The organism is Spirosoma profusum, assembly GCF_014699005.1.
GTDB lineage: Bacteria > Bacteroidota > Bacteroidia > Cytophagales > Spirosomataceae > Spirosoma > Spirosoma profusum.
Genome location: NZ_JACWZY010000046.1, coordinates 1 through 44296, shown reverse-complemented (window position 1 = coordinate 44296; position 44296 = coordinate 1). Strand labels below are relative to the sequence as shown.

The following is a 44296-nucleotide window of genomic DNA, read 5'->3' as shown; positions in this document are numbered from 1 at the left end:
AAGCAGGTACTCGATATATTCCTGTTTTGCAATCATAGAGCTAAACTCTCAAATTTGGCCCTTAAGCGAAAGTCCTATGAGTAGTTAAAACTACAGAAGCCAACCCCAACAATTTAGTCCGTCAGCAGGCCATACGTCTGGCTTTACTTATTCATCTAAAAGGGCAGCCGACAGTACATGAACTGTTTCCCAGGAGAACGGGAGCCATATTCCGCTACTGTCGTCGAGCACTTCAGTTGCCGCTTCGCAGGGGAATAGTTTGTAATCGAATTTAGGGTATTTATTAGCCAGATAACCCGGATAGTAGTAGATTTTCTTTTGTAGTCGGGCGTAATTAATTTTCATCATCATCAGGAATTTCCCCAGGCTGTATTTTCGATAAGCGGGATCATAAAAATTCATGATGCCTGCAATCGTATTCAAGCCATTATCGAAAATCCCAACCGCTATTAGTTTACCACCATCCCGAACTTCAACCATCTGTGTATCAAACACATTGGTCTTGCTACCGTTTAATAGACAGGAATCCACCGATTCGGGAGCATCGAAGTTGATCGAGCTTCTGTACAGCTCATACAATATATTCAGTTCGTCGGTCAGCGCAAACGGCTTTATCGCAACCGAGAATTTTTCGTTCGTTCGGAGCAATCGGAGTTGTTTGGGGCCGTAGTACACATTGTCAAGCACGAGACGTAGCCAATGCACAGAGCAAACTGTGTTCTCGAAAAGCAAATACTGGCACGTAAAAATGTTTTGCTGCATTCGAAAATACCCCCTGCTTAAACAATAATCTAACTGGCTTCCTTTCATCGTTGGGGGTGGTTTGCTACGGCACTATTTTCTATCTGCAAGATAAAAGCAAAACCTATTTACAGCAACGTATTGCTTACTACTTAATCATTAAATATGCCTATAAGAAACCAATAGATTAATCGTCGTAACTAAAATCAGACTCAAGACCAAACCGTATTTCCTTCAAATTAGCGATACTTTCCTGTAGTTGACTTGTAGCTGTTTCAACACGTTGTGCGTCGGGGTGGGTAGCATCGACCTGTGTTTTCAGGCTATTAACTTTTACCGAAAGATTACTCAGTTGTGCAATCAGTTCAGCCAGCTCCGTTTTCATTTCTGGATTCATAGACGTAGTATATTGATTCTGAAAGCCTTTCGTATTACGTAGCGCGTTACGTTCGTACATATCCGGCTACGAACGTAACGCGCTACGTATGTTTCAATACGTTGTACCTTAAAATTGTTTGATCGAGTAAGCAAATCGGAGGTTATCTTCGCGGTATGCATCTTCGTTCCGAACACCAGGCACTAGTCGATTATTTTGCGGATCGTAATCTTCCCACCGGTCCTCAGCACATCAATGAGTACAGCATTTTTTTTAATCTGCCCGCTGCCGTAAACTCCCGACTTACGCAGCTCCATAGCGACGTAGAAGCTACTCGAAACTCAGCCGCGCTCATGCTCGAAGAAGTAAAGAACTGGCTCACTACAAACGAGCTAACGTAGTGGGAATCATTTACCGCATACTCAATTCACTTGATTATCAATGGTTTTATGAGTTAGATTAGATCATCTTTAACTGATCTACTCTAAACTCATGGCAAAGCTATACTACCTTTTCGTTACGTGTTTAATTACCCAGACCTTGCTGGGGCAGAACAACTACGTTGCCACTTTACCCATATCGGCAACACCGGGTACAAATAACACCATTGTAGGCCCCTCGGCGAGTAATACAACCACAACAGGAAGAAGCAACGTGTTTGTTGGTAACAGAGCAGGCGATGCGAATACAACAGGGGATTATAATACGTTTGTGGGCAGTGAGGCTGGCGCTCAACACACGAATGGAATCAGTAATACATTTATCGGCATGCAGGCAGGTTTTAATACGACTTTCGCCGTTAGCAATGTATTTGTAGGTAGTGGCGCTGGTTTTCGGAATACAACAGGTAATTCTAATACATTTATAGGCAACAGCGCAGGTCTGGAAAATGGTGACGCTAATAATAATGTCTCTATAGGCGCATTTGCCGGCAATCTAAACACCGCCGACAATAATGTCTTTGTGGGCAATAAAGCGGGTTACGATAATTCAACCGGACATTCCAATGCCTTTCTGGGTACTGAAGCCGGCCAGAATAATAGAACGGGCAGCCAGAATCTAATGATGGGTTACCAGGCCGGTAACGCCAATACAACAGGGGCGAATAATAGTTTTCTGGGTTACCAGGCAGGCTATAAGAATGTGTCAGGCTCGCAGAACACGATGGTCGGCGTCAGAGCTGGTGGTAATACGACCGGTGGTGGTAATACATTCGTTGGCTATCAGGCCGGCAACAGCAATACGACAGGCACCAACAATATTATTATCGGCCCTAACTCCGGCAGCACCGTAACAACCGGAAGCGATAACGTATTGATGGGCTACAATACACAGGCTGGCGATGGTCGGGGAAACCATCACGTTATTATCGGTGACGAAGCCGGGGGTGGTCTCTGGGCGGGTACGAGTAATACGTTTATCGGTCATCAGGCTAACGCCGAATCACCAACACTTCACCACGCTACTGCAATTGGCGCCAACGCTCGCGTGGGTATCAGCAATGCAGTAGTACTTGGAAATCAGGCCAATGTTGGCATCGGTACGTCGACCCCAACGGCTCGGCTCGAAGTGGTTAGTGAGACCCAAAACACCAGTGGTATCCGATTAAGCCAGCTCACATGCAGCAGCCCTTCAACAATAAGCACCAACGAATTTTTGACCGTAAACGAAAAAGGCGACGTAGTGAAAGCAACGTATCGACTTCATATTCAGCACGCAAACGAGTGGAGCGACAGCGTACTGACTCCGGCCTATTCGCTACGTCCCTTGTCGTCGGTAGCCACATTTATTAAGCAGCACGGTCATCTACCTGATGTTCCTTCAGCCGAGGACGTAGCGCGTAAAGGAATTGATCTGAACGTATTGAACGCTACGTTCCTGCAAAAAATAGAGGAGTTGACGCTCTACAGCATTCAACTCGAAAAAGCGAATGGACAATTACAGGAAAAAGACAAACAGCAACGGGTTATTAATGATGAATTACGCGCTGAAATAGCAGAATTGAAACAGTTGGTAATGCGTAATCAGAAGAAGTAAAAAACTGATTCAGAGAACAGTCCGCAACCGAATAATCCAGTCTTAACAGAAAGTCATGACATTGACTAACGTAGCACGGCTATATAAAAAGTAAAATATACCGGATACTGGCCTGTCTGGCGGAAACTCCCCTACCCCGTTTTACGTTGTTGTTTAGAATAAGCCCATTACAGCGTGACGACTGAAGAAAAGCCGCAAATCCGTCCAGCCGGACTTACCGATATTGACCTCACAGGTTACGACCAGATTGAAGTACTTGGTGCCCGTGAACACAATCTGAAAAACATTGACGTTACAATTCCCCGCAACAAACTGGTTGTTGTAACCGGTATCAGTGGAAGCGGGAAATCGTCGCTGGCCTTCGATACGATCTATGCTGAAGGCCAACGGCGTTATATGGAAAGTTTCTCGGCTTACGCCCGCTCGTTCATCGGCGACATGGAGCGCCCGGACGTAGACAAAATCAACGGTTTGAGTCCGGTGATTTCCATCGAGCAGAAAACGACCTCAAAAAATCCGCGCTCTACCGTTGGAACTACTACCGAGATTTACGACTTTCTGCGATTGCTCTACGCCCGCGCGGGTGAAGCATTTTCGTACCTGACGGGCCGCAAAATGGAGCGCCAGTCGCAGGATCAGATTATCGATACGATTCTGGAGCAGTACGCCGGACAAAAACTTACGCTGCTGGCTCCTATCGTGAAAAGCCGGAAAGGGCATTACCGCGAACTGTTTGTGCAAATTGCCAAAACGGGCTACACCAAAGTGCGGGTCGATGGGGTTGTGCAGGAAATCGTGCCGAAGATGCAGCTCGACCGCTACAAAATCCACGATGTTGAAATTGTCATTGACCGCCTTGTTCCGAAAACCGAGGACCGCTACCGATTGAGTCAGTCGGTTCAAACGGCGCTACGTCAGGGAAAAGGTGCCATGCAGATGCTCGATGGAAATGGTACGTTAGTCTATTTCTCCCAGAACCTGATGGACCCAGAATCGGGGATTAGCTACGACGAGCCATCGCCCAATACGTTCTCGTTCAATTCGCCGTACGGAGCCTGCCCGGTTTGTAACGGATTGGGAGTGGTTGAAGAGATTACGGAAGAATCTGTGATTCCTGATAAATCATTGAGTATCAGTCGGGGGGCCATTGCGCCCTTGGGCGAATACCGTGAGTTATGGATTTTTAAGGAGATTGAAGTCATCCTGAAAAAATACAAGCTTAACCTGACTTCGCCCGTTACCAAATTTCCAGATGATCTGTTACACGCACTCATGTTCGGTACAGAAGATGAAGCGACTGTGCCGTCGAAAAAGTATCCGGGCGAAGATTATTACAGCTTTAAGTTTGAAGGTATTGTCAATTTTCTAAAGCGTCAGCAGGAAAACAGTACGGAGAAAATTCAGGAATGGCTGAAGGATTTCATGGTGGTGAAAACCTGCCCTGAGTGCGAGGGAGCTCGTTTGAAAAAAGAATCGCTGTATTTCCGCATCGACCACAAAAACATTTCCGAACTGGCTCACATGGACATTTCGGAATTGACGACCTGGTTCGATGGCGTCGAAACACGCCTGACCGACCGTCAGAACGTAATAGCGAAAGAAATTCTGAAAGAAATCCGCAAACGTATCGGTTTCCTCCTCAACATCGGCCTCGAATACCTGACGCTAGACCGACCACTACGTACCTTGTCGGGTGGCGAAGCGCAACGTATCAGGCTTGCTACACAGATTGGCACACAACTCGTTGGCGTTCTGTACATTATGGACGAACCGAGCATCGGCCTGCATCAGCGTGACAACGTAAAACTGATCGATTCTCTGAAAAACCTGCGTGATTTGGGCAACACGGTTCTGGTCGTTGAGCACGACAAAGACATGATGCTCGAATCCGATTTCATTCTCGACATTGGTCCCGGCGCTGGTCGACATGGCGGACAGGTTGTGGGCATCGGCACACCCGAAGAATTCCTGAAAAATGGCAGCACTACCGCCGATTACCTGAGTGGCCGACGTAGCATTGCTGTTCCTGCCGAACGACGTAAAGGCAATGGTAAATTCCTGATTATCAAAAACGCAACTGGTCACAACCTAAAGAACGTAACGCTCAAACTGCCACTTGGGCGCATGGTTACGATTACGGGCGTATCGGGTAGTGGGAAATCGTCGTTGATTCACGAAACGCTGTTTCCGGTTCTGAATCGCCACTTTTATAAATCGAAGCGCGAACCACTGCCGTTCAAAACGGTAGAAGGTTTGGAACATCTCGATAAAGTGATTGAAGTAGATCAATCGCCCATCGGCCGGACACCCCGCTCGAACCCTGCTACGTATACCGGGATGTTTTCAGAGATTCGGACCTTGTTTGCTGAACTACCCGAAGCCAAAATCCGGGGTTACAAACCGGGACGTTTTTCGTTCAACGTGAAAGGTGGCCGTTGTGAAGATTGTGAGGGAGCGGGCATGAAGAAAATCGAAATGGAGTTTCTTCCCGATGTGCATGTCATGTGCGAAACCTGCAAAGGCAAACGCTTCAACCGCGAAACCCTGGAAGTACGTTTCAAAGGAAAATCCATTGCCGACGTACTGGATATGACCGTCGAACAGGCGCTGGATTTCTTCGCCAGTCAGCCCAAAATATTACGTAAAGTTCAGACTCTGAACGATGTAGGACTGGGTTACATCACACTCGGCCAACACGCTACTACGTTGTCGGGTGGAGAAGCCCAGCGCGTAAAGCTCGCCGAAGAACTGTCGAAAAAAGATACCGGCAAAACGCTTTACATCCTTGATGAACCGACTACAGGCCTTCATTTTCAGGATATTGCGCACCTGCTCGACGTACTAAACAAGCTCGCTGATAAAGGCAATACTGTACTGATTATCGAGCACAATCTGGACGTAATCAAAGTCTCCGACTACCTCATCGACCTTGGCCCTGAAGGTGGTAACAAAGGTGGTTACATTATTGCCGAAGGTACGCCAGAGAAAGTAGCAGCCACAAAAGGGAGCTATACCGGCAAGTTTTTGAAGATGGAGTTAGAAGCTTAAATAACGTAACGCACCTTATTTTCGTTGGCCTTAAAACAACCGGCGAAATTGACGTATGCGTAATCCTTTTTTTTATGTTTTATTGCTGGTACTGGTCGTCCTGGACGGCTGGCTACTGGCTCACCCCAATCTGATCGGTCAGGCTGGAGTGTTTATTTTTGAATACACCGCTATCGAAACGTTTCCAAAAGCGTTAGGCACAGTTGCAGCTGTAGTCGGTGTATCTTCGTTGATTGGTTTGATAATTAGCCGATTGAGCCAACCTGTCGCTATTGGAATTTCGGTAGCCCTGCTTGCGGGCTCTGCCTATTACCTGTTCCAGAGCTTTACCCAATATAATTCAGGCGTTTATAAACTAACCGGTGCGGGCTTTCGAGCGGGTGCCATTTTATTACCCGGTTTGCTGGTGCTGGTTTTTGGCAAAGGTGTTTGGGAAGCGGTTTTGACTAGACGTAACGGCTAGCTATGGCCTTACCTGATTATTCGGAGAGTATCACAACTAATAAATGTTTAAGTTTTTTTGTCATGCTTCCTTCGTCAGCATGACAAAAAAACTCATTTTGGGCTTATACCAGAATAGTTAAACAGCCTATCACAATATAGCAGAATAGCCTTTTTGGCCGCCTTTTACGTACTTTTGGTGCTTTCCCTCTTCATCCATGAAACTTCTGTATGTACTGCTGCTTGCTTTCCCTCTATCACTTTTTGCCCAGACAACATACCTCCTTAAACCCGATCGCGTTTTCGATGGCGAAACCGTTCATGAGGGATGGGTGGTACGTGTGAAGGCCGATAAAATTGAAGAAGCTGGCCCTGCTACGTCGGTTTCGGCGAACGGAGCTGAAGTGGTTGAGTTGAAAGGTACTACGTTGCTTCCCGGCTTGATTGAAGGTCACTCACATTTGTTGCTGCATCCATACAACGAGACGACCTGGGATGATCAGGTGCTGAAAGAAGCCCGTTCGCTACGTGTGGCCCGCGCAACGGTACACGCGCAAAAAACCCTGATGGCTGGCTTTACGACGGTACGTGATCTGGGCACAGAAGGTGCTGACTATGATGATGTTGGACTAAAACAGGCGATCAATCAGGGCATTATTCCAGGCCCACGGATGATTGTGGTGACCCGTGCGCTCATTGCTACTGGAAGTTACGCCCCAAAAGGTTTTAGCCCGGACGTGAACGTACCACAGGGAGCCGAAGAAGCAGATGGTCACGATGCACTTGTTCAGGCGGTACGTCGGCAGATTGGCAAGGGAGCTGATGCCATCAAAATCTATGCTGACTACCGGTGGGGGTTAATGGCTGATGCGCAGCCAACTTACACCGTTGACGAAATCAAACTTATTGTTGAAGTCGCCAAAAGTAGCGGTCGGCCAGTGGTTGCTCACGCCAGCACTGCCGAAGGGATGCGTCGGGCCATTCTGGGCGGCTGTGAAACGGTTGAACATGGTGATGCCGGTACGCCCGAAATTTTTGCCCTGATGAAACAGCACGGTACGTCCCTATGCCCTACCCTCGCGGCTGGTGATGCTGTTAGTCAATATCGGGGATGGAAAAAGGGCCGGGAACCCGAGCCGGAACGTATCAAAAAGAAACGTGTTACGTTCAAACAGGCGCTGGACGCGAGTGTAACGATCTGCGCCGGGGGTGATGTGGGCGTATTCAGTCACGGCGATAATGCCCGCGAATTGATTATGATGGTCGACTACGGCATGAAACCTATAGACGTCCTACGTTCCGCTACGTCCATCAATGCCGATACGTTCCACACCACCGACCGGGGACGTATTAAAGCAGGACTGCTGGCCGACGTAGTAGTAATCGAAGGCGATCCTACCCGAACCATATCCGACTTATATCGTGTTAAATCAGTAATGAAAGGTGGCGTTTTTTACAAACGATAGATGTGAATCCTACGGATGAAAGTCACTGATGCAGCTTAATATAAATGTAATGTGGCTTTTTTATGAGGTTTTCATTCGTCGTTTGGATTTTTGGGCTAATTTCGCCGGACCGGTACGCCGATAAATTCGCCGGATAACTTCATCTGGCTGTTTTGAGTTTATCAGACAGTCGATTGATGAAAACTTATCTCAATACGTAACCAATCACCAGTTTATTACCTCTGAATAATTATACCCTGTTTTTGTATGGCAAATTCCGCTGAATTAACCGTCGATGGTAAGTCCTATTCATTCCCGACGCTGGAGGGAACCGAACACGAAAAAGCTTTCGACATCTCGAGTCTGCGCGATCAGACCGGCTACGTAACATTAGACCGGGGTTACAAAAATACTGGTGCCACCAAAAGCGCCATTACGTTCCTGGATGGTGAAGAGGGTATTTTACAATATCGGGGGTATGCCATTGAAGACCTGGCGGCTAAAGCATCGTTTCTGGAAGTAGCTTACCTGCTCATTTACGGCGAATTGCCTACTAAGGAACAGTATGCAGTATTCGAAACAGCCATTCGTCGGCACACGCTGGTGAATGAAGATATGCGGAAAATTTTCGATGGTTTTCCGGTAAAAGCACACCCTATGGGCGTTCTGTCGTCGCTGGTAAGTGCCATGAGCGCGTTCTATTCCGACATCGAAGGCAGTTCTGAGGAAGACAAAACTGACCTGCACATTATCCGGTTGCTGGCCAAATTGCCAACTATCGCTACATGGTCGTACAAGCGGTCGCTGGGGCACCCGATGAATTACCCCAAAAATCAGCTCGACTATATTCCGAACTTCCTGAACATGATGTTCTCGCTGCCAGTCGAGGATTACAAAATCGATCCGGTAGTTGTAGAAGCGCTGAACGTACTGCTCATTCTTCACGCTGATCACGAACAGAACTGCTCGACTTCGACAGTACGTCTGGTGGGTTCGTCGCAGGCCAATATTTACTCGTCTATTTCGGCGGGTATCAGTGCATTGTGGGGTCCACTGCATGGCGGAGCTAATCAGGAAGTAATTGAAATGCTTGAAGCCATCCGGGCCGATGGTGGCGACGTTAGCAAATACGTCGATATGGCGAAAAATGCGAAAACAACGGGTTTCCGTTTGTTTGGTTTTGGCCACCGGGTCTATAAAAATTTCGACCCTCGCGCCAAAATCATCAAGAAAGCCGCCGACGACGTACTGAGTAAACTTGGGGTTAACGACCCGGTTCTGGAAATCGCCAAAGGTCTCGAAGAAGCCGCCCTGCACGACGATTATTTTATCTCGCGCAAACTATATCCGAACGTCGATTTCTATTCAGGTATCATTTACCGCGCTCTTGGCATTCCGACAAACATGTTCACGGTGATGTTTGCGATTGGTCGCTTACCCGGCTGGATTGCGCAGTGGAAAGAAATGCGTGAACAGAAAGAGCCAATCGGACGCCCTCGTCAGATTTACACGGGTGCTACGTTACGCGAGTTTACACCACTCTCCAAGCGATAATCACATTACCCAATCTAACTAACCTTACAACGCCAATCGGTTTCCCGATTGGCGTTTTTTATAGCGCGGACGGTCGGCCGAGCTACGTTGGCTCGTCAGCATTACAAACTTAAATAACGTGAATAATGGGTAAGTCAACGTATTGCTGACGCCTGGGGCTTCGACAGGCTCAGCCTGACAAATTAACTTGAGTTAACAGCTATAAGTAGACTGTCAGGCTGAGCCTGTCGAAGCCCCAGGCGTCAGCAACGTCCTATGAATGAAGTGATTAACTCGTTCTTTAATCCATTATTCACGTTAAAATAGCTGACCAGCATTAACCAGTCAGCTATCTACAATCCAACCTATTTTATTGACCTTTGAGTTACTCAAACAACCAGTCGATATTCTTCTTGTTTCCTGCCAAACCAGCGTCCATAACAGAAATCTCCTGATTACCATCCATAAATCCAAGTATCAGACAAGCTCCCTTTCCTAAGTTCAGCGTGTGCTGACCGGGTTTGAACGAGTACGCATGTACGTTGACGGGCGGCAACCCATCAACCAAAATTGCATTCGAAATTTTGATTTCCGACTGACCGTAATCGTTCGCGCTGGCGTCGGTTTCCAGTTCGGGAGCGGGTAAGTAGTTTGGGTTCTTCTCGTTGAAAAAACCAACCAGAAGTTTTACCGGTTGCGTAGTCGAAAACATCAGACTGGTACGTTCCGATTGCAGTTTTGCTTTCGACAATTTCAGTCCTTTCAACTGCTTCAATTCAGACGCTACGTCGCGAATGGTAACCGACGTATCAGTAAATACGAGCTGACCTTTTTCGAGTGAATACGTATCAACCTGAAGGCTTTGCAACGTAACAGTGGCCGGTTTTAACGTAACAGGTTGTTTGGCAGTAGCATTGCTGGTTGTTTTCAGCGAATCGATTACGTGTTTGAAGCGGCTCAGTTCTTTCTGATATACCGGCAGCATTTCCTCCCAGGTTTTATACGTACCGTCAATGCCCCGCATTGGAATTTTACGTTGCTTGGTTTGCATACTGTTGGCGTACAGATACGTATCACGCGTCAGATTCGTCAGTTCCGTAAAGTGCTTCACGCTGCTTTCGAGCAGCGGTACGGCTTTTTCCAGATCGCGAACGTCGTTGGAGTATTTATAACGTAGCACAGCCACCGCAGCACGAGCTTTCTGAGCGTAAAAATTGGCTAGTGCATTCTGACAGTATATATCGTTTTTTAGCCGGTCGAATTCCGCTTTTTCTTTCGTCACTGAGCCAGTCGCTTTATCAATTGCCGCCACCGATTTTTTCCCGTGTTCAATTACTTCGTCGGCTACGCGAACGGGCGTTTCGCCAATGTGATTTTGCTTGTTCCAATCCTTCTCCGCATAATCGATAATCATCTCACCTTCTGGGGCTTCCGATTCGTACATCAACGTGAACAGACCGTAGCGAAATGGATTGATAAGTTGGGTCATGAGCATACCCAGCGTCAGCGTTTGGCGGTTGCCGTCGGTAATGCCGTAGCGACGTAGCAACTTGGGTTCTATCTCTCCGGCCTGCTCGTAAGCTTCCAGTACGTCTTTCCCTTTTTCCAGAGAGAAGCCATATTTTTCAGCCAGTTTTGTCCCCCAATACGTCAACTCTTCGTTGCGGTTCCGGTTTGCTTTCCAGGCGTAGCGTGCCCAGTTTTTGTACCATATCCAGTCGCGGTCTAGCTGGAGCAAGCGCGGACTTGTTTTGTCGGCGGTATACGGCCAGTCCCAATACGATGCCTGCGGATAAAGGTGCAATCCGTTGGCCCCGTAAATACTGTGCATGGCCTGTACCGACTTCTGGATGAAATCAGCGGAACCATAGCGGAACGGCTCCAGATTCGCCAGAATATGCACATTTTCAATTTGTACTGTGCCAATGTTGCTCAGAGTTCGGTGCAGTTCGGCCCATTTGCCGCGTGGCTCATAAGTTGTCAATGCTTCGCCGTTGAATTTGGCTTCCGTGTACAGATTTTTGTACAACGGCAGCGTGGCTTTCATCACGCGGGGTGCATCGGTATCGTGGGCACGTAGCACAATTGGCGGTTCGGTCGTTTGGCCGAGTGCTTTGAGGCCGTCCTTCACGCCCGGAATAATCGTTTGCGTAAACCAGTCTACGTCGTCCTGCCCGACGCCCTCCATCGCTTCGCCCAGCGCAATCAGTAAACCGACATTGGGGTATTTCTGCACAAACGCGGCAATCGACTTTCGGGTATAATCGGCAATGAGCGGAACGATCGGGCGGTTTCGATCCTGCGTTTTGATTTTATGATGTTCGGCGAAGGGTTTCGAGACGATAATATTGTAGAACATCTGGATGACCCAAACCCCACGTTTGTCCGCTTCTTCGGTCAGGAAACGAAACATTTCTTCGTTCTTTTTGAACGTAGCATCGTCGACCTCCACCGCGTAAGGATACTCCTTCAACCGAACCAGCGACGCAAATGGATGGCCATTCCATAGATATAACGAATTGAACCGGTTCTCAACCATCATATCCAGATACCTGATCCACAGCACCTTATCGTACAACCACGGAAACGTTTCGGGCGTATAGGGATATTCGTACACGTCGCGACCGGACAGATACGTTGGTTTTTGCACCCCGATACACGTACCACGTAGCACCATTTCGGGGCTATCGGTCAGGTTGATTGTTGCGGGAAGTTTCCCGGTATTTTTCACCCGCTCCGCTAACTCCAGACAGCCGTAAAGTATACCTGATGGATCGTTGCCATTGAGCAACATTGGTTGTTGCCCGTCTTTCTGGATTGAAAATCCTTCCTTTTTCAAATCTTTCCCTGAACGGAGGGCGATGAATATTTGATAATCAGGGGATTTCGCCGGGATTGGCTTGCCGATTGTAACGGTATAGCCTGCTTCCTGCAAAGCCTGCTTCAGCTTTTCCGCACCAAAATCAATTCGAACGTGGCTCGTCGCAGGTAAGGTAACGGTTACAGATTTTTTTGGCTGCTGTGCAAACGCAGGAGACGTAATGAAGCGGAAAACAAGATAGAGCAGCAGAAAGCTCGTAAAACAGCGATTCATATCGATTGTAAAGCTTCGGGAATCAGGACGTTTACAAACTTATAGGTTTCGTAAAACCTTAATCTCCACCATTTTCTCTGAAAATTGTACAATGTTAGCGTAGACAGAGATTAACTTCTTGATGACGTCAGGGGTTGCGATACAACCCCTATTACTAGTTCAGCTTGTTGATCCAGTTCAGAATACTATCCGCGACTTCCTGCCAGCCTTTTTCGCCACATATAAAATGGCTTCTGCCCGGAAACTCTTTGTAATCCACTATACTAGCTGCATCGCGGTATTTCGAGGCAATTTTCCGGGTAAGTTCGGGCGAAAAAATGGTATCTTTTTCGCCCGCAATAAAGAACAAAGGTCGGTGAGGCTTTGAGAAATCAACAGTTGAAAAAGATTTCAACACCGTATCACGGCCGATTTTGCGACTTTCCGGAACTGCTACGTTGTCGTACGCTTTGGCGGCTTCCGTTTTCGACAACGTATTAAAAAAGGCTCGATTATACCAATCGCGTGTACCCAAAAAGGGCGTACTTCCTTTAAAGAAATTAATAGCGGGCCACACAATCTTGATGGTCGAGAAAGGAGGCATTACATTTTTTGGCGGAGCGCCGTCGATACTGACACCCGCGTAGGCTTTGTCCAGCTCGACCAGTTTCTGTACGACCAGGCCAGCCATTGAGTGGCCGATCACGATGGGTTTTTCGGGTAGCGTGTCAATCAGTTTGACGATATTCATAACTACATCCTCGAAACCGGTTTTGGTAAGATCGGGATGAATGTTCGTTCGTAAAGCAGCGGGGGCGCCTTCGTGGCCGGGATTGGCAGGTGTGTAAACCGTAAATCCTTGATTTTCAAAATAGGTTTTCCATTCCTGCCAGCTGGTATTGTTCACAAACATGCCATGAATAAGAACGATGGTTTGGGGCTTTTTCATTGTCTTGTGCGTTTTTGATTACGTCACAAAGGTTCAACCCAAAGCCCACGATAAGTTTAACCCAAGTTAAAATCGTCATGTCTTCTGAAAAATATTTCGGAACACTACTTACTAAAACAAAACATCCCGAAAGCTTCAAACTTTCAGGATGTTGATTAAAAATAGCCAATACGTTAATAACCCGGATTCTGCGCAAACTCACCTTTGTTGGTCACCGCATCGACCTCACTCTGCGGGATGGGACGTACTACGTGGAACGTCTGAATATTGTTGGCAGCATCCGGGTTGTATTTTTTGACCCGCTCCACCAGTTTATTCGTGCGTTTCAGATCGAACCAACGTACCTGTTCGCCAGCCAGTTCGCGTGCCCGTTCGTCCAGAATAAAGTCGAGTGTTACGTCGGCGGCCGCTACGCGCATATTCGCCTGACGTCCCGGCACGGCTGCCCGCGTCCGAATTTCATTGACGTAGTAAGCCGCCGAATCTTTTTTGCCCAGATTCAACTGAGCTTCAGCCGCCAGCAGGTACACTTCGCCTAATCGCATGATATACGCATCGCGTGCACTTTCGGTAGTAGCATCCGTCGCCCGCGTTGGATCGTCAAATTTCTGAAGTGATACGTAGTGGAAGCGGTCGTTTGGCGTACCATCCGCTTTGTACACATCGTTTACGTCGTAAATTTTGTATTTTTTCGATTGTCGAAACGCGGTAGTTACTGGATATTTCGATGTCAGAATGGCCGTATCGCCCACATTTATACCCACCGGACGTTTCGTTGCATCGGTTTCATTCGCCTTCCAGGCTGATTTGAACGTAGCGTTGTATCGTGAATCACTGGTTTCATCGAACAGGTTCAGCAAAAACTTCGTCGGCATGTAGCGCACGTTCGCGAAGCCGTTTGCTACGTCGCGTTTCATTCCTGGTTGCGTATTATACTCCATCAAATAGAGCGTGTGGCTGATGTTGCTACCCGCGTTGAACGCCAGATTGGTCGAGTAATTGACCGCCCACAGTACTTCGGTATTCACCTGATTTGCAAACGTCCACAGGTTGGCGTAGGTGGGCAACAATTTGTAATTGTATCCCGTAATAACCTTTTTGGCGTAGTTGCTGGCTTCCTGATTTTTACCCCGCGTCAGATACACCTTCGCCAGAAACGCTTCAGAAGCCGGGCGCGTGATACGTCCATATTCCGTTGTGGTTGTCGGGATAGCAGTTACGGCAAACTGAAGATCCTGAAGAATCTGATCGTAAATGGCATCAATCGTCGCACGAGTTGCCGTTGTTTCGATGCTCTCGGTCGGGGCCAGACGTAGCGGAATCGGGCCGAAACTCTCCACCAGCATATAGTAATACCAGGCACGCAGAAAACGGGCTTCTCCCTCCAATTCCTTCTGGCGCGCTGCGTTTACACCCGCTGTGGGCAGGTATTTCATTACGTTGTTCGCCAGGTTAATAGCTGCGTAGCACTGCTGCCACATGCGGTTTTTGACCCAGACGTTATCAGTGGTCAGCCCCTGATACGTTGTGAGTGACAACTGGGGAAAAATACCGTTTGTACCTGAGGTATTGTTGTTGGCTGCGTTGGTCCAGATGTCGGTACCCATTTCCATGAGGGCGTGTCCTTCTTCTTTCCCATAAAAATACCGGTTGTACGTATAAATTCCGTTGACACCGGCTTCAATACCTTCGGGTGTCGTAAACAGACTTTGAGCGGTCGATCCCGCCGGGTTGTATTCCTGCAAATCTTCGGTGCAGGACAGCAACGTAGCAGCGAGGATGATGAGAGGAATGTATTTTAGGTATGTTTTCATCTTTAAAGATTGAATGTGTACCGCTAGAAACTTTTTGAAAATCATTACTTAATCAGCCTGAAATTACCCCCAACCCCCTGAAGTGGGCTTAATCCACGGTTGAGTTATTCCCCTTCAGGGGTTGGGGGTAATTTAAAATCCAAGGTTTAAGCCAAATACATATAGTTTCGTCAGCGGCTGATCGATAACACCTTCGTTTTCAGGGTCGAAATCTTTCAGGTTCGAGAACCAGGCGAGGTTTCTGCCCGATACGTATAGCCGTAGATTATCAACCTTGAATTTATTTGTTATCGTTTTCGGGATTGTGTAGCCAAGCGTTACGTTCCGGAGTTTGGCGTACGAAGCCTGCCGTTCGGTCAGCGTCGTTACGTAGGTCGAACTCCGGGTAGCGTTGGGGCGCGGGTAATCGTTGGTGGGGTTTTCAGGTGTCCAGTAATCAATGCTGGCGCCGTTATTACCGCCGTTACGGTTATACTTGGCGTAATAGTCCGAACTGATCCACTGGCCCACGCGAGCGATAAACAATACGTTCAAATCGAAGCCTTTGAATCGAATGTCGTTTCCCAAACCACCCGTCCACGACGGTACGCGGGAGCCGATAATCGTGCGATCCAGCCCACTGATTTTACCGTCGTTGTTCAGGTCGGCAATTTTAATGTCACCGGGAATAGCGCCGTATTTGGTCGCTTCCGATTCTTCGCCTAACTGCCAGATACCCAACTTTTTGTAGTCGTAATAAATCTGCGAGGGTTGCCCTGCAATGAGCGAGTTACGATAATCGTCGGCTATTACGTCGCCCTGAGGTAGTGAAACAATTTTTTCACTGTTACGGGCAAACGTCAGGTTGGTCGACCAGCTAAAATCTTTCCGGCGCATCGTCTGCGTAGTGATCCCAATTTCAATACCCCTGTTACGTGTCTTACCAATGTTGCGGTTCACCGTTGTTACGCCCGTAAGCTGCGGCAGCGTGTACGGGAAAATAAGGTCGTTGGTGCGGGCATCGTAATAGTCGATGTTAGCCGTAATACGGTTGTCGAGCAATCCCACGTCCAGACCGACGTCGGCGGTGGTAGTCAACTCCCACTTCAAATCCTGGTTACCAATGGTTTGGTTGATCAGGTAAGCGTTGGCCGCATTGGCATCGTTGTAGGCGAATGACACGGTGGCGAGTGAGTTTTGCGTAGCGTAAGGGTTTATTACGTCATTACCCGATACGCCGTAGCTGGCCCGCAATTTCAGGTCGGTCACGAACTTCTGCTGCTGCATGAATGATTCATCGCTGATACGCCAGCCCAGTCCTACGGATGGGAAGAATGCCCATTTGTGCCCCTCGCCTAACTTGGACGAGCCGTCGCTACGTCCCGTGACGGTCAACAGGTATTTTTCCTTGAAGCTGTAATTAACGCGGCCGGTAAATGAAATCAGCTTGTTCTGGCTATATCCACTACCATAGAAAGGATTCTGGTTGGCAGCAGCCAGGTTGTAAAAATACTGCGCCGGAATCAACTGGTTGTTACCTCCCGCAAAACTCGACGTATTCGTAAATGTCAGGTAACTGGTTACGCCCGTAATCGTGAACGAATGGTCCTGAATGGCGCGCTTATAAGTTAGTACATTTTCCCAGCTCAGATTACGGTTCTGGTTGCTGGTGATCGAAGCCTGTGATCGGGTACCCGCACCGTCGATGGTGTTCCGACCGTAATAACTTCCCAATTCGTTGGTTGAGAAAATGGCTCCCAAGGTTGAACGTAGCGTAAATCCTTCAAAAGGGCGCAGTTCGAGATAAGTCGACAGCGTACCGCGATTGATTTTGTTGTTACGTTTGTAGGCATTCGGCTGTTCGTCGGCTAGCGGGTTAATGACTGTGCCCCCTAGCGGAAAGGGTTGAAAATTGCCGTTTTCATCGAAAGGCGTACCGAGTGGTGGAATGTTGGACGCCCGGTTGAACGGATCCCGACGAACATCGTTGTCGATATACGCCAATTGGGCCTGAATACCGGCTGTAATCCAGTTGTTAATGGTTTGATCGACGTTGATTCGGGCTGAATACCGCTTGAATTCGTCCAGTCGAAGAATACCCTTTTCGTTATAATAACCCAGTGAGAAATAGATCTTGGTTTTATCGGTGCCAGCGGTAATACCGAGCTGGTGATCCTGCTGGAATCCCGGCTGCAGCAATAACTTAGGCCAATCCGGAAACTGCTGCTTCTGAATTGCATCAAGCTGGAGCGCGTTGAAAATCTTCGAATCATCGGCCGGACTGCTCCAGGTGCCCGATGCCCGGTAGGCTTCGCGCCGGAAAGCAATGTATTCAGGGCCAGTCATAAATTGGCCATAGCCAGCCACTTCCGACATACCAGCGTAACCGTTATAGCTCAGTTTAGCCTTGCCACTACTGCCGCGCTTGGTCGTAATAATGATAACGCCATTGGCACCACGCGACCCGTAAATTGCGGTCGAGGAAGCATCTTTCAATACGTCGATGGAAGCGATATCGTTTGGATTAATGTCATTCGCATTGACCCCCTGCACGCCATCAACGATGTACAGTACGTTGTTGGAACTGCTAGGGTTGGCAATGGAGCGGTTCCCCCGAATACGGATGGAAGCATTTGCGCCCGCGTAGCCACTGTTACGAGTAATGTCAGCGCCCGGAATCTTACCCTGAAGGGCTTCTACCGGTGATGTTACTGGCAATTTCGCCGTTTCATCGCCTTTGATCGATACCACAGAGCCAGTCAGGTCGCGCTTACGCTGCGTACCATAGCCGATCACCACCACTTCATTCAATTGCTTGCTATCGACGGCCAGTGTTACGTTCACTTCCGATTGATTCCCAACAGCAAACTCCTGCGACAAATAACCTACAAAGCTGAATACCAACGTAGTAGGTGTTTCAGGAATCGTCAACTGATACGTACCATTTTGGTCGGTTGTCGTTCCCTGATTCGTATTTTTAATGACGACACTCACCCCCGGCAAACCCTGCCCATTTTCATCTTTAACGGTTCCACGGATCGGCCGGTCGGCCGTTGATAAAGCGGACGTAGCGGTAAAGGGTGACGTAGCAGCGAGTTTCACCATGCCCAAGTCCGGTCGTTGCTGAAGACTGGCAACTGTTTGCGAGGAAGCTACAGTCGGGAAACCTACCTGGGCTAGCCAGAGAAGGCTAAAAAACCAGGTACAAATTTGTTTCATACGCATACTGTTGAGGAGTTTAACGAAGGAATAGTTTAGTTTACCAGACTGACAGTCAGAGATATAAATACCTTACAGAAATAGAAAACGAAAGCTGGCACTTAACTTCCTGAGAAGTTGAGGCTTTTAGACAGTTTAAATTGATTAACAAACTTAGTCTATTGAATGAACCTTAAACTCCATCATTTTTTCTAAAAATTGTACAATATTATCATGGTACAACTATTGGAAAGTTTTGCATTTTAAGAAGAGGACTAATGAGCTGAGCTTATGGACTGCCTTTTCGAAAGAAGAACTTCTTCGGCTCGGATAGTAGAGGAGTAAATTTTTTACGAAACAATCAGGACGCAGTGATCGTCGCCTGGTGAGCAGCTTCTTCTTGTGGTTGATTCTCGGCAGGTCGGCGACGCCAGTAGTTGGCCAGAATCGAGCCCGAAATATTCATCCAGGGGCTAAACACGGCGGCTGGTAAACCGACCGTTCCCAGTTTGCCCATGCTGCCCGCAAGCCCTGACGCCATTCCGCCGTTTTGCAAACCGACCTCAAAGGCAACCGTACGCGCCGAATTTTTGTCAAGGCCAAATAAGCGGCTGAGCCAGTATCCGAAAAAATACCCGGCTCCATTGTGAATAACCGAACAGAGAAACAGCAAAAATCCCACTTTCAGAAGGTTATCGCGTCCGGCGGCAGTGGTAACGGCAGTGAAGTAAATAATCCCAAACATGGATAAATAAGGCATCATTTCATCCAGTCTCGGATTGCGCGTAGCCAGTTGGTGGTAGATAACGCCCACAACTAAAGCCCCCAACAGAAAACTGAACAGTTCGAGCGCCTGCAATGCTTCAGGACTGGATACGTTTGTTTCCAGAAACGACCACCCACCCAAAGCCAGCACCATCAGCCAGCCTGCTGATAAAACAAATAAAATGTTGACGGTTTGCCGCCCTGTTTCAGAAGCGGTTTTCAGGTAATCGTGCAAAAGGGCCGCGAAGATGGGAACGATCACAATTTTAACAATCTCCATCATCATGTTCACAAATTTGATGTCGATCAACGTACCAGCCAGCAGCTTCAAAAGGAGTGGCGTCAGAAACGGAGCCGCTAACGTAGCCATCGCCGTAACAACCACTGAAAGTACCAGATTCGCTTTCGCCAGATACACCATTACGTTGGAAGCCAATCCACTTGAGCAGGAACCAATGAGAATAACGCCTGCAGCAATTTCCGGATCAAACTGAAAGATTTTGGTGAGTAGCAAACCCATGAGCGGCATCACCGTGAAGTGACAGAAAAGCCCAACCGCAACGCCTTTGCCTGTACTGCCCAATCCAGAAAAATCGCGGATGCTCATCTGAATTCCCATACCGAACATCACCGACTGAATAATCAGCAGAATGAGCCATTTATTTCGCAGATCGAACGAGCCCCATTTCGTAAATGCCGCCGGATAAATCATAGCCGCCACGACCGCCACAATAATCCAGGCCGTGTATTGATACGTCCTCAGTGCCGGAATCACATTCATCCCCAACGCAAAACTAACCGACGTAACGACTGCTGCTGGTTGCCAGATGGCAGCATTTTGCAGCAGCAAACCGACCAGCAATAGAGCACCTGCAAGAGCTGAAATGAGTAAGGGAAGCTTGTTCATGATTCGAAACTGGGTATTTATAGTTTGTCATCCTGACGAAGGAAGGATCTTAAAATATCCAAACTAGTACGTTTGGGAACGTTAAGGTCCTTCCTTCGTCAGGATGACAAAAAAATGTCTAAGCGCTACGTCAATTGTTCCGCCAGATATTGAATTGCAATCGGCGGGCTCGCCAGAATGGGCACTTTTTTGTCCGCAGCATCCAACGTATCGACCACCCGCGCCATCGATGCCTGTGCCAGCAAAATAACATCGACTTTGGTACTCAATTCTTTCAGGGCCGACGCTACCATCTCATCATGTTTAGCCGCATCGCCACTCATGAGCGCGTCGAACGCACCTTCGCACAGAACCGATGTCAGTTCGATTTCCTTTACGGCCACGGCTGCCCGGCGACGTACCAAATCGCTGGTTGGGCCGAGGGTTGTCGGTAACGTAGCAATAACGCCAATACGTTTGCCGGTCTGAACAGCTTTATCAGCCATCGGCTGATCGACACGTAGCACGGGCACTTTGGTAAGCGCAGCCGATGCTTCCACGGCGACCCCAATGGAGGAACAGGTTACCAGAATCATATCGGCACCCGCAGCCTCCGCCGACCCTACGTAATTGACAACGCGCCGGGCGCCATCGGGCGTAAGTTCACCGCATTTGATTACGTTTTTAATCAGACTGTCATCGACAATATTGAATGTTTGCACACCAGGCAGGTATTCGCTGCAAAGCTGCTGGAAAACAGGCACTAACGTAGCAGACGTATGAATCAGCCCTAAAGTTTTTGGGGGCATAACAGATATTTTTTAACTTAATATTTCGTCATCCACTTTGTCATCCTGACGAAGGAAGGACCTTAAAGTATCCATATTCTCAAGTTCGGAAACCTTAAGATCCTTCGTGCCTCAGGATGACAAAAACAATTATTAAAAAACTCTTCCTTCGAGCAGCACTCCGAAATAATTTTCAGCACCAACCTGCCCACCTTTAAAATTGACCTCAACGCCATCCAACGGCGAACTGGGAGCCGTAGCACGACAAAGCGGTGCGCCGGGAACCAGCGGTGCAATCATTTCAACAGCTTCGATACCCATTGCTCGGGCGGCATAACTAGACGTATCACCCCCCGCCACCACAACTCGTTTGATCGACGTTTGGCCAACAATTTCTCTGGCAATCTCCCCAAGCGCCGTACCTAGTTTCTCCGACGACAACGTAGTACCTGGTTTCGCTACGTTACCCGCCGTGTGAACGATAACGCTACGTTCCTGATTGATCTCCGAAACGGTCCGCTGAACGTAATCGGTTAATCGATTTACTGCCGAATCGTCATGAATTTGCTGAGCATTCAGAATAACTTCGGCAAATCCATTTTCTTTCGCCCAATCAATTTGCCCCGACGTAACGGGCGAACAACTTCCCGACAGCACAAGCATCGGCGCAGCTTTTCTGGGGTCAGGCCAGGACGTAACAGGCGCAAAAACCTGGTAATGATTCCAGTATTTCCCCAACGCCATATCGACACCCGATGAGCCTACCGAGAAAAGCGGATTCTGCGGGTGTGCGTACGAATCCATCAGTTCGCCAATGGGTAATAAATGCTCTTCGTAAAGGGCATCGAACAGAATAATTTCGGCGTTATCCTGCAACAACGACGTAACAAAATTCTGAATAGCGTCCTGACTTTTAACCACTTGCAATATGTCCAGCAAGCCAACCTTTTTATCCGTTTGCTTCGCCAGATGCAACCGTAAATCACTTTCGTCAGCGGGCGTAACGGGGTGCTTGCTCATGGACGGGTGCCGGTCGAGCCGGTAAATCGTTCCGGCGCTACCAATTCCCATACGGGCAAATAGATTCCCAAAAACGCAATAGCGCCCCAGCGATGGTGCCGCCACCAGCAACGGCACAAAATTCTTCTGAAAGACGTCCTGCCCCACATCGATTGCTTTCCCAATACTACCCATCGTCGGCGACGAATCGAACGTAGAGCAGACCTTGTAATGCACATGTCGAGTGCCTAGTTTCCGCAAATCGGTAAAGGCCGAACGTAACGTTTTTTCCATCGCATCGGGCGTCATCGAACGGGTCATTCCGGCTACACCAATGGCGTTCAGGTTTTGGTACGTTGCTAATCGTTCGGGCGAAGGTGGTTCAATGAACAACGCCGTTTTAACCCCCGCCCGACTCAGAAATTCAAGCGCATCGGTAGAACCCGTAAAATCGTCGCCGTAATAAGCGAGGACTAGAGACGTATTCACATTATTTCCCTCCGAATTTTTCAACTGACTTCCCAAACTCCGGATACGTAGTGGCCGCTTCGTCAAGGCTTAAACCATCCACCGCTGCTTTCCAGGCTTGCTGGAGCGCCGTTACGCCCGCCGATGGCCCCATCGGATGCGCCAGAATACCACCGCCCGCCATGTAGAGTAAATCAACGGTTTTCGTCCGGCGATACGTTTCGAACGCCTGCCCTCCCCATTGCCCCGATGACACGACGGGTAATACGGAATAGCCGCCGAACATCGGCTTTAAACAGGCTTCGATGGATTGCACGACACTATCGTCCGACTCCCAGAATTTATTCTGAATACCGTTCACATGAATCTGATCGACACCCGCCAGTCTCCATAGTTTTTGGTAAGCCGGAAACTCGATTCCCAGCAGTGGATGACGTGTCATCATGCCCCAGCCGTTCCGATGGCCGTGAATCGCAAGTGCCCGCTGGTCGCAGATTTTCTTCGTGGCCGACATGCCGACACTGTTCAGACTAACCATCGCACACGTACCACCACTATTTACGACTTTTTCGTAGCGACGTAGCATCTCATCAATTTCCCCGCTGATGTTAAAAGCGTACATCACTTTCTTGCCCGTTTTATCCGCGTGTCGGTTAATGACATTCATCACCGCATCGACCCGTTTATCAAAGGGCGAATTGGCTGTGGAACCCATTAATTCGTCGTCTTTCACAAAATCAATACCAGCTTCGGCCAGGGTTTTCACCAGATCAGCCGTTTGTTCGGGCGTTAGACCAATGCTTGGTTTGATGATCGTTCCGATAAGAGGCCGCTCCTGCACACTTGTCAATTCACGACAACCCGCAATACCAAACTCTGGGCCTTTATAATGATCAGCGTAGGAGTCAGGCAATTCGATATCAAGGAGTTTCAGGCCGGTAAACTGGCGAATTTCATATAAATTTCCCTGCAGAGTTGAGATCAGCACGGGTAGATTATAGCCAAAATTCTCCACCGACCACGATACTGTAACCCTAGCCCGATGATATTGCTCTGAAGCACTAACGGCACCCGGAATGGCTGGTTCCGAAACCGTTCCCAGATAAATAACAGAATCAACACGGGCAGCAAAACGATTTTTCAGTTCCTCGGTTTCACCGGGGACAGCCACAAAGGTGCCCGATGACTGCTCACCAGCCAGCACTGCTGCCGCCGATTCCGGGCTGAATGGAGTCTCTATATAATACGTAGCGGAAATCCGTTCCAAGCGTGTATCCTATTATTAGATAGTATAAAAGCCAAAATTAATAGCAATAATCTCCTACAAACTACGCTATGTTCGCCGGAAATTGTAGGATGTTAGCGTAATCGTACAGATCGTTTAGTTTACCACCTGTACGAATAATCTGGCTAAACATAGCTAGTTGCTCGCTTGGCTACCCGACAAAAGTGCCCGTTTTTAGAGCGTTTACTATTACTTTAATCCGGAATGATAATATCCTATACATTGCCGAAAAAATGATATAGATATTGCCGCATTTTATAGGCTTATTTTGAGCTTGTAATACAACCCGAATCGCTACCTTACTATCATTTCTCTCAACAGAAATTTTCGACAATGAAAAAACTAATCGCTCCTTTAGTGCTTTCCATCCTTCTGGCAGGTCGGCAGACAAGTACGCTGGCGCAGTATCCGACAATTCCGGCCGATGTTCAGAAAGAAAGCGATGAACTGCTGAAAGAGACCTGGCGTCAATCGGATATTGCCTGGGAAAAAGCGAAGCCTATTATTGCGAAAGAAGCAAAGGAAGGGCGACCTTATATCCCCTGGGCGGCCCGTCCGGTCGATTTGCCGCAGGCCAGTATCCCGGCTTTTCCGGGGGCTGAAGGCGGTGGTGCCTATACGTTTGGTGGGCGCGGTGGTAAAGTTATTGTCGTGACAAGTCTGGCCGATAGTGGTCCCGGTACGTTGCGGGAGGCCTGCGAACAAGGTGGCGCACGTACCGTTGTGTTCAACGTAGCGGGTATCATCAAATTAAAAAGCCCACTGATTATCAGAGCTCCTTACATTACAATCGCTGGGCAGACGGCACCGGGTGATGGCGTTTGTATAGCGGGCGAATCGGTCTGGATCAATACGCACGACGTATTGGTTCGGTTTATGCGCTTCCGGCGGGGCGAAACGGGCGTTGGCCGTCGCGACGATTCGATTGGAGGAAATCCCATTGGCAATATCATGATCGACCACGTATCGGCAAGCTGGGGGCTCGATGAGAACATGTCGATGTACCGCCATATGTATAATGACAGCACCGGTAAAACCGTAGAAGAAAAGCTGCCAACGGTTAATATTACGATTCAGAATTCGATTTTCTCGGAAGCGCTCGATACGTGGAATCACGCATTCGGCAGTACGTTAGGTGGCGAAAATTGTACGTTCATGCGTAACCTGTGGGCCGACAATGCAGGCCGGAATCCGTCGATTGGCTGGAATGGTATTTTCAATTTCGCCAACAACGTAATCTTCAACTGGGTGCACCGCTCGATGGACGGGGGCGATTATACAGCTATGTACAATATTATCAACAACTACTACAAGCCCGGCCCCGAAACGCCTAAAAATTCGCCCCTTGCATACCGTATCTTGAAACCTGAATCAGGACGTAGCAAGCTGCCTTATCGGGTGTACGGACGAGCATACGTAGCGGGCAATATTGTTGAGGGTAATGAGAAGGTGACGAAAGATAATTGGGACGGTGGCGTTCAGGTTGAGGATCAGGCGAATGCGGGAGAATACACGGCCAACATCAACTGGAAAGAGCCACTGCCCATGCCTAAACTCACCATCGTATCGGCCAAACAGGCCCATGACTTTGTGCTGGAAAATTCCGGCGCTACGTTACCAAAGCGTGATCCGGTCGACACGCGCATCGTTGAGCAGGTACGTACCGGAAAGATTACGTATAAAGAAGGCGTAAAATTGCCCGAAACACAGTTCAAACACCGTCGTTTACCCATCGATTCGTATAAAAATGGCATCATTACCGATCCGATTCAGGTCGGTGGTTATCCTGAATACAAAGGCGCGCCTTACGTTGATTCGGATAAAGATGGCATGCCTGATGCCTGGGAAACCAAAAACGGCCTGAATCCGAAAGATGCATCAGACGCCAGCCAGGATAAAAACAAGGATGGCTATACCAATATTGAAGAGTATCTGAATAGCGTTGTGTCCGCTGCTCAGGTTCGGCCTAGAACGTAGTGTTTCTTTTGTCATTCTGACGAAGCCGGGCCGCCGAAGCGGAAAAACCTTAAAGTATACTTACTTAATCCTTAGGAAACCTTAAGATTCTTCCGCTCCGGCGGCCCGGCTTCGTCAGAATGACAAAAAATAAAAATGCCTTAATTCCTCCTAAACCGTGCTCAAACTCAACCTCTTTGCCACTATCATTTCGCTTCTGCTTGCTTTTGGGCGGACGGAAGAAGTACGTGCGCAAGGAAAGAAACCCGCTCCACCAAAACCAGTGTCACTGGGGAGCGATGGGCATTTGGTATACACGCCTGATGAGTTGGGCAACCGCATTCCTGATTTTTCATATTGCGGATATCAGGCTGGAGAACAGGCCATTCCGAACGTAGCGATTCAAGTCACGGTGCCGGTACGCAAAGGCGATGCCACACGACGGATTCAGGCGGCTATTGACTACGTAGCGTCGCTGCCGACCAATAAAGACGGTTTTCGTGGCACGGTTTTGCTGGAAAAAGGAGTCCATGAAGTCTCAGGCAGTCTCACCATTTCGGCTTCGGGCGTAGTGCTACGTGGTAGTGGCGTGAATGCGACAACCCTGCTTGGAACTGGTTTCAGTCGTGAAAATCTTATAACAATTTCTGGCAAAAACGACCGTCAATTAGCTTCTTCGGTCGCGATTTCTGACCGTTACGTTCCCGTCAACGCGACCAAAATTCGCGTTACCAACGTAGCAGATTTTAAGATTGGCGATTACGTTCAGGTTCGTCGGCCTTCGACTAAAGAGTGGATTCAGAAACTAGGTACTGATACGTTCGGCGGAGGAATTTCGGCACTAGGCTGGAAACCGGGTCAGCGCGACCTGTTTTGGGATCGGCAAATTACCGCCGTCAACGATACCGAAATCACGCTGGATGCACCCTTGACGACGGCGCTGGATTCGGCTTATGGTAGCGGAACGGTTGCCCGCTACGCCTGGCCGGGACGTATCACGCACACGGGAATTGAAAATCTGCAACTTGCTTCAACATTCGACAAAAGCAATCCGAAAGACGAAGACCATCGCTGGATGGCCATCGTTCTCGAAAACGTGCAGGACGCCTGGGTACGGCAGGTTGTGTTTCGGCACTTTGCGGGTTCGGCGGTATTTGTTCAGGAAACGGCCAAACGTATCACCATTGAAGATTGCCATTCGCTGGAGCCGGTTTCTGAAATTGGGGGAGAGCGACGTAATACGTTCTTTATCAAAGGGCAACAAGTTCTTTCTCAACGACTTTATTCAGAATCGGGTATTCACGATTTTGCGGTTGGTTTTTGCAGTGCCGGGCCGAACGCGTTTGTGCAGTGTGAGTCACATCTTCCATTCAGCTTCAGCGGCAGTATCGATAGTTGGGCGTCGGGCGTGCTGTTCGACGTAGTGAATGTGGATGGCAACGCGCTACGTTTCGCCAATCGTGGTCAGGATGAACAGGGCGCGGGCTGGAATGCGGCCAACAGTGTTTTCTGGCAATGCACCGCTTCTCGTGTCGATTGTTACCAGCCTCCAACGGCGCAAAATTGGGCGTTCGGTACGTGGGCGCAGTTCTCAGGGGATGGTTACTGGGATCGGTCGAATGAGCATGTGCAGCCACGTAGTTTGTACTACGCTCAATTGAAAGATCGTTTGGGCGAGCGTGTTACGTCTCGAACCATTCTGTTGCCCGTTGACTCAGAAGCGTCGAGCAGTCCGAAAATCGACGTAGCGGCCGCACTCACGAAAGAAGCGATCAAGCCAGCGCCGACATTATACGATTTTATCACAGCCGCACCTCTGCGTCAACCCATTCCTGCTACGTCATCAGCGAAGTCGATTGATGTTCTCGGACTTCCTAAAGAGCAACTTGTCAAAAAGGCGGAACCAATGCAGATTCAGCAGGGGAAACTGGTTCGCGGTGGTACGTTGCTGGCTGGTCGGCGGCAGGAAATAACCTGGTGGAATGGCAGCGCGCGCCCTTATGGATTGGCCGGAGCGAAATCACATATTACGCGCTACGTACCAGGTATGACAGGCAAGGGATTGACTGATAATCTGGACGTAATGACCGATTCGATGAAGGCTGATAACGTACTGGCTATCGACCACAATTATGGTCTCTGGTACGACCGTCGGCGCGACGATCACGAACGAATTCGTCGGATGGATGGCGACGTTTGGCCGCCGTTTTATGAGTTACCGTTCGCGCGCAGTGGAAAAGAAACGGCCTGGGATGGCCTGAGCAAATACGATTTAACCAAATACAACCATTGGTACTGGAATCGACTGAAACAGTTTGCCGACCTTGCCGACCAGAAAGGACTGGCTTTGATTCACGAAAATTATTTCCAGCACAACATCATCGAAGCGGGTGCGCATTACGCTGATTTCCCCTGGCGACCCGCCAACAATATCAACAACACGGGTTTTCCTGAACCTGTACCCTACGCGGGCGACAAACGAATTTTCATGGCTGAGCAATTTTACGACGTATCGCATCCAGTTCGGCGGGCATTGCATCGGGCCTACATTCGCCAGTGTCTTAACAATTTTACGGGTAACACGGGCGTGATTCAGCTTATCAGTGCTGAGTACACCGGTCCACTGTCTTTCACGCAATTCTGGATTGATACGATTAGCGAATGGGAACGCGAAACCGGCAGGAAAGTAATCGTTGGTCTTAGTACTACCAAAGATGTTCAGGACGCGATTTTAGCCGATGCCAAACGTGCTTCGGTCGTCAATCTGATTGACATTCGGTACTGGCATTATCAGGCCAACGGTGCTACGTATGCGCCCGCCGGTGGTCAGAATCTGGCTCCCCGTCAGCACGCCCGACTAACCCCGCCAAAGAAAAGTTCGTTTGAGCAGGTCTACCGGGCAGTAAAAGAATATCGCCAAAAATTCCCGGAGAAGGCCGTTACGTATGCCGCCGATAGTTACGATTCGATGGGCTGGGCGGTGCTAATCGCCGGAGGTTCCATGCCGAACGTACCATCATTGACCGACCCGCAATTTCTGGCTGAGGCCGCAAAAATGCACCCGCTTGATTTGCCACAAACGCCTGCAAACCAATGGGCATTGGGCGACGAAAAAACGGGCTATATTCTTTACAACGAATCATCGAATGCAGTTCAGCTTGATCTGACGAAAGCGGCTGGTACGTTCACTATATATTTTGTAAATCCGAAAACAGGGCAAATCACCAAATCGAACGACGTAGCGAAAGGTGGTAGTGTCGTTAGTTTGAAAAAACAGAGTGAAGGGGCCGAGGTGATTTGGTTGAAAAAAAGTAAAGGGCTATGAGGAAAAATAATATTACCCCCAACCCCCTGAAGGGGGCTAGAATTCGCGGCCTAAAAGCCCCCTTCAGGGGGTTGGGGGTAATATTATTTTTCTGCCTCACTCACCTCCACGCGCAAGACACCGTTCGCTACGTGGGTACTACGTTGTCGAATGTTGATTATCACCACGGGCAGTTAGGTCCTGCGGTGGGTGTGCATAACATTCAGGTTTTCAGGGCGAATCGCGAGCACCCGGAGTTGGCGGGTGGTTTGAACTGGACGTACAACCACGCGCCCATGCTGACCTACTGGAACAATACGTACTACGTTCAATTTCTGAGCAATCCGGTTGGCGAACACGTACCACCCGGCCAGACACTACTTCTGACGTCAAAAGATGGTTCCAACTGGTCGAAACCGACGGTCGTTTTTCCGCCCTACAAAATACCCGATGGCTGGAAAAAGGAAGGTCGGCCAGAGGTGGCGAAGGACTTGTATGCGGTGATGCACCAGCGAATGGGTTTCTACGTAGCAACGAACAAACGGCTGCTGACGCTTGGATTTTATGGCATCGTGATGGGACCGAAAGATGACCCAAACGACGGAAATGGCATCGGCCGGGCCGTTCGCGAAATCTATTCCGATGGAAAGTTCGGGCCAATTTACTTCATCCGGCACAATACGTCCTGGGATAATCGGAGCGCCGACCGAACCAAGTCGACGTATCCGTTTTACACGACTTCGAAAGACAAGGGTTTTGTGGATGCCTGCAACGAACTGTTGAGTAATACCTTAATGATGCAACAGTGGATTGAAGAAGCCGACCGCAACGACCCGTTGATTTCACTTAAGAAAGACGTAAAGGCGTTCAGTTATTATCATTTGCCTGATAATCGGGTGGTTGGACTCTGGAAACATGCCTTGACGACAATCAGCAAAGACGACGGCAAAACCTGGCTCTACAATCCGCTTCGGGCACCGGGTTTTGTGAATAGCAATGCCAAAATCTGGGGGCAAAAAACGTCGGATGGGCAGTACGTTACCGTCTACAATCCATCGGAATTCCGCTGGCCGTTGGCCTTGTCGACCAGCAAAGACGGGCTGAATTACACGAATCTGCTGCTGGTCAATGGCGAAATTACGTCCATGCGCTACGGTGGCGCTTACAAGTCCTATGGCCCTCAGTACGTTCGCGGTATCGAAGAAGGAAACGGTACTCCGCCTGATGGCAATTTGTGGGTGACGTACAGTGTGAATAAGGAAGATATCTGGGTTTCCAGGATTCCGGTACCTGTCACCGACGTAGTGACTTCGCACCCGAACGAAACCTTTGCTACGTTGCCTGCGGGCGAAGAACTGAAACTCTGGAACATCTACAGTCCAATCTACGCATCGGCCAAAATCGAGCCACTAGACGGAGCGAAAGCGCTGGTGCTACGTGACAAAGATCCGTTCGATTACGCCAAAGCGGAGCGGGTGATTCCTGATTCAAAGAAAGTTGTCGTCGAGTTTACGGTAGCTCCTCAACATCGGACCGCCGACCGAGCCAATAAAGGTACGTTACACATTGAGTTTCAGGATGCGAAAGGCAATGCAGCAGTACGACTGATGTTTGATTCCGACAGCCTGTTGAAGGCCAAAGTGGGCTACCGCGATTCGAACATTCAGAAATACGAAGCGGGGAAACAGTATGACGTACGTATCGAATTGGACCGCGACAAACGGATGTTCACTACGTTCGTCAACGGTCAGTCGAAAGGAACGCGGTTGTTTTTTGCGCCTGTAGCGTCGTTCCGTCGGGTTGTTTTCCGAACGGGTGGGGTGCGCCGTTTTCCGGATGCTGATACGCCTACTGACCAGAGCTACGATCTGCCTAAAGGTGGTGAATTGGAGCCTGAAGCCGTTTACGTGATTAAGTCTTTTAAAACAAGCGCATTACAGAACCGAGCAGAGTGATTTTTCTTGTCATGCTGACCGGGCCGCCGGAGCGGGAACGAAGCATCTTAATGTTTCATAAATCTCAAGTTTGGATACTTTAAGATGCTTCCTTCGTCAGCATGACAAGAAATCAACAGAAAAAGCCTCATAATGAAATGAATAGAAAAACACGTTATATAGCCCTACTCATCACACTGGCGTTTTCCAGTGCTACGTTCGCTCAGGTAGCCAAGTGGCAATCAGGATTGGTGACGGATGAGTTTGTGGTTGAGAATCCGCCTTTCCCGGAAAGTCATGCCGCTACCATCGCCGAAACGCCAACTGGGTTGGTATCAGCCTGGTTTGGAGGTACTAAAGAGCGAAATCCGGATGTATGCATCTGGATCAGTCGGCAGGAAAAAGGCAAGCAGGGTGCCGCCCAGTGGCTGGCTCCGCAGAACGTAGCGAATGGTATCGTCAATGATACGTTGCGATACGCCTGCTGGAATCCAGTTCTGTATCAGATACCCAAAGGTGATTTGATGCTTTTCTACAAGGTTGGCCCAAGTCCGTCGAAGTGGTGGGGACAACTGAAAACGTCGTCGGATGGCGGGCGTACATGGTCGGCGGCAAAGAAGTTGCCCGAAGGCTATATTGGCCCAGTCAAAAACAAACCGGTTTTACTCAGTAATGGAAACCTAGTTTGTCCGTCCAGTACGGAAGGCGCTGGCTGGAAACTACATTTCGAAATAACCCCTGATTTTGGCAAAACGTGGCGAAAAGTTGGGCCGATCAACGACGGAAAAACTTTGAATGCTATTCAACCCAGTGTTTTGTCGTACGGAAACGGTAAACTCCAGATTCTGGCACGTAGCAAAGACCGCGCTATTGAAGAATCCTGGTCAACAGATAACGGCGAAACCTGGTCACCACTAAGCAAAACGAACTTACCGAACAATAACTCAGGCACCGACGCGGTCACGCTGAAAGATGGTCGGCAGGTGCTGGTGTATAACCACGTATTACCACCCGGTGATCTTGCCAAAGGCCCACGCACTCCGTTGAATCTAGCTATATCGAACGATGGAAAAAACTGGTCCGCAGCTATGATTCTGGAAGATTCGCCGATTAGCCAATACTCATATCCATCTGTAATTCAGACAAGTGACGGAATGATTCACGTGATTTATACCTGGCGTCGTCAGAAGATTAAACATGCCGTTATTGATCCGAAAAGACTGAAGATCAAACCAATTGAAAACGGTGTCTGGCCTTCGATGGACGGGTACTCAGCACCGATTGCCAAAGAGATTACGAAGGATTAGAGATCATTTTTTTGTCATTCTGAGGAACGAAGAATCTTAAACTTTCCTAATGTGACGCTTTAAAATTCTTCGTTCCTCAGAATGACAAAAAACACTCAATCAGAATTTAACCGAATGAGTCAATTTTTAACCATACAATTCCCCGGCAAACTGGTCTTTGGCAACGGGTCGCTGGCGAATCTGGCCGATGAGGTGATTCGCTTAACGCCCAAACGTGTGCTGCTAATCACGATCAGTCCGTTGCTTAGTACGTTGAAGAATCTTGTTGCTACGTTGGAAGTCAACGGAATACAGGTTCAAACTGATACCAGCATCGTCCAGGAACCGTCGTTTACCGATTTCACTACGTTGATGGAATCGGTGAACCCATTTAATCCCGACGTAGTGCTGGGAATTGGTGGCGGCAGCGTACTCGACGTAGCGAAACTGGTTGCCGCTCAACTCGACAACGACCAGACGCTTACCGCCATGCTGGGTATCGGCAACCTGAGCGGACGTAGTAAAAAACTCATCTGCGTACCTGCTACGTCGGGAACGGGTAGTGAAGCCTCCCCGAACGCCATTCTGGTCGATAATGCTGATAATCAGAAAAAAGGAATTATCAGCCCATTTCTGGTGCCGGATATCGTGTACGTCGATCCGCTGCTGACGATGAGTGTTCCGCCGTCGATTACAGCCGCTACCGGTATCGACGCGCTGACGCATTGCCTGGAAGCTTACACCAACAAGTTTACCCAACCCTTCATCGACATGTACGCGTATGAAGGCATGCGCCTGATTGCCAGCAACATTGTGCAGGCGGTACGCAACGGAGCCGATGAAGAAGCTCGCTCTCAGGTAGCTATGGGAAGTCTGCTCGGCGGATTTTGTTTGGGGCCAGTCAACACGGCGGGGGTTCATGCACTGTCGTACCCACTGGGCAGTATGTTCCATCTGGCGCATGGACTCTCCAATGCGTTGCTGCTGCCGTATGTTATGGAATTTAATATACCGGCGGCTGTCTGTCGATACGCTCAGGTAGCTACGGCGCTAGGGTGCGAACGAGGCAAAGATTGCGCTGAAACAGCCGCCAACGGTGTGCAGAAAATCAAGGAGTTAATTCGGGAATGCGGTATTCCGGCACGATTACGCGATGTTGAAATTCCTAAAGATGCCATTCCTCAGATGGCCGACGATGCTCTGAAAATCACTCGCTTATTGAAAAATAATCCACGGGAAATTACCCGTGATGATGCTATTGCCATTTATTCAGCCGCTTATTAGGCTATGACTATGAAAAAGAAATACCAGGGCGTTGTGGTTCCGCTGGTTACGCCACTAACCGAAGCCTATCGATTGGACGTAGCAGCCGTTGAGAAGATGGTGTCTAACCTCCATACCAGCGAAGCCATGCCCTTTATCCTGGGTACCACCGGGGAAGCGACTTCGTTGCCAATGTCGGTGAAAAAGGCTTACGTGAACGAAGCGGCAAAACTAAAATCGACTGGGCGGCAATCCGCTGACACAATCCTGTATGCGGGTATTTCCGCGAATTGCCTGGAGGAGTCGGTTGAGTTTGCCAACTACTGCTTCGATTCAGGTGTGGATGCGGTAGCAGCTACCCTCCCCTGCTATTACGTCTTATCGGAAGGGCAGATGAAACGCTATTTCGAGCAGTTGGCTGATCAACTGAATGGCCCGATGATTATCTACAACATCTTCGCCACGACCCGCATGTCGATTCCTATTCCAGTGATCGACGAGTTAAGTCATCACCCGAATATTGTCGGTGTTAAAGATTCGGAACGTAGCATGGACCGGCTGACGGAATCGGTAGCGCTTTGGGCAAATCGACCCGATTTCAGCCATTTTATGGGTTGGGCGGCCCGATCAGCCCATGCCATGCTGGCCGGTAGCGATGGTCTGGTACCCAGCACGGGAAATCTGTTTCCAGCCATATACCGCGATATGCTGAAAGCGGTTCAGAACGGTGACGAAGAGAAAGCGTTTTCCTGTCAGAATCAGTCGGATGTATTCGGTCATTTGTACCAGTCGGGCCGAACGCTGGGTGAATCGTTATGGGCGCTGAAAGTGCTGATGCAGGAATATGGCCTCTGCGGAACAACTATGATGCCCCCATTACAACCACAATCTGAGCAGGAAGAAACTACATTGAAAACCGACCTCGCTGAATTACTGGCGAAGGAAGAAATACAAATCTGATGTGTATAGTTTACGACTGCTTTTGTCATGCTGACGAAGCCGGGCCGCCGGCTTCGTCAGCATGACAAAAGCAGTCGTAAACTATATACCTGAAGGTACAGGCAAGCCCAATATATTAGAACCGCAAATCGGAATACCCCTAATAATGAACAACGAAGAAAAACCAATAATCGGGATCACAATGGGCGATCCAGCCAGCATCGGTCCCGAAATAGCCGTGAAGGCATTATTAAATCCGACGGTATACGAAATCTGCAACCCGGTTCTGGTAGGCGATGCTGGTGTGTTTTCGGATATAGCAAAAAGATTAAACCTGAACGTAGTAATACGTCCTATCCACTCCATACAAAACGCTACGTTCCAGTTTGGTACGATTGACGTATATGATCTTAACAACGTAGCGCTGAGCGATTTGCGATTCGGCGAAATCTCGGCCATGGCGGGCGAAGCCGCGTTTGCATCCGTAAAAACCGTTATCGATCTGGCGATGGCCGATGAAATTGACGCAACCGTAACGGGCCCGATCAACAAAAAATCCATCAACGAAGCCGGTCATCATTTTGCTGGTCATACTGAAATCTACGCGCACTACACCAACACGAAGAAATATGGTATGCTGTTAGTTGAAGATCAATTAAAAGTGATTCACGTATCGACCCACGTATCGCTTCGGCAGGCCTGCGATCTGGTGAAGAAAGACCGGATTCTTGAGGTAATTGAGTTGTTGCATAATGGACTGATTTCACTGGGCGAGTCGAATCTAAAAATTGGCGTAGCGGGTCTGAATCCGCACGCTGGCGATTCGGGCCTGTTTGGTACCGAAGATGATGAAGAAATCGCACCAGCGGTGACCGAAGCTAAACTCCGGGGATTTGACGTAGAAGGTCCGGTTCCCGCCGATACGTTGTTCTCCAAAGCAGCAACTGGTTATTACGGTGGAGTCGTAGCGATGTACCACGATCAGGGCCATATTCCGTTTAAACTAACGGGTTTCAAATGGAACGCCGAGAAAAAGCAGATGGATAGCGTTAAAGGCGTAAATATCACAATGGGTTTGCCCATCATACGTACCTCAGTAGATCACGGAACCGCTTTTGAAATTGCCGGTAAAGGTGTAGCCAGCCCCGATGCCATGCTGCTGGCGATTGAGTCGGCAGTTCAGTTGGCGAAAGTAAAGAACAAAACCGGAACGCCGGCCGGAATGAAAGAGCGAAAGAGCGACAAAAACTTGCGTCAGTATTCACTCTTTTAGTTTTTCACTCTTTCACTATTTCGCTCTTAAAAACATGGTTGCTGTCATTGCGGATGATTTAACGGGGGCAGCGGAACTGGCAGGTATTGGCCTAAGCTTTGGTTTGACTGTCGAACTGGCGATGTCGGTCAATCCGCAATCGACCGCCGAATTAATTGTTATTGCTACCGATGCGCGGTCTGTTTCGGAGTCGGAAGCTGTGCAGGAAATGAGTGAAGTGAGTGCTACGTTACGCACCATGAAGCCGCAACTGATTTTCAAAAAGACAGATTCGGTGCTACGTGGTTATGTAATTGCCGAGGCTAAAGCGCAATTGGACGTATTGGATTTAGAGAAAGCGCTTATTGTCCCGGCGAATCCAGCGTTGGGTAGAATGCTGATCGATGGTCATTACTACGTTCAAGGGCAGCTCATTCATCAAACCCATTTTTCAACCGATCCGGAGTTTCCGATCATCGAATCGGACGTACTGAAACGACTGTCGGTAAACGACGTACCATTAACTGTACAACCATCCACAACGGCCTCACTTCAGCCGGGCATTGTCATCGGTGAAGCCGGTACGCAGGGCGACTTAAAAATATGGGCCGGACGTATCGATGAGCAGACGTTACCGGGCGGTGGTGCGGGTTTCTTCGAAGCTGTCCTTGGCACGCGTTACGTTCCCAAACGCATACCGAGTCCAGAAATCATCTTAGGCAACCGCAAATTTTATGTATGTGGAACTGCCTTTGGACGTAGTGTCGAGTTGGTTAAAAAGGCAGCAGTAGCCAAAAATGGCGTCAGTTATATGCCGAAAAATCTGCTGAATTCCGTTGATCAGGAAGCCGCTGAATTAGCCAATTGGGTAGAACGAATCGTTGCATGTTTTGAGCGGCATGATGCGGTAATTATTGCGATAGAATCTAATACGAGTGGGCAGGCAATTCAACTACGCAGCGTAATGGCGAAAGCAGTGAAACAGGTACTTGATCAGGTTTCCGTAGATGAATTAATTATCGAAGGAGGTTCAACGGCGTCGGCTGTGCTACGTGAAATCGGTGTTACGCAACTTGCTCCGACGCATGAACTGGCAACTGGCGTCGTCCGAAGCGCGGCTATCGACCATGAGCCTTTATACATTACAATGAAACCCGGAAGCTATCGCTGGCCCACGGACTTATGGTCATTTTGATTAATTCCTGAACCGAATGTCAATCCCAACCCTTAGCCTGATCGATTACCTTATAATTGGTGCGGTACTGATTATCAACCTGTATTTTGGGTTGCGCTACGCGAAAAATCAACGTACTACCGAAACCTATTTTGCCGCCAGAGGCCGGGTGCCTGCCTGGGCCATTGGTATGTCGCTGCTGGCGACGCTCATCAGCAGTGTTACGTTTCTGGGTTATCCAAGCGAAGGGTATTCATCAAACTGGTTGTTGCTGGTTCAGGGCCTCATGGTGCCCGTTGTTTTGCTGGGTACCATCTGGTTCATCGTGCCGCTGTATCGCAAAGTCATTGGCCTCAGTACGTACGAATATTTCGAGAAACGATTCGGTTCCTTCGCTCGCTATTATAGCTCTATTGCGTTCGTTCTCAGGCAGTTTTCTTCGATGGGAACGGTTTTCTTTCTACTGTCGGTAGCGCTGACGAACATGACTGGTGGCGATACGTTCTACATCATTATCGTAGTCGGGCTGATTATCATTACGGTCAATTTGCTGGGGGGTATCGAAGCCGTCATCTGGCTGGACGTCTTTCAGGGATTTATGCTCTTTGCCAGCGGAATTCTCTGCGTTACGGTCATCTTATTCTCCGTCAATGGTGGATTTTCCGAGGTTATTCATACGGCTTCGGAGAATGGGCGAACTGGTTTTGGGCCATACGATCTGGATTTCACGAAACTCACGTTTGTCGTAATGGTCATTAACGGCATGTTCTACGCCATCCAGAAATACGGCACCGATCAGACCGTTGTGCAGCGCTACCTGACCGCCAAAACCGACAAAGCCGCCATCAAAGCGTCAATTTTAGGCATCTCACTGACTGTGCCCGTCTGGGCGCTGTTTATGTTTATCGGAACGGCGCTGTTCGTCTATTATAAACAGAATCCCCTACCCCAAAATCTGCGTCCGGATGCTATTTTCCCGTATTTCATCATGACGAAATTCCCGACGGGCGTGGTTGGATTCATTCTGGCGGCCATGATTTCGGCGGCTATTTGCAGCCTCAGTGCCGATCTGAATTCCTTAGCGGCCGTTGGCCTGGAAGATTTCTATAAAAAATTCCGTCCGACACGTACCGATAGCGAATACCTCAGGGTCAGTAAAACGATTGTCATCATTTCCGGCCTGATCGCAATAGGGATTGGCGCCATTTACTTACAAGCTGGTAATGAGGGAGTTTTAGGGATTGTCTTTACGTTATACGCTATCTTTTCAGGAGGTATTGTCGGAATTTTTCTGCTGGGTATTTTCAGTGCGCGCGCCAACCGGCAAGGGGTAAATATTGCCATTGTTACGTGTATTCTGTTCACTTCCTACGCCTTCCTGACGTCTACCAAAATTGGTTACGGAGATGCTAAACGACTGCTGTTAGACCTCGGTGCTTACAATTTCACCCATCACAAATTAATGCTGGGTGTTTATAGTCATTTAGTAGTCATTGGCGTTGGTTACGTAGCCAGCCTGTTCTTCCCGAAACCAAAACTGGACACTAATCTTTTGTACAGCGGTTGGCGGAAGTCATCGAAAGCGTCACTGGCCGAAGATTCTTCGAAACTCGCTACGTTCGGAAAATCTGGAAAAATCGCAGCCGTTTTACTGCTTGTCAGCAGCGTAACAGTCTTCGCCCAAACCGCTGACAATCAATTTAAGAAGCCGCTTAAGGAAGTTATTCAGCAAATAGAAAGTCGGTATTCGGTCAAGATTCGCTACCCGGAAGAGCTGGTGAAAGATAAATACGTTACGTATGCCGACTGGCGATTTCGGCCCGCTGATGTCGAAAAAACGATGGCAAATATTTTATCTTCTCAGGATATTACGTTCGCGAAAGAGGGTGATAAAAAGTATAAGCTTCAGTCTTACCAATATCACCTGAAAACACCCGAAGAAGGCAAACAGCAACTTAATTATCTGGCGACACTCTATCAGGACGTAGCGAGTTGGGAGCGTCGAAAAGCCGCACTACGTTCCTGCATGTGGGATGCGCTAAAACTCTCAAAACTGCCGGCAAAACCTAACAGCCAGCCGATCATCACCAACAAACGTACGTTCGATGGTTACACCGTCGAGAACGTAGCGATTGAAACGTTACCGGGCCTTTACGTTACAGGTTCGCTTTACAAGCCATTGAATACTAAAGGCTTGATGCCAGTGATTCTAAATCCAGACGGCCATTTTGGAGATGGACGTTATCGGGCTGATTGTCAGTATCGCTGTGCCATGCAGGCTCGTATGGGCGCCATTGCCTTCAGTTACGACCTCTTTGCCTGGGGCGAATCGGCGCTGCAATTCAAGAGTGAAGATCACCGTAAAAGCCTTGCTCAAACGGTTCAGATTCTGAACGGAATGCGCATTCTCGACTGGTTGCTTACACGCAGCAATGCTGATGCCAAGCGAGTAGCGATTAGTGGCGGTTCGGGTGGCGGAAGTCAGACCATGTTGATGACTGCCCTGGATGATCGCATTACGTTAAGTGTGCCGGTGGTGATGCTATCGTCGTATCACAGTGGCGGTTGCCCTTGTGAAAGCGGTATGGGCGTGCACCTGTGTGGAAACGGCACCAACAACGTAGAGATTGCCACGATGGCCGCTCCTCGCCCGCAACTTGTTATCTCCGACGGTAAAGACTGGACGCAACACGTACCGGATACGGAATTTCCGTTTCTGCAACGAGTGTATGGTTTTTATGGGAAAACCGATGTACTCAAAAACGTGCATTTGCCGCAGGAAGGTCACGATTACGGCAAAAGCAAACGCCTTGCTTTATATGATTTTCTGGCGCAGCACTTTAGTCTCGATCTTAAAAAAGTACAGGACAAAACGGGTACCATCGACGAATCGAAATGTACGATTGAGCCGTATCCGGCCATGTACGTTTTCGGTGAAAAGGGCGAAAATCTGCCCGCTAACGCAATTCGGAAGTTTGAGGATCTGGAAAAGCTGATCCAGTAACAACGTAGTAAAGCAACTTCCCAAACGCTTGCATTAATCCTATAAAACTCAACAACTATGGCTCTCTCCCGCCGACAATTCATTACGTCCAGTTCACTGCTATCAGCCGGATTATTTCTGCCAGATGCCTGGGTCCGGGCTACTTCTGTCGAAAAGCAAACCTATAAAATTGCGGTCGTTGATTTGATGATTTTGAAGCGCCAGAAATTGGGCGCTTTTCAACTCACCAAAGACATTGGCGCCGACGGTCTGGAAGTGGACATGGGCGGGCTTGGTCAGCGTGATACGTTTGATAACCAACTGGCTAATCCCGAAATACGGCAGCAATTTCTGGATAAAGCGAAAGAACTCAACCTGGAAATCTGTTCGCTGGCCATGTCGGGGTTTTACGCTCAGTCGTTTGCTACACGATCAACGTATCAGCGCATGATTCAGGATTGTTTCGATACGATGAAGGCGATGAACGTCAACGTAGCGTTTTTGCCGCTGGGTACTCAGGGAGACTTGGTGAAAAACCCCGAGCTACGTCCGGCCATTGTCGAACGATTGAAAGTTGTTGGTAAAATGGCAAAGAAAGCTGGTGTTGTGGTCGGCATCGAAACGTCGTTAGATGCTGCGGGCGAAGTGAAACTACTGGATGAAATTGGCTCAAAGAATATTCAGATTTACTTCAACTTTTCCAACCCGCTAAAAGCCGGACGCGACCTGCACAACGAGTTACGTATTCTGGGCAAAAAACGAATTTGCCAGATTCACTGCACTGACGAGGATGGAGTCTGGCTTCAGAATAACACCCGGCTTGATCTGAAAAAAGTAAAACAAACGCTGGATGATATGGGCTGGAAAGGCTGGCTGGTCGTCGAACGTTCCCGCGACGCCAATGACCCACGTAACGTCAAAAAGAATTTTAGTGCTAATACTACGTATCTAAAATCCATTTTTCAGGCGGGATGAGTCCCGATTGAGGACGTAGTAAGCTAACATCCTACAATGGGTTGTGAAAATAGCATATTCTATAGCGGTTTATTCCTATTAATTTTGAATTTCCGCAGATTCTTTTCAAACAGATATGCTTTACCGACTGTCAAACACGACGATTTCCTATAAATCACTCTCTTTAATTCTAGCTGGCTTTTGTTTCAGTTGCCTGACCACTTACGCCCAACAAAAAGGACTGGTCAATACGTCGCAAAGCAAGTTCGTTCGGTTGCAGGGCGTCAATATGAGCGATGTTATGTGGACAACGGGTTTCTGGGCTGATCGCTTTAAAGTTTGCCGGGATTCGATGGTACCTCACCTATGGGATACGTACACCAGCGAGAAAGTCAGTCACTCATTCGAGAATTTTAAAATTGCCGCCGGGCTCGCGTCTGGAAATTTTAAAGGCCCTTCCTTTCACGACGGCGATTTCTACAAAACGCTGGAGTCGCTGGCGGGTATGTACGCGCTCACGCACGACAAAAAGCTGGATGCCTTGATGGATGAGGCCATAGCCGTTATTGCCAAGGCGCAAATGCCGGATGGCTACATCTACACGAAGGCCATCATCCAGCAAAAAAAGTCGGGCGAGTCCACGCCGGGCGAGAAGAAAATGTTCGATGATAAGCTCAGTTTCGAGGCTTACAACTTCGGGCACCTGATGACAGCGGCTTGTGTGCATTACCGCGCTACAGGCAAAACTTCGCTGCTGGATATCGCAAAAAAAGCCACGAATTTCCTGATCGGTTTTTACAACAATGCCAGTCCCGAGCAGGCACGTAACGCCATCTGCCCATCGCACTATATGGGCATTATCGAGATGTATCGTACTACGCGGGAGCCTGGCTATCTGGCTTTAGCGCAGAAGCTAATCGATATTCGTGGGCAAACGGATGGTACCGACGACAACTCCGACCGGGTGCCGTTTCGGAAGATGACCAAGGTAATCGGGCACGCGGTTCGGGCTAATTACCTGTTCGCGGGTGCTGCCGACGTATTTGCCGAAACGGGCGATAGTACCCTGCTCGCTACGTTGGATTTGATGTGGGATGACGTGATTAATCGCAAAATGTACGTAACGGGCGGCTGTGGGGCACTTTATGATGGCGTTTCGCCGGAAGGAACTGCCTATAAACCTGACACGGTGCAGAAAATTCACCAGGCGTACGGCAAGGCATATCAGTTGCCGAACCATTCCGCGCATAACGAAACCTGCGCCAATATTGGCAGCCTACTCTGGAACTACCGGATGCTACAAATCACGGGCAAGGCCAAATATGCGGATGTTATGGAACTGGCGTTGTACAACAGTATTTTGTCAGGAATTAGCCTGGATGGAAACAAGTTCTTTTATACCAATCCGTTAAGCGCATCGGATGATTATCCGTATCACATGCGCTGGATGGGCGGCCGTCAGTCTTACATCCGCCTGTCGAACTGCTGCCCACCGAACACGGTACGTACCCTGGCAGAAGTGAGTAACTATGCGTATAGTGTATCCGATAAAGGCTTGTGGCTGAATCTGTTTGGCGCTAATCAATTGACCACTACGTTGAAAGACGGCTCTCCCATACGACTGACGCAGGAAACCGCCTACCCGTGGGATGGTGCCATAACCGTCACTTTAACGCAGGTGCCCAACAAATCATTTTCGGTATTTGTACGCATTCCGGGGTGGTGTCAGAATGCTACAATCAAAGTAAACGGAGTTGCTACGTCCGCAAAAATCCAATCAGGGGAATATGCGGAACTGAACCGGGCCTGGAAAGCGGGTGATAAAGTTGAGATCAACCTACCAATGTCCGTAAAATTGATCGAAGCCAATCCGTTGGTTGAAGAAGTACGTAACCAGGTGGCCGTAAAACGTGGCCCGGTTATTTACTGTCTGGAATCGGTTGATAACATGAAAGAAAAACTCACTACGTTGGCGCTGTCTCCGAAAAACAATCTCAAACCCAAACTCGTAACCATCGGAAATAGCGAACTGATGGCGCTGGAAGGCAATGCCCAACGTATCGACAACAATACCTGGACGAATCAACTCTACCGCGAAGTATCGGACAAAGCCCCAGCGTCCACTCCCGTTCGGCTGATTCCGTACTACGCCTGGAGCAACCGGGGGCATTCTGAAATGACCGTCTGGATTCCGTTAGTTCGGTAGATTAGTTCAGCGGTCCGATCGAAACCGATTAATTTACTGTCCATCCTGAATCGGCGCTTCGACTGAGATGGTCTGTGGCTGTCGCCGTTTGACGATCAAAAGTTAGTCTCGGATACTCAGGTGCAGGCTTAATTCCTTGCCAAAAGGAGGCTAACTAAAACTCAGCAGTCCAATTTATGAGTAGTCAATACTTTAGCTAAGTGCCGTTGATAGTTGACTAATGTCTGCTCATAATAAGCTACCAATCTTGATCGTCGAGTCTCACTTAAGTGGCTTATTTTCACCTGTTGCCAGCGCTGGTGGGTGGTCGCAATTATTGTCTCAAGCCGTTCGATGTACCGCTCTGTGCGCTCCCGTCGCGCTCGATGAACTCCAAGCAACCACTGTTGATGAACCGAGTGCCAGTCAACTGGCTGGCTTAATACCTGTTCCCATTCGGATGGCTCGATCTGAATTATGCCCATCAAAGAGCCTGTATTTTTAGCCAATCCACTCACCTCCGTCAACAAACTAATCAAATTCGTTTGCGTAGCAGGATTGGCCAGATCAATAGACTGGCTAGCCACTTTGTACAAATATTTTTCGAAAATTTGATTAAACGATTGATCGGAATGCTTCATAGTATGGGATAGATTAAGGTTTAGTTAGCGGGTAGCAAAGCTAGTTCGAGTAACATGTTAGCTTGCTGATTGAGCTGCCTTAAAATCCGTGTATGATTAGCCAGTTGCTCATATCTGTTGGCTATAGATTGTTGATCAATTTGGTCAATGTCAAGCAGTAATCTTTCTAATTCGTTTCGCATGGTAGCTTGCAGGCTAATCAATTGAGGAACGTGATATTGCCCTATCCAATTCATTTCATGGCGGGGTGTGTGGTGAATTGAATCCAGATAGAGGCTGATTTGGTTGTACTGGTGAAAGAAATCGGTAGCAGCTACTGACCAGTTAATCAGGATCTTCTTTAATTTCAGTTCAAGGGCAGTGTCTTTCCCGCCTTTTTGTTGCCCCTCCATAGGTACTTTGTTTAACGTTTGAGCTGTTTATTTAATGGAAAGTTAAACAAAAATAACAAGTACGGTAATACACCTACAATAAAGGTGACAAAAAGTTAATTTTTAATTAAATATGCAAATATTTTTAGGAATTTCGCTTATAGATTGATTGCCTGCATGCTGGGATTGGCTAACTCATGCCTCAAGTAGTGAGTCAACAACCGCGCTC

29 protein-coding genes are annotated in these 44296 nt (G+C 48.6%); 17 read left to right on the top strand and 12 right to left on the bottom strand.

The window, feature by feature from the left end; all coding sequences use genetic code 11:
• Nucleotides 1-147: 147 nt before the first annotated feature.
• Entirely contained in the window at nucleotides 148-810 is a 663-nt protein-coding gene (locus IC229_RS31380; RefSeq protein WP_190892346.1) for an arginine-tRNA-protein transferase, read from the bottom strand.
• Nucleotides 811-928: 118 nt separating this feature from the next.
• Complete coding sequence (locus IC229_RS31375; RefSeq protein WP_190892344.1) at nucleotides 929-1198, bottom strand: hypothetical protein; 270 nt, start codon at nucleotides 1196-1198, stop codon at nucleotides 929-931.
• Nucleotides 1199-1293: 95 nt separating this feature from the next.
• Here IC229_RS31375 and IC229_RS31370 point away from each other — a divergent pair, with 95 nt between their 5' ends.
• The 6 genes from IC229_RS31370 to IC229_RS31345 all read left to right on the top strand — a co-directional run bounded on the left by IC229_RS31370 (nucleotide 1294) and on the right by IC229_RS31345 (nucleotide 9642).
• A complete protein-coding gene (locus tag IC229_RS31370; protein ID WP_190892342.1) occupies nucleotides 1294-1518 on the top strand; it encodes a DUF6965 family protein in 225 nt (74 codons plus the stop codon).
• Nucleotides 1519-1609: 91 nt separating this feature from the next.
• Nucleotides 1610-3154: a hypothetical protein gene (locus IC229_RS31365; RefSeq protein WP_190892340.1), complete on the top strand. Its 1545-nt coding sequence runs from the start codon at nucleotides 1610-1612 to the stop codon at nucleotides 3152-3154.
• A gap of 174 nt (nucleotides 3155-3328) precedes the next feature.
• The gene (uvrA, locus tag IC229_RS31360; protein WP_190892338.1) at nucleotides 3329-6202 is read left to right on the top strand and encodes an excinuclease ABC subunit UvrA; all 2874 of its coding nucleotides are present in this window, start codon (nucleotides 3329-3331) and stop codon (nucleotides 6200-6202) included.
• Nucleotides 6203-6257: 55 nt separating this feature from the next.
• The gene (locus IC229_RS31355; RefSeq protein WP_190892337.1) at nucleotides 6258-6665 is read left to right on the top strand and encodes a hypothetical protein; all 408 of its coding nucleotides are present in this window, start codon (nucleotides 6258-6260) and stop codon (nucleotides 6663-6665) included.
• Between the two features lie 196 nt (nucleotides 6666-6861).
• Entirely contained in the window at nucleotides 6862-8109 is a 1248-nt protein-coding gene (locus IC229_RS31350; RefSeq protein ID WP_190892336.1) for a metal-dependent hydrolase family protein, read from the top strand.
• A 246-nt stretch (nucleotides 8110-8355) separates the two neighbouring features.
• A complete protein-coding gene (locus tag IC229_RS31345) occupies nucleotides 8356-9642 on the top strand; it encodes a citrate synthase (RefSeq protein ID WP_190892334.1) in 1287 nt (428 codons plus the stop codon).
• 364 nt (nucleotides 9643-10006) lie between these two features.
• Here the strand turns inward: IC229_RS31345 and IC229_RS31340 are convergent, their stop codons facing one another.
• The 8 genes from IC229_RS31340 to IC229_RS31305 form a co-directional block, all read right to left on the bottom strand.
• Complete coding sequence (locus tag IC229_RS31340) at nucleotides 10007-12715, bottom strand: alpha-d-galacturonidase (RefSeq protein ID WP_190892331.1); 2709 nt, start codon at nucleotides 12713-12715, stop codon at nucleotides 10007-10009.
• A 154-nt stretch (nucleotides 12716-12869) separates the two neighbouring features.
• Nucleotides 12870-13643 (bottom strand): alpha/beta hydrolase, encoded by a 774-nt coding sequence (locus IC229_RS31335; RefSeq protein WP_190892328.1) that lies wholly within the window; start codon nucleotides 13641-13643, stop codon nucleotides 12870-12872.
• A gap of 173 nt (nucleotides 13644-13816) precedes the next feature.
• On the bottom strand, nucleotides 13817-15457 hold the full coding sequence (locus tag IC229_RS31330) for a RagB/SusD family nutrient uptake outer membrane protein (protein ID WP_190892326.1): 1641 nt from the start codon (nucleotides 15455-15457) through the stop codon (nucleotides 13817-13819).
• A gap of 132 nt (nucleotides 15458-15589) precedes the next feature.
• Nucleotides 15590-18655, bottom strand: coding sequence for a SusC/RagA family TonB-linked outer membrane protein (locus tag IC229_RS31325; RefSeq protein WP_223834307.1), 3066 nt, complete (start codon nucleotides 18653-18655; stop codon nucleotides 15590-15592).
• Between the two features lie 340 nt (nucleotides 18656-18995).
• Nucleotides 18996-20306: a bile acid:sodium symporter family protein gene (locus IC229_RS31320; protein ID WP_190892324.1), complete on the bottom strand. Its 1311-nt coding sequence runs from the start codon at nucleotides 20304-20306 to the stop codon at nucleotides 18996-18998.
• A 125-nt stretch (nucleotides 20307-20431) separates the two neighbouring features.
• A complete protein-coding gene (locus tag IC229_RS31315) occupies nucleotides 20432-21094 on the bottom strand; it encodes an aspartate/glutamate racemase family protein (protein WP_190892322.1) in 663 nt (220 codons plus the stop codon).
• A 132-nt stretch (nucleotides 21095-21226) separates the two neighbouring features.
• Nucleotides 21227-22627 (bottom strand): four-carbon acid sugar kinase family protein, encoded by a 1401-nt coding sequence (locus tag IC229_RS31310; protein ID WP_223834306.1) that lies wholly within the window; start codon nucleotides 22625-22627, stop codon nucleotides 21227-21229.
• On the bottom strand, nucleotides 22563-23807 hold the full coding sequence (locus IC229_RS31305) for a ribulose-bisphosphate carboxylase large subunit family protein (RefSeq protein WP_190892320.1): 1245 nt from the start codon (nucleotides 23805-23807) through the stop codon (nucleotides 22563-22565). The genes IC229_RS31310 and IC229_RS31305 overlap by 65 nt, the downstream gene beginning before the upstream one ends.
• 351 nt (nucleotides 23808-24158) lie before the next feature.
• Here IC229_RS31305 and IC229_RS31300 point away from each other — a divergent pair, with 351 nt between their 5' ends.
• From IC229_RS31300 to IC229_RS31245, 11 genes are all read left to right on the top strand, one after another.
• On the top strand, nucleotides 24159-25802 hold the full coding sequence (locus IC229_RS31300) for a pectate lyase family protein (RefSeq protein ID WP_190892319.1): 1644 nt from the start codon (nucleotides 24159-24161) through the stop codon (nucleotides 25800-25802).
• A 157-nt stretch (nucleotides 25803-25959) separates the two neighbouring features.
• Entirely contained in the window at nucleotides 25960-29106 is a 3147-nt protein-coding gene (locus IC229_RS31295; RefSeq protein ID WP_190892317.1) for a DUF6298 domain-containing protein, read from the top strand.
• The gene (locus IC229_RS31290; RefSeq protein WP_223834305.1) at nucleotides 29103-31040 is read left to right on the top strand and encodes an exo-alpha-sialidase; all 1938 of its coding nucleotides are present in this window, start codon (nucleotides 29103-29105) and stop codon (nucleotides 31038-31040) included. The genes IC229_RS31295 and IC229_RS31290 overlap by 4 nt, the downstream gene beginning before the upstream one ends.
• Nucleotides 31041-31177: 137 nt before the next feature.
• Complete coding sequence (locus IC229_RS31285) at nucleotides 31178-32326, top strand: sialidase family protein (RefSeq protein WP_190892316.1); 1149 nt, start codon at nucleotides 31178-31180, stop codon at nucleotides 32324-32326.
• 114 nt (nucleotides 32327-32440) lie between these two features.
• On the top strand, nucleotides 32441-33589 hold the full coding sequence (locus IC229_RS31280; RefSeq protein ID WP_190892314.1) for an iron-containing alcohol dehydrogenase: 1149 nt from the start codon (nucleotides 32441-32443) through the stop codon (nucleotides 33587-33589).
• A gap of 9 nt (nucleotides 33590-33598) precedes the next feature.
• Entirely contained in the window at nucleotides 33599-34528 is a 930-nt protein-coding gene (locus IC229_RS31275; RefSeq protein ID WP_223834304.1) for a dihydrodipicolinate synthase family protein, read from the top strand.
• A 145-nt stretch (nucleotides 34529-34673) separates the two neighbouring features.
• Nucleotides 34674-35780, top strand: coding sequence for a 4-hydroxythreonine-4-phosphate dehydrogenase PdxA (gene pdxA / locus IC229_RS31270; RefSeq protein WP_190892311.1), 1107 nt, complete (start codon nucleotides 34674-34676; stop codon nucleotides 35778-35780).
• A 34-nt stretch (nucleotides 35781-35814) separates the two neighbouring features.
• Nucleotides 35815-36954, top strand: coding sequence for a four-carbon acid sugar kinase family protein (locus IC229_RS31265; protein ID WP_190892309.1), 1140 nt, complete (start codon nucleotides 35815-35817; stop codon nucleotides 36952-36954).
• 16 nt (nucleotides 36955-36970) lie between these two features.
• Nucleotides 36971-39937, top strand: coding sequence for a sodium:solute symporter family transporter (locus tag IC229_RS35530; RefSeq protein WP_223834303.1), 2967 nt, complete (start codon nucleotides 36971-36973; stop codon nucleotides 39935-39937).
• A gap of 57 nt (nucleotides 39938-39994) precedes the next feature.
• Nucleotides 39995-40891 carry a sugar phosphate isomerase/epimerase family protein gene (locus tag IC229_RS31250; protein WP_190892307.1) on the top strand — a complete coding sequence of 299 codons (897 nt, stop codon included), beginning with the start codon at nucleotides 39995-39997 and terminating at the stop codon, nucleotides 40889-40891.
• Nucleotides 40892-41006: 115 nt separating this feature from the next.
• Nucleotides 41007-43076: an aceric acid hydrolase gene (locus tag IC229_RS31245; protein WP_190892306.1), complete on the top strand. Its 2070-nt coding sequence runs from the start codon at nucleotides 41007-41009 to the stop codon at nucleotides 43074-43076.
• Between the two features lie 161 nt (nucleotides 43077-43237).
• On the opposite strand, the gene IC229_RS31240 is transcribed toward IC229_RS31245, so the two are convergent.
• Nucleotides 43238-43696: a hypothetical protein gene (locus IC229_RS31240; protein WP_190892304.1), complete on the bottom strand. Its 459-nt coding sequence runs from the start codon at nucleotides 43694-43696 to the stop codon at nucleotides 43238-43240.
• 20 nt (nucleotides 43697-43716) lie between these two features.
• The gene (locus IC229_RS31235) at nucleotides 43717-44088 is read right to left on the bottom strand and encodes a hypothetical protein (RefSeq protein WP_190892303.1); all 372 of its coding nucleotides are present in this window, start codon (nucleotides 44086-44088) and stop codon (nucleotides 43717-43719) included.
• Nucleotides 44089-44296 lie beyond the last annotated feature (208 nt).

Excerpts from the sequence above, each read along its gene's own strand:
- IC229_RS31320 (WP_190892324.1), bottom strand. The coding sequence starts at position 20,306 with ATGAACAAGCTTCCCTTACTCATTTCAGCTCTTGCAGGTGCTCTATTG.
- IC229_RS31235 (WP_190892303.1), bottom strand. The coding sequence starts at position 44,088 with ATGGAGGGGCAACAAAAAGGCGGGAAAGACACTGCCCTTGAACTGAAA.
- IC229_RS31340 (WP_190892331.1), bottom strand. The coding sequence starts at position 12,715 with ATGAATCGCTGTTTTACGAGCTTTCTGCTGCTCTATCTTGTTTTCCGC.
- IC229_RS31335 (WP_190892328.1), bottom strand. The coding sequence starts at position 13,643 with ATGAAAAAGCCCCAAACCATCGTTCTTATTCATGGCATGTTTGTGAAC.
- IC229_RS31325 (WP_223834307.1), bottom strand. The coding sequence starts at position 18,655 with ATGAAACAAATTTGTACCTGGTTTTTTAGCCTTCTCTGGCTAGCCCAG.
- IC229_RS31290 (WP_223834305.1), top strand. The coding sequence starts at position 29,103 with ATGAGGAAAAATAATATTACCCCCAACCCCCTGAAGGGGGCTAGAATT.
- IC229_RS31245 (WP_190892306.1), top strand. The coding sequence starts at position 41,007 with ATGCTTTACCGACTGTCAAACACGACGATTTCCTATAAATCACTCTCT.
- IC229_RS31300 (WP_190892319.1), top strand. The coding sequence starts at position 24,159 with ATGAAAAAACTAATCGCTCCTTTAGTGCTTTCCATCCTTCTGGCAGGT.
- IC229_RS31345 (WP_190892334.1), top strand. The coding sequence starts at position 8,356 with ATGGCAAATTCCGCTGAATTAACCGTCGATGGTAAGTCCTATTCATTC.
- IC229_RS31380 (WP_190892346.1), bottom strand. The coding sequence starts at position 810 with ATGAAAGGAAGCCAGTTAGATTATTGTTTAAGCAGGGGGTATTTTCGA.
- IC229_RS31350 (WP_190892336.1), top strand. The coding sequence starts at position 6,862 with ATGAAACTTCTGTATGTACTGCTGCTTGCTTTCCCTCTATCACTTTTT.
- IC229_RS31250 (WP_190892307.1), top strand. The coding sequence starts at position 39,995 with ATGGCTCTCTCCCGCCGACAATTCATTACGTCCAGTTCACTGCTATCA.
- IC229_RS31365 (WP_190892340.1), top strand. The coding sequence starts at position 1,610 with ATGGCAAAGCTATACTACCTTTTCGTTACGTGTTTAATTACCCAGACC.
- IC229_RS31330 (WP_190892326.1), bottom strand. The coding sequence starts at position 15,457 with ATGAAAACATACCTAAAATACATTCCTCTCATCATCCTCGCTGCTACG.
- IC229_RS31265 (WP_190892309.1), top strand. The coding sequence starts at position 35,815 with ATGGTTGCTGTCATTGCGGATGATTTAACGGGGGCAGCGGAACTGGCA.
- IC229_RS31315 (WP_190892322.1), bottom strand. The coding sequence starts at position 21,094 with ATGCCCCCAAAAACTTTAGGGCTGATTCATACGTCTGCTACGTTAGTG.
- IC229_RS31275 (WP_223834304.1), top strand. The coding sequence starts at position 33,599 with ATGAAAAAGAAATACCAGGGCGTTGTGGTTCCGCTGGTTACGCCACTA.
- IC229_RS31355 (WP_190892337.1), top strand. The coding sequence starts at position 6,258 with ATGCGTAATCCTTTTTTTTATGTTTTATTGCTGGTACTGGTCGTCCTG.
- IC229_RS31375 (WP_190892344.1), bottom strand. The coding sequence starts at position 1,198 with ATGTACGAACGTAACGCGCTACGTAATACGAAAGGCTTTCAGAATCAA.
- IC229_RS31370 (WP_190892342.1), top strand. The coding sequence starts at position 1,294 with ATGCATCTTCGTTCCGAACACCAGGCACTAGTCGATTATTTTGCGGAT.
- IC229_RS31280 (WP_190892314.1), top strand. The coding sequence starts at position 32,441 with ATGAGTCAATTTTTAACCATACAATTCCCCGGCAAACTGGTCTTTGGC.
- IC229_RS31285 (WP_190892316.1), top strand. The coding sequence starts at position 31,178 with ATGAATAGAAAAACACGTTATATAGCCCTACTCATCACACTGGCGTTT.
- pdxA (WP_190892311.1), top strand. The coding sequence starts at position 34,674 with ATGAACAACGAAGAAAAACCAATAATCGGGATCACAATGGGCGATCCA.
- IC229_RS31240 (WP_190892304.1), bottom strand. The coding sequence starts at position 43,696 with ATGAAGCATTCCGATCAATCGTTTAATCAAATTTTCGAAAAATATTTG.
- IC229_RS35530 (WP_223834303.1), top strand. The coding sequence starts at position 36,971 with ATGTCAATCCCAACCCTTAGCCTGATCGATTACCTTATAATTGGTGCG.